At 70.4% G+C, this 55,300-nt stretch carries 51 protein-coding genes and 2 tRNA genes (1 of these 53 running past the window's edge); 26 read left to right on the top strand and 27 right to left on the bottom strand.

Annotation, left to right across the window (positions count from 1 at the left end):
- Nucleotides 1–948: 948 nt before the first annotated feature.
- Nucleotides 949–1,257: a hypothetical protein gene (locus A6A08_RS08485; RefSeq protein ID WP_073701988.1), complete on the bottom strand. Its 309-nt coding sequence runs from the start codon at nt 1,255–1,257 to the stop codon at nt 949–951.
- Between the two features lie 1,186 nt (nt 1,258–2,443).
- Between A6A08_RS08485 and A6A08_RS08480 the strand changes: the two genes are divergently transcribed.
- The 5 genes from A6A08_RS08480 to A6A08_RS08465 all read left to right on the top strand — a co-directional run bounded on the left by A6A08_RS08480 (nt 2,444) and on the right by A6A08_RS08465 (nt 6,165).
- Nucleotides 2,444–3,277, top strand: coding sequence for a helix-turn-helix transcriptional regulator (locus A6A08_RS08480; protein ID WP_073701987.1), 834 nt, complete (start codon nt 2,444–2,446; stop codon nt 3,275–3,277).
- Between the two features lie 184 nt (nt 3,278–3,461).
- Complete coding sequence (locus A6A08_RS28655) at nt 3,462–3,584, top strand: DLW-39 family protein (protein WP_216349818.1); 123 nt, start codon at nt 3,462–3,464, stop codon at nt 3,582–3,584.
- 252 nt (nt 3,585–3,836) lie between these two features.
- A tRNA-Ala gene (locus A6A08_RS08475) sits at nt 3,837–3,909 on the top strand.
- 1,070 nt (nt 3,910–4,979) lie between these two features.
- Complete coding sequence (locus tag A6A08_RS08470; protein ID WP_073701986.1) at nt 4,980–5,300, top strand: WhiB family transcriptional regulator; 321 nt, start codon at nt 4,980–4,982, stop codon at nt 5,298–5,300.
- Between the two features lie 214 nt (nt 5,301–5,514).
- Nucleotides 5,515–6,165, top strand: a complete 651-nt coding sequence (locus A6A08_RS08465) for a DUF1707 and DUF4870 domain-containing protein (protein WP_242422186.1) — start codon at nt 5,515–5,517, stop codon at nt 6,163–6,165.
- A 291-nt stretch (nt 6,166–6,456) separates the two neighbouring features.
- On the opposite strand, the gene A6A08_RS08460 is transcribed toward A6A08_RS08465, so the two are convergent.
- Complete coding sequence (locus A6A08_RS08460; protein ID WP_073701984.1) at nt 6,457–7,068, bottom strand: hypothetical protein; 612 nt, start codon at nt 7,066–7,068, stop codon at nt 6,457–6,459.
- Between the two features lie 506 nt (nt 7,069–7,574).
- Between A6A08_RS08460 and A6A08_RS08455 the strand changes: the two genes are divergently transcribed.
- Together A6A08_RS08455 and A6A08_RS08450 are read left to right on the top strand one after the other, a co-directional pair.
- Entirely contained in the window at nt 7,575–8,099 is a 525-nt protein-coding gene (locus tag A6A08_RS08455; protein ID WP_073701983.1) for a peptidylprolyl isomerase, read from the top strand.
- A gap of 40 nt (nt 8,100–8,139) precedes the next feature.
- The gene (locus A6A08_RS08450; protein WP_242422185.1) at nt 8,140–9,060 is read left to right on the top strand and encodes a rhomboid family intramembrane serine protease; all 921 of its coding nucleotides are present in this window, start codon (nt 8,140–8,142) and stop codon (nt 9,058–9,060) included.
- 277 nt (nt 9,061–9,337) lie between these two features.
- Here A6A08_RS08450 and A6A08_RS08445 read toward each other — a convergent pair whose 3' ends face one another.
- The 8 genes from A6A08_RS08445 to A6A08_RS08410 all read right to left on the bottom strand — a co-directional run bounded on the left by A6A08_RS08445 (nt 9,338) and on the right by A6A08_RS08410 (nt 19,063).
- Nucleotides 9,338–9,592: a cell division protein CrgA gene (locus A6A08_RS08445; protein WP_073701982.1), complete on the bottom strand. Its 255-nt coding sequence runs from the start codon at nt 9,590–9,592 to the stop codon at nt 9,338–9,340.
- Between the two features lie 241 nt (nt 9,593–9,833).
- Complete coding sequence (gene pknB, locus A6A08_RS08440; RefSeq protein WP_073701981.1) at nt 9,834–11,654, bottom strand: Stk1 family PASTA domain-containing Ser/Thr kinase; 1,821 nt, start codon at nt 11,652–11,654, stop codon at nt 9,834–9,836.
- A 78-nt stretch (nt 11,655–11,732) separates the two neighbouring features.
- Nucleotides 11,733–13,280 carry a serine/threonine-protein kinase gene (locus A6A08_RS08435; protein ID WP_073701980.1) on the bottom strand — a complete coding sequence of 516 codons (1,548 nt, stop codon included), beginning with the start codon at nt 13,278–13,280 and terminating at the stop codon, nt 11,733–11,735.
- Entirely contained in the window at nt 13,280–14,755 is a 1,476-nt protein-coding gene (locus A6A08_RS08430; RefSeq protein ID WP_073701979.1) for a penicillin-binding protein 2, read from the bottom strand. The genes A6A08_RS08435 and A6A08_RS08430 overlap by 1 nt, the downstream gene beginning before the upstream one ends.
- Nucleotides 14,752–16,161 carry an FtsW/RodA/SpoVE family cell cycle protein gene (locus tag A6A08_RS08425; protein ID WP_073701978.1) on the bottom strand — a complete coding sequence of 470 codons (1,410 nt, stop codon included), beginning with the start codon at nt 16,159–16,161 and terminating at the stop codon, nt 14,752–14,754. Before A6A08_RS08425 ends, A6A08_RS08430 begins: the two co-directional genes overlap by 4 nt.
- A gap of 6 nt (nt 16,162–16,167) precedes the next feature.
- The gene (locus A6A08_RS08420) at nt 16,168–17,514 is read right to left on the bottom strand and encodes a Stp1/IreP family PP2C-type Ser/Thr phosphatase (protein WP_073701977.1); all 1,347 of its coding nucleotides are present in this window, start codon (nt 17,512–17,514) and stop codon (nt 16,168–16,170) included.
- Nucleotides 17,511–18,062, bottom strand: a complete 552-nt coding sequence (locus tag A6A08_RS08415; RefSeq protein WP_073701999.1) for an FHA domain-containing protein — start codon at nt 18,060–18,062, stop codon at nt 17,511–17,513. Before A6A08_RS08415 ends, A6A08_RS08420 begins: the two co-directional genes overlap by 4 nt.
- A gap of 239 nt (nt 18,063–18,301) precedes the next feature.
- The gene (locus A6A08_RS08410; RefSeq protein ID WP_073701998.1) at nt 18,302–19,063 is read right to left on the bottom strand and encodes a DUF3662 and FHA domain-containing protein; all 762 of its coding nucleotides are present in this window, start codon (nt 19,061–19,063) and stop codon (nt 18,302–18,304) included.
- A 236-nt stretch (nt 19,064–19,299) separates the two neighbouring features.
- Here A6A08_RS08410 and A6A08_RS08405 point away from each other — a divergent pair.
- Nucleotides 19,300–19,382, top strand: a tRNA-Leu gene (locus A6A08_RS08405).
- Between the two features lie 409 nt (nt 19,383–19,791).
- Here A6A08_RS08405 and A6A08_RS08400 read toward each other — a convergent pair.
- From A6A08_RS08400 to A6A08_RS08360, 9 genes are all read right to left on the bottom strand, one after another.
- The gene (locus tag A6A08_RS08400; RefSeq protein WP_073701976.1) at nt 19,792–20,535 is read right to left on the bottom strand and encodes a cupin domain-containing protein; all 744 of its coding nucleotides are present in this window, start codon (nt 20,533–20,535) and stop codon (nt 19,792–19,794) included.
- Nucleotides 20,532–21,554 (bottom strand): PmoA family protein, encoded by a 1,023-nt coding sequence (locus tag A6A08_RS08395; RefSeq protein ID WP_073701975.1) that lies wholly within the window; start codon nt 21,552–21,554, stop codon nt 20,532–20,534. Before A6A08_RS08395 ends, A6A08_RS08400 begins: the two co-directional genes overlap by 4 nt.
- Nucleotides 21,555–21,598: 44 nt before the next feature.
- On the bottom strand, nt 21,599–23,485 hold the full coding sequence (locus tag A6A08_RS08390; protein ID WP_073701974.1) for an ABC transporter substrate-binding protein: 1,887 nt from the start codon (nt 23,483–23,485) through the stop codon (nt 21,599–21,601).
- Nucleotides 23,486–23,550: 65 nt separating this feature from the next.
- Nucleotides 23,551–24,723 carry an ABC transporter ATP-binding protein gene (locus tag A6A08_RS08385; RefSeq protein WP_073701973.1) on the bottom strand — a complete coding sequence of 391 codons (1,173 nt, stop codon included), beginning with the start codon at nt 24,721–24,723 and terminating at the stop codon, nt 23,551–23,553.
- The gene (locus tag A6A08_RS08380) at nt 24,713–25,798 is read right to left on the bottom strand and encodes an ABC transporter ATP-binding protein (RefSeq protein ID WP_242422184.1); all 1,086 of its coding nucleotides are present in this window, start codon (nt 25,796–25,798) and stop codon (nt 24,713–24,715) included. The genes A6A08_RS08385 and A6A08_RS08380 overlap by 11 nt, the downstream gene beginning before the upstream one ends.
- Before the next feature lie 13 nt (nt 25,799–25,811).
- On the bottom strand, nt 25,812–26,993 hold the full coding sequence (locus A6A08_RS08375) for an ABC transporter permease (RefSeq protein ID WP_073701971.1): 1,182 nt from the start codon (nt 26,991–26,993) through the stop codon (nt 25,812–25,814).
- Nucleotides 26,994–26,996: 3 nt separating this feature from the next.
- Complete coding sequence (locus A6A08_RS08370) at nt 26,997–27,998, bottom strand: ABC transporter permease (RefSeq protein WP_143181716.1); 1,002 nt, start codon at nt 27,996–27,998, stop codon at nt 26,997–26,999.
- A 64-nt stretch (nt 27,999–28,062) separates the two neighbouring features.
- Nucleotides 28,063–29,178 carry a Gfo/Idh/MocA family protein gene (locus A6A08_RS08365; RefSeq protein ID WP_073701970.1) on the bottom strand — a complete coding sequence of 372 codons (1,116 nt, stop codon included), beginning with the start codon at nt 29,176–29,178 and terminating at the stop codon, nt 28,063–28,065.
- A gap of 66 nt (nt 29,179–29,244) precedes the next feature.
- Nucleotides 29,245–31,650: a glycoside hydrolase family 3 N-terminal domain-containing protein gene (locus A6A08_RS08360; protein ID WP_073701969.1), complete on the bottom strand. Its 2,406-nt coding sequence runs from the start codon at nt 31,648–31,650 to the stop codon at nt 29,245–29,247.
- A 372-nt stretch (nt 31,651–32,022) separates the two neighbouring features.
- Between A6A08_RS08360 and A6A08_RS08355 the strand changes: the two genes are divergently transcribed.
- Nucleotides 32,023–32,646: a TenA family protein gene (locus A6A08_RS08355; RefSeq protein ID WP_073701968.1), complete on the top strand. Its 624-nt coding sequence runs from the start codon at nt 32,023–32,025 to the stop codon at nt 32,644–32,646.
- Nucleotides 32,647–32,731: 85 nt separating this feature from the next.
- On the opposite strand, the gene A6A08_RS08350 is transcribed toward A6A08_RS08355, so the two are convergent.
- The gene (locus A6A08_RS08350; protein WP_073701967.1) at nt 32,732–33,238 is read right to left on the bottom strand and encodes an SSI family serine proteinase inhibitor; all 507 of its coding nucleotides are present in this window, start codon (nt 33,236–33,238) and stop codon (nt 32,732–32,734) included.
- A gap of 78 nt (nt 33,239–33,316) precedes the next feature.
- On the opposite strand from A6A08_RS08350, the gene A6A08_RS08345 reads away from it, so the two are divergent.
- From A6A08_RS08345 to serS, 9 genes are all read left to right on the top strand, one after another.
- The gene (locus A6A08_RS08345) at nt 33,317–33,649 is read left to right on the top strand and encodes a rhodanese-like domain-containing protein (protein ID WP_073701966.1); all 333 of its coding nucleotides are present in this window, start codon (nt 33,317–33,319) and stop codon (nt 33,647–33,649) included.
- Nucleotides 33,650–33,899: 250 nt separating this feature from the next.
- Complete coding sequence (locus A6A08_RS08340) at nt 33,900–35,903, top strand: PAS domain S-box protein (protein ID WP_073701965.1); 2,004 nt, start codon at nt 33,900–33,902, stop codon at nt 35,901–35,903.
- Between the two features lie 123 nt (nt 35,904–36,026).
- Nucleotides 36,027–36,641: an ATP-binding protein gene (locus A6A08_RS08335; protein WP_073701964.1), complete on the top strand. Its 615-nt coding sequence runs from the start codon at nt 36,027–36,029 to the stop codon at nt 36,639–36,641.
- A gap of 126 nt (nt 36,642–36,767) precedes the next feature.
- On the top strand, nt 36,768–37,124 hold the full coding sequence (locus A6A08_RS08330) for an STAS domain-containing protein (protein ID WP_199866877.1): 357 nt from the start codon (nt 36,768–36,770) through the stop codon (nt 37,122–37,124).
- Between the two features lie 10 nt (nt 37,125–37,134).
- Nucleotides 37,135–37,977 carry a glycosyltransferase gene (locus A6A08_RS08325; protein WP_073701963.1) on the top strand — a complete coding sequence of 281 codons (843 nt, stop codon included), beginning with the start codon at nt 37,135–37,137 and terminating at the stop codon, nt 37,975–37,977.
- A gap of 36 nt (nt 37,978–38,013) precedes the next feature.
- Nucleotides 38,014–38,640, top strand: coding sequence for a DUF4446 family protein (locus tag A6A08_RS27020; protein ID WP_143181715.1), 627 nt, complete (start codon nt 38,014–38,016; stop codon nt 38,638–38,640).
- Between the two features lie 9 nt (nt 38,641–38,649).
- A complete protein-coding gene (gene pheA / locus A6A08_RS08315; protein ID WP_073701962.1) occupies nt 38,650–39,597 on the top strand; it encodes a prephenate dehydratase in 948 nt (315 codons plus the stop codon).
- A gap of 472 nt (nt 39,598–40,069) precedes the next feature.
- A complete protein-coding gene (locus A6A08_RS08310) occupies nt 40,070–41,356 on the top strand; it encodes a PP2C family protein-serine/threonine phosphatase (protein ID WP_083608986.1) in 1,287 nt (428 codons plus the stop codon).
- A gap of 302 nt (nt 41,357–41,658) precedes the next feature.
- On the top strand, nt 41,659–42,930 hold the full coding sequence (serS, locus tag A6A08_RS08305; protein ID WP_073701960.1) for a serine--tRNA ligase: 1,272 nt from the start codon (nt 41,659–41,661) through the stop codon (nt 42,928–42,930).
- A gap of 58 nt (nt 42,931–42,988) precedes the next feature.
- Here the strand turns inward: serS and A6A08_RS08300 are convergent, their stop codons facing one another.
- The gene (locus A6A08_RS08300; protein WP_073701959.1) at nt 42,989–43,537 is read right to left on the bottom strand and encodes a bacterial proteasome activator family protein; all 549 of its coding nucleotides are present in this window, start codon (nt 43,535–43,537) and stop codon (nt 42,989–42,991) included.
- A 33-nt stretch (nt 43,538–43,570) separates the two neighbouring features.
- On the bottom strand, nt 43,571–44,545 hold the full coding sequence (locus tag A6A08_RS08295) for an NAD(P)H-quinone oxidoreductase (protein ID WP_073701958.1): 975 nt from the start codon (nt 44,543–44,545) through the stop codon (nt 43,571–43,573).
- A 179-nt stretch (nt 44,546–44,724) separates the two neighbouring features.
- Here A6A08_RS08295 and A6A08_RS08290 point away from each other — a divergent pair, with 179 nt between their 5' ends.
- From A6A08_RS08290 to A6A08_RS08280, 3 genes are all read left to right on the top strand, one after another.
- A complete protein-coding gene (locus A6A08_RS08290; RefSeq protein ID WP_073701957.1) occupies nt 44,725–46,737 on the top strand; it encodes a MinD/ParA family protein in 2,013 nt (670 codons plus the stop codon).
- A gap of 83 nt (nt 46,738–46,820) precedes the next feature.
- A complete protein-coding gene (locus tag A6A08_RS08285) occupies nt 46,821–47,729 on the top strand; it encodes a universal stress protein (RefSeq protein WP_073701956.1) in 909 nt (302 codons plus the stop codon).
- A gap of 97 nt (nt 47,730–47,826) precedes the next feature.
- Nucleotides 47,827–48,756: a universal stress protein gene (locus A6A08_RS08280; protein ID WP_073701955.1), complete on the top strand. Its 930-nt coding sequence runs from the start codon at nt 47,827–47,829 to the stop codon at nt 48,754–48,756.
- Here A6A08_RS08280 and A6A08_RS08275 read toward each other — a convergent pair.
- The 3 genes from A6A08_RS08275 to A6A08_RS08265 form a co-directional block, all read right to left on the bottom strand.
- Nucleotides 48,753–49,139: a VOC family protein gene (locus tag A6A08_RS08275; protein ID WP_073701954.1), complete on the bottom strand. Its 387-nt coding sequence runs from the start codon at nt 49,137–49,139 to the stop codon at nt 48,753–48,755. The two genes, A6A08_RS08280 and A6A08_RS08275, sit on opposite strands and share 4 nt — an antisense overlap.
- Nucleotides 49,140–49,345: 206 nt before the next feature.
- Complete coding sequence (locus tag A6A08_RS08270) at nt 49,346–49,558, bottom strand: hypothetical protein (RefSeq protein ID WP_073701953.1); 213 nt, start codon at nt 49,556–49,558, stop codon at nt 49,346–49,348.
- A gap of 128 nt (nt 49,559–49,686) precedes the next feature.
- Nucleotides 49,687–49,932, bottom strand: coding sequence for a winged helix-turn-helix domain-containing protein (locus A6A08_RS08265; RefSeq protein WP_073701952.1), 246 nt, complete (start codon nt 49,930–49,932; stop codon nt 49,687–49,689).
- Between the two features lie 208 nt (nt 49,933–50,140).
- Here A6A08_RS08265 and A6A08_RS08260 point away from each other — a divergent pair, with 208 nt between their 5' ends.
- Both A6A08_RS08260 and A6A08_RS08255 read left to right on the top strand, forming a co-directional pair.
- The gene (locus A6A08_RS08260; RefSeq protein ID WP_242422182.1) at nt 50,141–50,446 is read left to right on the top strand and encodes a hypothetical protein; all 306 of its coding nucleotides are present in this window, start codon (nt 50,141–50,143) and stop codon (nt 50,444–50,446) included.
- Entirely contained in the window at nt 50,443–50,664 is a 222-nt protein-coding gene (locus tag A6A08_RS08255; protein WP_073701951.1) for a hypothetical protein, read from the top strand. Before A6A08_RS08260 ends, A6A08_RS08255 begins: the two co-directional genes overlap by 4 nt.
- 252 nt (nt 50,665–50,916) lie before the next feature.
- Here A6A08_RS08255 and A6A08_RS08250 read toward each other — a convergent pair whose 3' ends face one another.
- Nucleotides 50,917–51,150 carry a hypothetical protein gene (locus tag A6A08_RS08250; RefSeq protein ID WP_073701950.1) on the bottom strand — a complete coding sequence of 78 codons (234 nt, stop codon included), beginning with the start codon at nt 51,148–51,150 and terminating at the stop codon, nt 50,917–50,919.
- A gap of 471 nt (nt 51,151–51,621) precedes the next feature.
- Here A6A08_RS08250 and A6A08_RS08245 point away from each other — a divergent pair, with 471 nt between their 5' ends.
- Nucleotides 51,622–52,815 carry a restriction endonuclease gene (locus A6A08_RS08245; protein ID WP_073701949.1) on the top strand — a complete coding sequence of 398 codons (1,194 nt, stop codon included), beginning with the start codon at nt 51,622–51,624 and terminating at the stop codon, nt 52,813–52,815.
- A 545-nt stretch (nt 52,816–53,360) separates the two neighbouring features.
- On the top strand, nt 53,361–54,617 hold the full coding sequence (locus A6A08_RS08240) for an AAA family ATPase (protein ID WP_083608984.1): 1,257 nt from the start codon (nt 53,361–53,363) through the stop codon (nt 54,615–54,617).
- A gap of 71 nt (nt 54,618–54,688) precedes the next feature.
- Here the strand turns inward: A6A08_RS08240 and A6A08_RS08235 are convergent, their stop codons facing one another.
- On the bottom strand, nt 54,689–55,144 hold the full coding sequence (locus A6A08_RS08235; RefSeq protein ID WP_242422181.1) for an NUDIX hydrolase: 456 nt from the start codon (nt 55,142–55,144) through the stop codon (nt 54,689–54,691).
- A gap of 30 nt (nt 55,145–55,174) precedes the next feature.
- On the opposite strand from A6A08_RS08235, the gene A6A08_RS08230 reads away from it, so the two are divergent.
- On the top strand, nt 55,175–55,300 hold the start of the coding sequence (locus A6A08_RS08230) for a GntR family transcriptional regulator (RefSeq protein WP_073701946.1). Its footprint extends 654 nt past the window's final position; only the first 126 of its 780 coding nucleotides appear in the window; it begins with the start codon at nt 55,175–55,177; its stop codon lies beyond the right edge, outside the window.

The following is a 55,300-nucleotide window of genomic DNA, read 5'->3' as shown; positions in this document are numbered from 1 at the left end:
TGGTACTGCCCTGTGGTGGGGTGGGAGAGTAGGTTGCTGCCACGGTTTTTCGTGAAGGGGGGGTCGCTTGTGGGCGGCCCCCTCTTTTTTTGTGTCTGCGCTTGTGCGTGTGTGAAAGCAGGGGTTCGTCCTGAGGGGTGGTGGCTCCACGGGTGGTGGCCGGCTCCTGGGTCGGGGGCAGGGTTCTCCGTGGGCTTTGACCGTGCGCTCGCTGGTTCCGCGTGCGCCGCTGAGGGCACGCGCCGGTAGAGCCCGGGGCTGACGAACAACTCCAACGGCAAGCCACCCCAACGGGTTCAGGTGGAGCCTTTCAGAGCAGGACCACCCCAGCGGAGTCCAGGAAGAGCATTCAAAGCGAGCAGCTGCACGCCGCCGCGAGCATGGTCACCACAGGTGCACAGGCACAGCACGAGGACACAGGTCGCGGAAGACCCTCCTCCGCGCATGCCGACCATCGTGGTCACGCTCGTTCACGATGTCGCCGCAGTCACGGCATCACCGTGCGCCTGGGGGTGAAGGGAGCTCGGGCCCGGGGCGGGGGACCCGTGCCGATCGGTGCGGTGTCCGTCTAGTCCTCGTCGACCTCGGGGATGTCGATGAGCTGCCGCAGCAGCGCAACGAAGTCCTCTTCGCTCATCGCCGACCAGTCCACGTGCTCGTTCATGTTCAGCGGTTTTCCCCAACCGGGGGCCGGTAAGCCTGTGTGGACCGTATTGGTTTGAGAAGTCTCGGTTAACGAGGCGTTAGCGCAGGTGGTCGGCCCGGTCGGCTTGGTCGGACGGAAGAGGAAGGTTCCAGAGAGCTGTTGGGACCGTCCGGGCTCTCCGAGCCATCCCGCCTGTCCAGATACCCGGACTGCTCAGACGCCTCGGCCGCCCAGGACGCACCAGACCCGCCGCCCAGGCCGCCCAAGGACCGCCAGCTCGCCCAGGCCCTTCTGAGGGCGCCTCAGACGCGCTGCTGGAGGGCGCTACGGCATTCCGGGCAGCGGCAGCGCTTGTTGTACCCCGTGACGGTGCCGTGCGGCAGGGACGGGTCCCGCTGCTCGGTGAGGGTGGAGTCGAGCTGGTCGCCGAAGGCCGTGAGGATACGTGCGGTCGAGAAGACCTGCGTGGAGCTGATGCCGAGCTCGCCGGCCGCGTCGTCGATGTGCTTCCCCATCCGGAGTTTCGCGATGAGACGGGATCGGGTGCTCGGCGGCATCTCCGCTTCCGCGTTCGCGATCAGCTGCTCTGCGTCGTTAATGGGGTAGCTCAATGGGTTTCCTCTATGTGTACGGTTACGCTCGCCGGGGCGGGCACCTCAAGCATCGTACGCTGTTTCCTCACACTGGCATCAGGATGAGACATACGAGTCAGGAGACAACGGACACCTTCCCACTCCCTCCCGCCCTCCTCCCTCAGCTTCCTTCGGCCTCTCACTCAGTGGTTTGGCCTCCGTGCCCTCTGTGCTCTCCGCGGCCTGGACCGGCTTCCTTCACGGCAGCCCTCTCAGCCCTCCAGCCCCCTCAGCCTTCTCGGCCTCAGCCCTCTCCGAGCCGGCTCGCTCCCCTGCCCGGCCTTCCCGCCCCTTCCCGGGGCCTCCTTCCTCGCCTTCCCCCTTCGTGTCCCTCTCCTCCTTTCCTGCTCGCATTCTGACCGCATTCCGATCGCGGGACGGCAGGACGACAAAGGATGTGGGCAAGGACCGGATGGAACCCGAACGGACCACCCGGCGCCTCGGTCGGCCCACCCTCGCATCCCTGCACCCACCCCGATCATCCACCTCGCACCCCCGCATCCGCCCCGGCGCTCCCCGCACTCACCCAGGCGCCTCCCCACATCCACCTCGCACCCCCGCACCCGCCCTGGCGCTCCCCGCACTCACCCAGGCGCCTCCCCACATCCACCTGGGGCCCCGCACCCGCCCGGCATCCACTCAGCACTCACCAGTCTCCTCATGAGCACCCGTCCAGGCCCGGGAGAGGAGCTGAGGAACTGTGAATGCTGGGATGAGAAGCGCCTCCCAAGCAGACTCTCCTGATGCTGATGTGGCGCATGTGGAAACGGTTTACGTGTGGTGCTTCTGAGGTCGCGACCCCTCTGCACCTGGGTGCTTTCGTGCCAAACGGTGGGTTTGCCTTCCGGCCCTCCGAGTTTCCGGACGCCGTAATGCATCGAATCGGCAGCTGTTTCCTAGAAACGCATTGCTAGATGTTAGATGCCGTGTTTCGCTGGTGGTACATCCCCGCCAACTCTGTGTCATGGAACCAGGGCCGAGGTCGAGACCGGGGCCGAGGTCGAGACCGGGGCCGGGGTCAGGACACAGGGCCAGGACCAGCGCCGGAACCAGACCCAGCACCGCACCAGCATCAGCACCAACCCCCTCAGCATCAGCACCAAGCCCAGTACCAACCCTGAGCCACCCCAGTGCCAGAACCAGAACCAGGACCGGGATCAGCGTTATGACCAGCCCCACGGTTCGCCGCCGACGACTGTCCGCCGAGCTTCGCCGCCACCGGGTGCAGGCGGGCATGACCCTCAGCGATGTCGCCGAGGAACTGGAGTGGTCCCCGGCCAAGTTGGGCCACATCGAGACCGGCATCCGCAAGTGGCCCTCCGTCATGGAGATCTCGGCCCTGCTGCGCCTGTACGGGGTGACCGGCGGGCAGCGCGAGGCCATCCTGACCCTCGTCCGCGAATCCCGGCTGCGCCCGTGGTGGACCGAGTACGAGGACGTACTCCCGTCCGCGTACGTCGGCAACGAGGCGGGAGCCCTCTCCGTGCAGTCCTACGCGGGCATCCTCATCCCCGACCTCCTCCAGACCCCCGACTACACCGCCGCCGTGGCGCGGGCCATGGGCCACGGGGAGCGCTCCGTCGAGCGGATGGTCGCGGCCTACCTCAAGCGCCAGGAGCTCCTCGACCAGGGCGGCCTGACCCGGTACCACGCCATCGTCGAGGAGGACGCCCTCCAACGGGTGTCCGGTGACCTCGAACTACTGCGTGCGCAGACCACCCGCATCGTGGAGCTGGCCACCGAGTCGGACCGGGTGACCGTGCAACTGCTGCCCACCTCGGCCGGCCCGCACCCCGGGGTGGCCGGGCCCTTCTCCGTGCTGGAGTTCGACGAGGACGAGGCCGCCCTGGCCTACGTCGAGGCCACCCAGGGCGGTTCGATCGTGGAGGCCGAGGAGTCGGTCGACGCCTGCAAGCGGGTGTGGTCCGAACTCACCCGGATCGCGGCGTCTCCGCAGGCCACGCTGTCAGTCCTCCGACGGATGGCACTGCTGACCTGAGGCCTCGGAAGCACCGCTTCACGGATCACTCCGAGAAGTTGGTGGAAAACGGTCCACTGTGGCAGGGAACGCTACCGACAGCTTGCTAGTCTGCGTGGTGACAACCTCATAAAGTTCTCTGCGGAGCCCCCGTCCCGTGCGGGAGCCCGTGTACACACATCGAATCACCGAAAGGGTCCGGACAGTGAAGAAGATCATCGTTCTGGTGCTGGTGGCCCTCGGGGCTTTCGCCGTCTACCGCAAGATCCAGGCGGACCGCGCCGAGCTTGACCTGTGGACCGAGGCCACGGCGGCCAGCGAGGGCTGACCGAGCGCCTTATCGGCGGCCGCGAGGTATCCACCGGGCGACCGAGGGCCGGTGCCGCGTGTGCCGTCCCGGCCAGCTCCTGAGTGACACGAAGACGTGGGTGGGCCGACAATCCCGGGGTGCGACCCACGGCTTTGTGCTGCTTCTGGTCCCGGAGTCGCGGCCCCGACCGGACGGCCCTGCTCGGTGAGCGGGACCGCCTCGAATGAAGGTATGCTCTGCATGGTGGCCAGGGCTCACGCCCGGCTCCGAGGGGCCATAGCTCAGCTGGCAGAGCGCCGGTTTTGCATACCGGAGGTCAGGGGTTCGACTCCCCTTGGCTCCACTCGTCCCAAGGCGACCCCGCCCGCAGGTTCCACTTGCTCGCGGGGTCGCCTTCTTCGTGTCCACCCAAGGCCGGCACGTCGCCCCCGCGGTCGTCGCCCGCCGGCGTAGCAGCCTTCCGCACCTCGGCGTCGGCGCCCACCGCCCGCCTCGCCCTTCCCTCCCTCCCCTCCTCCTTCCTGCCATCTCTCCTCCCTCGAACGCCGGCTCTTCCGGAGTGAAGGGCAGTGAAGGCCCTTCCGCCGGCCCCCTCCCGTGAATCCCCTTCCGAGGCCTTCCCGGGTAAAGGCCGGATCCGGCCAGGATTGCCCTGAAACGCACCGTGCAAATCGCTCGCGAAGAAGGCCGGACTCTGGAACTCCTGTCCGGATCCATGGAGCCCTTGTCCATCTCAAATAGGGATATCCCGGTCAGAGTCTGACGTTTCTCCATAGTCGCCTCATCGCTACCCCATGGCCACCCAGGGGCACCTCCATGATTGCTTCTGGGGCTGCCTGCATAGCTTCCTCCATGGTTACTAATCAGTAGTTCCGGTTCGTCCCCACGGATGGGAAATGGGTGGCGCATGGAGCCATGCGTCGGGTGCGTCCCCGGGGCCCGTATAGCCCGTTCGGGTGAGGTGGATGACCCAGAGTCCCCTTCGCCCGGACACTCCCTGCTGGGGAGCCCGTCGTGGAGCAGGCGCGAACCCCCAGGTCATCCGGCTTGTCGGGGAAAGACCGGGGAGCAGCCTTTCCTTCCGGTCCCGGGAGTCCGCTTCTACCACATGCGGTCACTCTGCGTGTGTGTATGATGACACTTCCTCTAAGTGCAATGGTCCTACTGGGCCATATGAGAAATAGGCCTCTTGGGGTCTGTTGGTGAACTAGGACGAACCGTAGTTTCGACACCAGTGACAACGAGGAAGACAGCGCGCCGAAACGATCAACCCCCGAAGACGGGACGTGCGGCCCCCCGCACGGCCACGTGACACCGTCCTCGGATCGGCCCGCGTCTCCTCGCCCGTCGACGGTCGCGCCAGTCGACGGATTTTCCGATCACCACACATGCTGATCTTGGGAGTGGGGCAACATGTGGAATGAGAAGATGGCGACCCGTGCCAAATGCCGGGAGATCGACCCTGACGCTCTGTTCGTGCAGGGAGCGGCTCAGAACCGCGCCAAGCTGATCTGCCGGGGCTGCCCGGTCCGTACACAGTGCCTGGCCGAGGCACTCGACAGCCGTATCGAGTTCGGGGTCTGGGGAGGCATGACCGAACGCGAGCGCCGCGCCCTGCTGCGCCGACGCAAGGACGTCACCAACTGGTACGAGCTGCTCACCAGTGCCGAGCGCCGCTACGAGCGCGAGCGCGAACGCGCCGGACAGGAGGTCGCGGTCGCCGTGCGGAGCTAGCCGGCCGCCGGGGACGGGAGGGGAGCCCCGGCGCCGCCCCGCGGAGGACGTGGACGGACGTAGACGAAAGTCGGGGGCGTCCTCCGCCGCAGGGGGGAGGGGCGGCTCAGGGGAGGATCAGGGACGGCCCCGATACCCATATCCGTCCCTACGGCGCATCATGGTGGGAGTACGGCCGATCAGTGCCGTACTCCCGTCGCCGTTGGGAGTGGGAGTGGCTGTGCAGGACCCTCAGTACCCGGCGAGGCGCCCCTGGGAACCGCAGGCCAGGCCGCAGATCCGCCTCACCGACGCCGAACGCGACGACGTCATCGGAGTTCTCCGGGAGGCGTTCGGCCGCGGCCAGCTCGACGAGGAGGAGTTCGGCGAGCGCACCGAGAAGGCCATGCGGGCCAAGTTCGGGGCCGACCTCGTCCCCCTCACGGAAGACCTGGGGGTCACGCCCTCAGGAGCTCCCCGGGCGGCGCCCGCGGGCCCGTTCGGAGCATTCAGGAGCCAGGGCGGCAAGGAGGGAACCGACCCCCGCGAGCCCCTGCCGAGCACACCGGCCGAACGGGTCGTGGCCGCAGTCGGGCACGGCGGGAACTACTTCTTCCCCGTCGTCGCGCCCCTGGTCCTCTTCCTCCTCAGTGACAGGATCTCGCCCTACGTGCGCCGCCAGGCCATGGAGTCGCTGAACTTCCAGATCTTCTGCATCGTCACCGGGCTCGTGAGCGTGCTCCTGTTCTGGCTCGTCGCACCCCTCCTGGTGACGCTCGCCGTGGCCCTGGGCTGGACGGTACTTCCGGCCGTCGCCACCATCGCCAGCCTCATGGGCAGGAACTGGCGCTATCCGATGTTCTTCCGCGTCCTCAAGGACGACTGAACGGGGCGCGCCGGAGCAGACGGTCCCCAGAGCGCGGTCCCTCGGGGCGGAGTCCGGACACGGCGGTCCCGGACACGACGAGGCCGGGGCGGAAGGGACCGCCCCGGCGGGGGGAGGGACCGGCCCGCAGGAGGGACTCCTGCCCCATCCGACACGGCGGCCCGTATCCCGTCGTTATCTCGTCTTCGTTCCGACACCCGGCATCTGGTATCCGTCATCCGCCGTCCGGCATCCGGTGTCCGCCGTCCGGTAACCGGCATCCGTCATTCGTCGTCCGCCATCACGGCGTCCTTAGCGGCCGGGCTGACCGTTCTCCTTGGCCCGGTTGCCGCCCGTGGCCGTGCGAACGGTCTCCTTGCCCTTGCTCTTGGCCGTCTTGACGGTCTCCTCGACGCCCTCCCCGGCCTTCTCGGCCGTCTTGGACGCCCGCTCCTCCAGGTTCTCCCTGGTCTCGCGGACCTGGTCGCGCGCCTGGTCCAGGTGCTCCTGCCACTCGGCGTCCTGGGACGCCTGGCGCAGGCGGACGAGCGAGTACACGACCAGACCGCCGACCACGGCGGCGCCCCCGATCAGGACCCCGCGGGAGACACCGAGCTTGTTCCGGCGCCGCCCCAGTCGCAGTCCGCGACGGCCCTGGACCGGGCTGACGCGGTGCGCGGCGGCGCTGAGCGCCCCGGCCACGCGCGGCGCCACGGTGTCCTCCACACGCAGTGCGGCGCTCTCCAGCCGTGGCGCGGTCCATCCGCGGGCCTGGAGGAGCTTCAGGGCGGCCTGGTCGCGCGCCTGGTCGGCGTACGGGCCGATCCTGTCGGCCTGTTCCCTGGCCAGGTCCTGCAGGCGGGCGAGGGCGAGGGTAATCTCCGCCTCCTTGCGTGCCTTGCGTCGCTTGGAAGTGATAGGCACGTCGTCAGCTCCTTCGATCATTCACCGGTTCTGCGGTCCCCACCCGGGTGGCCGACGATCGGTGCCACACGGGCGGATTCCCCGTCGTCCTTACCCGTTACCCGGGTGTTATCTCAACATACGTCCTCTCCGGGTGTGATCTACGTTTCGACACTGCCCGGCGGGTTTTCTCCTCGCGTTTGCCCCCAAGGCTTCCCCTTGTGCGAGTCCGAAACCCCGCCGCGCCGAACGGGCCCCGAGCCGCACCGAGTGAACCCCGTACCGAACCGCGCAGGTCCAGGCCGGATCTAACGAACCCTGCACCGAGTCGAACGGGCCCCGTACCGAACCGCGCGACTCCCCGCCGAACCCAGCAGACCTCCACAGGCCTCCGCCAAATCGAGCAGACCCCCACAGATCCCACCGCACCGGACGAACCCCGCTGCCGCGGCGACCGGCGCAGGCCGAGCCCGGGACGCGGACGGGTAACGTGAGCACGTAAACGAAGTCGACCGAAAGGCACGTAGGTGTCGGACTCCACGGGTCAGCCCACCGCGCGGCTGAACACCTCAAAGGGAACCATCGTCGTCAAGCTGTTCGAGGAGGAGGCGCCGGAGACGGTCGCCAACTTCATCGGCCTGGCCGAGGGGACGAAGCAGTGGATGGACCCCACCACGGGTAAGCCGTCCAACAGCAGCCTGTACGAGGGCACGATCTTCCACCGCGTCATCGACGGCTTCATGGTCCAGGGCGGCGACCCGCTCGGTACCGGCCGCGGCGGCCCCGGCTACACCTTCAAGGACGAGATCCACCCGAGCCTGCGCTTCGACCGCCCGTTCCTGCTGGCCATGGCCAACGCGGGCCCGGGCACCAACGGTTCGCAGTTCTTCATCACCGTGGACAAGCCGTACTGGCTCGACGGCCGCCACACCATCTTCGGCGAGGTCGTCGAGGGCACCGAGGTGGTCACCGCGATCTCGCAGGTCGCCACCGACTCCCAGGACCGCCCGCGCGAGGACGTGGTGGTCAACAGCATCGAGATCAGCCGCTAGCGGCGACGGTGCTCATATCCCGAGGAGGAAGAACCCGCTCATGAGCGCACCCCCGCCGCCGTCCGGAGCCTCACCGGAACCGGAACCCCGGGCCTCGCGCACCTGCTACCGGCACTCCGACCGGGAGACCGGAGTCAGCTGCAGCAGGTGCGAGCGGCCCATCTGCCCGGACTGCATGGTCGAGGCGTCCGTGGGCTTCCAGTGCCCCGGCTGCGTCTCGGAGGGGAACCGTGGGATGCGCCGGGCACGGACGGCGTTCGGGGGCAGGGCCGTGGCCAAGCCCTACGTGACGTGGGCGCTCCTGGGCATGATGGTGGCGGGGTTCATAGCCCAGCTGGGCACCTCCCAGCCGGTCGGCCAGGCGGGTGCCTCACCGCTGGTCTGGGACTTCGCCATGCTCGGCCTCGGCCAGACGGAGGACGGAACCCTCCTCGGGGTGATCGCCGGCGAGTGGCACCGGCTGATCACGGCCGCGTTCCTGCACGGCGGCATCTTCCACCTGCTGTTCAACGGGTACGCCCTGTACATCCTGGGAACGCAGCTGGAGCGCTGGCTGGGACACGGCCGCTTCCTCGCCCTGTGGGTGCTCGGCGCGCTCGCGGGGTCGGTGCTCAGCCTCCTGGTGGAGCCCTACCAGTTCTCGGTCGGCGCCTCCGGCGCGATCTTCGCCCTCTTCGGGGCGGTGTTCGTCATCGGCAGGCGGCTGGGCCTGGACCTGCGCATGATCGGTGTCCTGCTGGCGGTCAACCTCGTTCTGACCTTCGTGGTCCCGAACATCTCCTGGACCGCGCACATCGGCGGACTGGTCGCCGGGCTCCTCCTCGGTGCCGTGTTCGCCTACCTGCCCGGCAGGTCCTCGGGGAACACGGCCCGCACGGTCACACACGTCCTGCTGGCGCTGGCGTTCGCGGCGCTGCTCGCGGCCCTGGTCGCCACGGCGCCGCTGATCGTCCTCGGCTGACGACGGGGACACCGGCCGGACGGGCCCTGGGGGAGTCTCCTCCGGGGCCCTTACCGTCTCCCGTCGCCCTTCGCCCGCTCTCCCGTGTCCCGCGTGTACGGCGAGCGGCGCCACCGCCTGCGGGCATGACGAGGAGAGCTACCCACAGCCTGTGGATAACCCTGTGGAAAACGTGTGTCGGTGCTGTTCAACTCAGCTCAGCGCGGGTGCGTGTGTCCACGTGGGGGGAGCACCCGCGCCGATCCTCGAAAGGGCGCGCCCGCCGACCGCCGCGAGGTCAGTGCCAGCGCGTGGACAGGATGACGGCCACGATGATCCCGCTGAATCCGATCAGCAGGTTCCAGTTGTGCCAGTCCTGCATGTAGGGGACCTGGGCACCCGCGATGTAGTAGACCGCGATCCAGAGAATGCCCAAGGCGAAGAAGCCCAGCATCGTCGGGACCAGCCAGCGCGGACTGACCTTGGGCTTCTCCTTCGAAGGAGGAGGCGTGTAGACGGCCTTCTTCTTGCGATCGCTGCGGGACTTGGGCACGGTCGCTGCTCCAGTACGTGGGGCGGGTTCGTCAACGAAAGCACAGTCTACGCCCCAGAAGAGGCCCCCGTCACCGTTGGGTCGCCCCGCACCACGGGGAGGTACGGCCGGCGGGTCGCCCCGCACCACGGAAGGGGTACACCCCGGTACGCGGACGGGCCGTGCCGCACCCGCGTGCGACACGACCCGCCATCTCGTCCGGCCGTCCCCGACCGCCTCGGCCCTCGTCCGGCCGCCTCGGCTAGGGGAACTCGAAGCCGTCGTCGTCGTCCCCGTCCCCGTTGCCCGGGGGCGACTGCCCGCCGTTGCCGGGCGGGGGCTCCTCCCCGTTGCCCGGGGGCGACTGCTCGCCGTTGCCGGGCGGGGGCTCCTCCGTCTCCGGCTCGGCCGCGAGCACGACGTTCACCGTGCTCCCCGGCGCCACCGACTGCCCGTTCTGGGGGTCCTGCCTGATGACCGTGCCCACCGGGCCCTCCGTGCTCGGCTCCTCCGTGAAGGAGGCGCTCAGCCCGCGCTGCTCCAGGGCCGACTGGGCGCCCGACTGGGTCATGCCGAGCAGGTCGGGGACCGCCACCTCGTCGGGGCCGGAGGAGACCAGCAGCCTGATCTCGGTGTCCGGGGCGACCGCCTCGCCGGCGGAAGGGTCGGTGCCGATCGCGTTGCCCTCGGGCACGCTGTCGTGGGCCTGCGGCTCGGTGGAGATGTTCTCGAAGCCCGCGCCCTCCAGCGTGCTCGTCGCCTCGGACTCGCTCTGGCCCTCCACCGACGGGATTTGGACGGCGTCCGGCCCGCTGGAGACGTACAGGACGATCTCCTCGGTCAGCGGCACGTCCTCGTCCGCGGCCGGGTCGGTCTCGATGACCCGGCCCTCCTCGACCTCCGCGTCCGCCCGCTGTTCGACCCTGGTGTCGTCGAAGCCCGCATCGCCGAGCTCGGTCTGCGCCTCCTCGGCCGTGGACCCGGCCACGTCCGGCACCTTGGCGGTCTCCGGACCGGGGTTCATGTTGATCAGGAAGAACACCAGCGCCAGGGAGGCGATCACGCCGACGCCGAGCAGGACCCACAGCGCGGTCTTGCCGGCTCCGCCCTTGCCGCGGTCGTCGTACCGGTCGTCGTAGCCGTCGTCGTAGTCGTCGTAGTCGTCGTACCGGTCGCCGGGCGCGGGAGGCATCGCCGTCGTGGCCCCGGCCGCCGCCATGGCCATGGTGCCCGCCTGGGTGGGCATCCCGGCCAGACCGCGCTGGATGTCCGCGCGCATCTCGGCCGCGTTCTGGTACCGCTCCTCGCGGTTCTTGGTCATCGCCCGCAGGGTGATGTCCTCCAGCCACTCGGGGACCTGCGGGTCCACCTCGCTCGGCGGGATCGGGTCCTCGCGCACGTGCTGGTAGGCGATCGAGACGGGGGAGTCGCCGGTGAACGGCGGGCGGCCGGTGAGCAGTTCGTAGAGTACGCAGCCGGTGGAGTAGATGTCGCTGCGCGGATCCACCCGCTCGCCGCGCGCCTGCTCCGGGGACAGGTACTGGGCGGTGCCGATGACCTGGGAGGTCTGGGTCATCGTCGCCTGGTCGTCCCCCATCGACCGGGCGATGCCGAAGTCCATCACCTTGACCTCGGCGCTGCGGGTCAGCATCACGTTGGCGGGCTTGATGTCGCGGTGGACGATCCCGTTGTCGTGGCTGTACTCCAGAGCCTTGAGGATCCCGTCGACCAGTTCCGCCGAGCGCTCCGGCAGCAGGCGGCGGTCGTCGTCCAGAAGCTCCTTGAGGGTCCGCCCGTCCACGTACTCCATGACGATGTACGGGATGGACACCCCGTCGATCATGTCCTCGCCGGTGTCGTACACCGCGATGATGGCGGGATGGTTCAGGGAGGCCGCCGACTGGGCCTCCCGCCGGAACCGCGCCTGGAACACGTGGTCGCGGGCCATGTCGTGTTTGAGGGTCTTGATGGCGACGAGCCGGTCGAGGCGCAGGTCGCGTGCGCGGTAGACCTCGGCCATGCCGCCGCGCCCGACGATGGTGTCGAGCTCGTAGCGTCCGCCAAGGAGCCGGGGCTGGGACATGTCGTGTACTGATCCTCGTGTCTTCCGGAGGCCGCCCGCGGGCCGCCGCCTACCCTGAACGTCTCTCGCTCATGGTGTCTATGATGTGGTTCCGCTTTCGCCGCTTCCTCCGCCGTTGCCCGGAGGAGTGTCTCCGCCGCCCCCGCTGCCCCCGTCGTCCCCGCCGTTTCCTCCGCCGGTGGGCGGTGGAGGATCACCGGGGTTCTCGTTGCCGGGATCCTCCGGCGGAGGGCTCTCCCTGCCCGGATCGCCGTCCTGGTCCCCGCCTCCGTCCTCGTCCCCGTCCTCGTCCCCGTTCTCGGGGGAGGGACTGGCCTCGTCCTCTCCCTCCCCGGGGGCGGGGCTCTCGACGGGTTCCCGGGGGTCCGTGGACCAGCCGGTCTCCTCGTCGGGGACCACGGGAGCCTCCTCCGAGGTGGTGTCGTCCTCGGGGTTGTCCGTGTCGTCCGAGGACGGGGAGGAGGTCGCGGGCGGAGGGTCGACGGCCTCGCGTACGTTGCTGGCCGGGCTCCTGTCGCCGAACACGAACCCCGCCAGTACCGCGGCCGCGATCAGGACGGTCGCGGTGATCACCGCCATGACCACGGAAGCGCTGATGCGGCGCTCCCGCCCTCCGGACAGGGTAGCGGAGTCCCCTCCCAGGTCAGGGGGGACGGTCGCCTGTCCGCCGCTCCGGCGCGGCACGGCGCCCGAGACGGGCTCGGGGACCGCGCCCACCACCGCGGTCTGGGCCATGCCCTCGAACCCCGCGGCGGGCGTCGGCGGTCCGGTGCCGGAGTTGGAGCGGATCACCGCGGCCAGGTGCGCCACCTCGCTGGCCGACGAGGGACGCTCCTCCGGATCCTTCAGCAGCAGTGAGGACACCAGGTGCTCGACGTCCGCCGGGATGTCGTCGGGCAGTTCCGGCGGATCCTCGCGGGTGTGCGCCAGCGCCAGTGCCACAGGGGTGTCGCCGGTGAACGGCGGCGTCCCGGCCAGGCACTCGTAGGCCACGACCCCGAGCGCGTAGAGGTCGGAGGAGGAGGTCGCGGGCCTGCCGGAGGCCTGCTCCGGCGAGATGTACTGGGCGGTGCCCATGACCATGCCGGTCTGGGTGAGGGTGACCGACATGTCGCCCCTGGCGATGCCGAAGTCGGTGAGTTTGAGCTGGCCGTCGGCGGTGACCAGCAGGTTCCCCGGCTTGATGTCGCGGTGCACCACGCCGCGCGCGTGCGCGGCGGCCAGGGCCTGGGCAGCCTGGCAGACGAAGTCCAGGGTCTGGTCCGGGGTGAGGTGTCCGTTCTCCCGCAGCACCTGGGAGAGCGGTTCGCCGACCACGAGCTCCATGATCAGGAACGCGCGGCCCTCCTCCTCGCCGTAGTCGTAGACCTGGGCGATCCCGGGATGGGAGAGGCCGGCGGTGATCCGGCCCTCCGTACGGAACCGCTCCCTGGCCGTGGGCTCGGCCATCTGCGAGGGATGCAGCAGCTTCACCGCGACGGGGCGGCTGAGAAGGGTGTCGGTGGCCTTCCAGACCGTGCCCATGCCGCCGGAGCCGATCTGCTCCTCCAGGCGGTAACGGTCACTCAGAACGGTCCCGGTGAGCCCACCGGGACCGTTCTGGGGAGATGGCTCGTAGGCGTCCACTACAGAACCGCTGCCTCCATCATCTGACGGGCGATCGGGGCCGCCAGCTGGTTACCGCTGCCGCCTCCGAACTCGACCACGACCGCGACCGCGATCTGCGGGTCGTCGGCCGGGGCGAAGCCGATGAACCAGTTGTGGGTGTCGTTGCCCTCCCCGGTCTCCGCGGTACCGGTCTTGCCGGCGACCTCCACGCCGGGGATGGCGGCGTTGGTGCCCGAGCCACCCTCCTGGGTGACGCCGAGCATCATCTCGGTGAGCTCCTCGGCCGTGCTGGCGCTGACCGCCTGGGAGTAGCTCTGCGGACTGGTCTGGGTGACCACCGACAGGTCCGAGTCGCGCACGGTGTCCACCACGTAGGGTCGCATGACCTCACCCGAGTTGGCCACACCCGAGGCGACCATCGCCATCTGCAGCGGGGTCGCCTCCACGTTGGACTGGCCGATGCCCGCGCGTCCGAGGATGTTGGGGTCGGTCTCCACGGGGGCGTAGCTCGGGGTCACCGACATCGGGACGGTGAGCTCCTCCGCCGACTCCGCCGCCTCGGCGCTGGGGTGGAACCCGTACGCGGCGGCCTGGTCCGCCAGGTTCTGGCCTCCGACCTCGATCGCCCAGTTGGCCATCGAGGTGTTGCAGGAGATCTTGATCGAGTGCGCCAGGGTGTCCGGCTGGCCGCCGTTGCAGGTGCCGCCCGGGGTGGCGTTGGGCAGGTTCCTGCCCAGGTCCAGGTTGTCGGGCGCGTCCATGGTGCTGTCCGGACCCGCGTCCAGGTACTCCATGGCCGCCGAGGCGGTCACCACCTTGAACGTCGAGCCCGGCGGGTAGCGCTCGTTGAGGGCCCGGTTCAGCAGTGGCTTGCGCGGGTCGTTCTCCAGCTCCGTGTAGTTCTCCACGGCCTGTTCGGTGTCGGTGATGCTGGAGACGTCGTTGGCGTCGTAGGACGGGAAGGAGACCGCGCCCAGGATCGCCCCCGTCCCGGGGTCGAGCGCGACGGCCGCGCCGTTCTTGCCGCCCAGGGCCTGGAAACCCTCGTAGCCCGCCTTTTGCACCTCGGGGTCCAGGGTCAGCTGGACCTGGGCGCCCTCGGGCTCGCGGCCGGTGATGATGTCGCGGAAGTTGCGCACCGCCAGGCGCTCGTCGGAGCCGTCGAGCAGCGAGTTCTCGGTGGCCTCGATGCCCGAGGCGCCGTAGGTGCGGAAGGAGCCGACGACCGGCGTGTACAGGCCGCCGCCGACGTACTCGCGCTGGTACCGCGGGGGCTTGCCCTCCTCGGCGATGTTGTTCGACTCGGCCACGTTCTCCCCCGCCACCTGGATGGGGCCGCGGGCCTCGCTCAGGCGCTCGCTGAACTTGCGCGTGTTGAGCGGATCGTCACGGATGGCCTGGGCCTGGAAGCCCTGGATCCAGGTGACGTTGAGCATCAGGACCAGGAGCAGGAGCAGCGAGAAGATGCTGAGTCTGCGGATCGGTGTGTTCATCGTTGGATCACCTGGGTCGCGCCCTCGTCCTGGATGGCCTGTGGTGCGGGGCGGCGGGCGTTGTCGCTGATGCGGAGCAGGATGCCCATCATGATCCAGCTCGCCATCAGGGCGGAGCCGCCGGCCGCCATGAACGGTGTGGTGGAACCGGTCAGTGGGATGACCCGGGTCAGCCCGCCCAGGACGATGAAGACCTGGTAGGCGAGAAGGAAGGCGACGCCGCTGGCCAGCAGCTTGTTGAACGCCCCGGTGGCCGCCAGGGCGATGCGCATGCCGCGCTCCACCAGCAGGCCGAGGACCAGCAGGATGGCGAGCAGTCCGGTCACGCCCAGCTCCTCGCCGATCGTGGCGAGGATGAGGTCGCTGTCGGCGGCGAAGGTGCTGTACAGCTCCCCCGCGCCGAGGCCGGTGCCGAAGAGGCCGCCGTAGGCCATGCCCACCAGCCCCTGCACCAGCTGCGCGCTGCCGCCGACCGCGTCGTAGACCTCCCGGTCGAAGGCGTTGAGCCAGATGTTGACGCGGGCCCGGACGTGCCAGAAGAGCAGATAGGCCACGGACGCTCCGCCGGCGAACAGGACCAGGCCGATGGTCACCCACGAGGAGCGCTGGGTGGCCACGTACAGCATCGCCAGGAAGGTGCCGAAGAGCAGCAGCGAGGTGCCCAGGTCGCGCAGGAGCACCAGCATGCCGATGGCCAGTACCCAGCCGACCAGGATCGGCGCCAGGTCGCGGGCCCGGGGCAGCTCGATGAGCGTGAAGCGGCCCAGCTTGATCGGCTTGCCGACGATCTGCAGTACCTGGCGTTTGCTCATCAGGTAGGACGCCAGGAAGACCACCAGCGCGATCTTGGCGAACTCCGACGGCTGCATGGTGAACGGGCCGATGCCGATCCACAGGCGGGCGCCGTAGACCTCCTTGCCCAGGCCGGGGATGGCCGGGAGCGCGAGCAGGATGATCGCGACCAGGCCGCTGATGTAGGTGTAGCGCTGCAGGACGCGCGGGTCCTTGAGGAAGATGATGATGAGGAAGCAGCAGATCAGGCCGACCGCCGTCCAGACCAGCTGCATGCCGACGCCGGCGCGCTCGATGTCCTCGGCCTCGCCCGCCTGGATCCGCCAGATCATCGCCACGCCGATCCCGTTGAGGAACAGCGTGCACGGCAGGATCAGCGGGTCGGCGTAGGGAGCCAGGAACCGCATCGCCACGTGGGCGGCGGCCGACAAGGCGCCGAAGGTCAGGCCCACCGTCCATATCGCGGCGGGGACCCGGCCGTTGAGGTTGATGCCCGCCAGCGCGATGCCCGCCATGGTGATGCCGATGGCGAAGGCGATGAGGACCAGTTCGGCGTTGCGCCGCTTGACGGGCGGCAACGCGGTCGGTGCCTCGGGAGCGGAGGTGCTACTCAAGCCGACTCACCCGGACCCTTCCTCGGTCGCCGTGTCCTGGCCGAGCATGTCGACGCGCTCGCGCGCGTCGTCCAGGTTCTCCGCGGGCAGGGTGTTCTCCACGGCGCCGCGGTCGGCCTCCGGGAGCGAGTCCAGGGAGATCCGGGTGTCCTCGATCTCCTCCGACAGGCTGAAGCCCGCGATGTCGGTGTTGATGCCCTGGTAGATGCTGACGGTGTCCCCGGAGGGGGAGGGGCCCACGTAGTACTGGCTGTCCACGTACTGGCGGCCGAAATAGTAGGTGGCGCCCGCGACGACGGCGACCACGACCACGAACACCAGCACCATCGGCCACCAGCGCCTGGTGCGGTACCCGCCCTCCGGTTCCGGACGGCCCCGCCGGGCTGCCGGCGGGGCCTCGTAGTCGTCGTAGTCGTCGTCGTAGGGCTCGTGGTGTCCGGGGGCCGCGGCGTAGGGGGCCTCGGCCGGGACCTCGTCCCGCACGGGGTCCATCTCGGCGGTGTCACCGCCGCCGCGCAGCTCCTGGGCCCGTCTGGCCGGGCTGTCGTTGCCCTGGTCGTCGTGCTCGCGGCGCTGGTCGGCGGCGCCGACGATCTGGGCGGAGCTGGTGGGGCCCTCGCGGTCGGTCTCGGTTTCGATGACGTCGGCGACGACCGCGGTGATGTTGTCCGGGCCGCCCCCGCGGATGGCCAGCTCGATGAGCTTCTTGGCCGCGCCTCGCGGATCGGCCTCGGTGGCGAGGGTCTCGTGGATGGTCTTCTTGCTCACCACGCCGGAGAGCCCGTCGGAGCAGAGCAGGTAGCGGTCGCCGGGCTTGGCCTCGCTGATGGAGATGTCGGGGTCGACCGGGCTCTTGCCGTCCAGGGCGCGCAGGATGAGGGACCGCTGCGGATGGGTGGCGACCTCCTCCTCGGTGATCTTGCCCTCGTCCACCAGGGTCTGCACCAGGGTGTGGTCGTGGGTGATCTGCTCGAAGCGGGATCCGCGCATCAGGTAGGCGCGGGAGTCGCCGATGTGGATGAGCGCCACCCGGGAACCGGCCCAGAGCATGGCCGTCAGGGTGGTGCCCATGTTCTCGAGCTGGGGCTCCTCCATGATCCTGCGCGAGAGGGAGGCGTTGGCCTGCTCGACGGCCTGCTGGAGCACCTCGGCCATCTCGTCGGACCTCGGGGACTCGAAGTCGAGGCGGCGGATCGAGGAGATCGCGATGGAGCTGGCCACCTCGCCGCCCGCGTAACCGCCCATGCCGTCGGCGACCGCGAGGAGGTGCTGGCCGGCGTAGCCGGAGTCTTCGTTGCCTTCGCGGAGGCATCCTACGTCGGAGTACGCCGCGTATCGGAGAGCGATTGTCATTTGCGCAGTTCCAGGACGGTTTTGCCGATACGGATGGGCTGACCCACCGTGATGGGCTGAGGGCGGTTCAGCTTCTGCTGGCCGAGGTAGGTGCCGTTCGTCGAGTTGAGGTCCTCCACGAACCAGCGGCCGTTGTCGGAGTAGACGCGCGCGTGGCGTCCGGACGCGTAGTCGTCGGTGATGACGAGCGTGGAGTCCGGAGCACGTCCGATGAGGATGGGCTGGGAACCCAGGTCGACGGTGGTCCCCTTGAGCGAGCCCTGGGTCACGACCAGGGCGGTGGGCTCGTTGCGGCGTGAGCGCGGCGGCCGGGGCGGGTGCGACGAGGCGGGTGCCTCCCGGCGCGGGGCGGAGCGGGGGGCGGGACGGGGTTTCCTCCGCGGCTTCTTCTTGGAGGAGCCGAAGAGATCCGTACGGATCACACCGATCGCAGTGAGGACGAACAGCCAAAGCACCGCGAGATACGCGATCTTGATCAATATGAGGGTCAAGTTGGACATCGAACTGCTCTTCAGCCCCTGTCGTGCTTCGGCCGGGGTGGCGGTCATCTGCGCCGCCACCGTTCTTCCCCACCTTCGTGTCGGTGAGTGTCGAGGTCGCCGGTCGCGCCTTTCGGCCGCGACCATTGTGCCCGATCGGTCAGGTCTTCGCGGAGACTACCCTCCCGGCCGGATATCCGACAGCGGGTCCGCATTCGGCCTGCCTCGGGATTTCGACCTGTCAGACGCCGACGGAACGCTGTTGGTTGCGGTCCTGTCGGGTCTGATCGGTCGGTCCCGCCGGGGTGTCAGTCGCGGCGGAACGTCATCGTGGTACGGCCCAGGCTGATCCTGCTTCCGTCCACGAGGCGGGCCTGCCTGACCTGCTGCCCGTTGACGAAGGTCCCGTTCGTCGATCCCTTGTCCACCAGGATCGCCTCGTCGCCGTCCAGGCGGATCTCCACGTGGTGGCGGGAGACGCCGTTGTCGACCAGGCGGAGGTCGCAGTCGGTGCCGCGACCGAGGAGGGTCACCGGGGTGGTCAGCTCGAAGGACTGCTGCATGCCGTGGCTGGAGATGCTGCCCTCGGTGGCGGCGCCGCCGGGGGAGATCAGCAGGCGCGGACGGCCTGCCTGGTGCTGGACCCCGGACGGGCCGGGATCGACCACGGGCTGGCGGACCTCGCCGTCCTTGCCGACCATGGTGCCGCGGACGACGCCGGAGCGGATCCGGAAGCGGCCCGTCTTGAGGCCCTCGTCGGACCTGAAGTGGACACGTACCGGACCCACGAAGGAGTAGCCCTGCTCCGTCGCGTAGTCGCGTGCCAGCTTGGACAGTTCCTGCCCCAGGCTGTCGGCGTAGACTTCCAGGCGCTCCTTGTCGCTGGCGGCCAGTTCGACGATGAAGTCGTTCGGGACCAGGGTGCGGCCCTGGGCGACGATCGCCGCACGCTCGTCCATCTCACGCTGGACGGCGCTCGCCACCTCGACCGGTTGGAGCTCGGACTTGAAGGCCATCGCGAAGGTGCCTTCGATCATGCCCTCAAGCCTGCGCTCGAAGCGTTGGAGCACTCCCACGAGGTACCTCCCTTTTGTACTCCACTTCGTATGTGTAGACGATCGTAACCGGGTCAGGGGCCCCCTGGTTTCAGGCGCACCCCCGGGAGGGCCCCGCGGGGCCCCGCGGCCGGCGGACCGGAATGCGTGTGCGACCCACCTCCAGACCGTGCTAGCCTTGTTCATGTCGCCAGGGGGAACCGGACGGAAAGCCCGGATCACCTGGCAACACAACTGCATACGAGTCACTCGGGCGGGTGGCGGAACGGTAGACGCGCACGGTTCAGGTCCGTGTGTCCGAAAGGATGTGAGGGTTCAAATCCCTCCTCGCCCACTCTACGCGGGTTGCTGCTCGCTGACCTCAGGTCAGCTTGCCGGCGGCCCGCTTTTTCTTTCGGGGGACGACCCCCGTGCCCCCGGACACCGCGGGTTGCTGCTCGCTGGCCTCCGGTCGGCTTGTCGGCGGCCCGCGACTTCTCTTCGGGACCCGTGGGACCACGCTACCCGGCGGAGGCCGCCAGACGCCCCTCGCCGGGTTCTCGCGTTCCCGGGGTTCCTGCCGGGGGGGCACCAAGGGCCCGGACGCAGCGGCGTCCCGGGGCGCGCGACGGCGCCGCGGGAGCCTCCACGAGGCGCCGCCGCGGCACCGGAAGGGGCCGGCACCGGGCAGCGCCCCCTACCCGGACGCTTCCGGTACCGGCCCCGGCTTCGCGGACCCCCGATCCGCTCTCATCCCGGTTCGCTCAGCCGACCCTCCTGGCGCCGTCGAGGTCCCACACCCTCAGGTGCCCGCACATACCGCTGCGGAGCGGCCCGGAGGGGGTGTCGGCGGTGTAGACGGCGGACTCCACGAGGTGCTCCCCGTCACCGTCGGCCAGCGCCTCCAGGTGCCGCACGGTGGTCCGCGCCTGGTGGACCGGACCCCGCTCGACGTGGTGGTGCCACCCGGCGGCCCGTTCGCGGACCAGTTCCACCGCGGCCCTGTACAGCCCCTCCAGAGCCCGCGGGCCCTCGCGCTCCACCCGCGCGCGCAGCTCCAGGTAGCCCTCCACGGCGAGGTCGCGGCGTTCCCGTGCCGCCCGCTCGGCCGAGGTGACGGCCTGGGGCAGCACGGTGGCCCGGCGGTAGGCGTCCGGATCGATCAGGACCTTGGCGGGGTAGGTGAGCACGGCGTCACCCGACTCCGGCAGGCCCGCGTTCTGCATGACGACCAGGATCTCCAGGTCCCCGCTGTCGTTGACCAGCCGGTGCACGGTCCCCGGCGTGAACCACAGCAGGCTGCCGGGACGCAGCGGGGTCTGCTGGAACCCGGCTCCGCTGAGGCTCTCCAGGACGCCCTCGCCCCGCAGCACCACGTACCCCTCCGCCGAGGCGGTGTGCAGGTGCGGCGAGCCGCCCGCGAGCCCGTCGGCCGCCGGCCAGTCGTAGACCCGCAGGTGGGAGACGGCGGTGCCGCCGGGGAACCCGGGGACACGCGGACCCTTCACCGCGCCTCCCCGGGTCCCGCGTTCCCGGCGGCGCCCGCCGCGGCGCTCTCGTCCGCCTCCCGTTCCAGCTCTCCCAGGCCCATGTCGGCGAGGACCTTGGCGCCCTCCCCGCCCCGGTCGCCGTCGGCGACGACGACCGCGTACCGGTAGGCGAGGGTGTCCCCCGCGTCGACGGTCACCACCTCGTCGAAGAACGGCGCCGGGCACACGCAGGCGAAGATCCCGCTGCGCACGAACCACTTCACGGGGTGGCCGGGGTTGTCCGGGGCGTCCACGAACACCAGCGTGGACGCCCCGTTCGTACCGTCGTGGCGGCCGACGAAGCCCAGCCAGGGCGAGCGCGTCCCCATGAGGTCGTCGTCGCCCTCCCGTCCCTCGGCGTGGACCCGGCCCCCGCTGAAGGAGCGGGGTCCGCGCCAGAACAGCCCTCCGTACCCGGCGTTGGGCCTCCCCTCGGTGGTGGGGCTGCCGAAGGGGACCGCCCCGCCGGTCAGGTTGGTGAACGAGGTCGTGAACACCAGGGTCCACGCCCCCCGGTCGGGGGCCGCGGTCACCCGCAGCCCCCGCCGTTCGGAGAACCAGGTCTCGCCCTGCTCGGTCACCCACTCCAGCCGTTCACCGATCGAGACCCGTTCCGGTGAGGTCTCGATCCGGTCGAAGGAGCGGTGCTCTGTCGAGCCGTCGTTGGCGAGCTGCCGGTACCCCGAGTCCCGGAGGTAGGTGGGGCCGCCCCAGAAGTTGGCCGGTCCCACGTTGGGCAGGGACCAGGCGATCCCCTTGTGCCACACGTGGTCGTGCGGCCGGTAGAGGCTGACGGTGTCCCCGCCCAGGGTGCGGATCGGATGGAGGTAGGGGCGCGGCGCCTCCAGCTGGACGTCCCAGGGCCGGTACACGTAGCGGAAGAGCTCGCCGCCGTCGTGGGTCAGGCGCAGTGAGCGCCCCTGCTCGTGGACCAGTCCCAGGCCGCTCGCGGCGGGTTCGCCGCCGTCGGCCGTGGTCGCCTCGGTGTTCGCGGTCATGTCCTCAACCCTTCTGTGGCCGTGTGGGAGGGAGTGCGTCGTGCTCACTCCTCGATGAAGTACTGCTCCGGGTTGGTCGGGCCGGGGTCGTTGTAGTTGCCGGAGGAGTACATCGACTCGGGCACGTTGTGGAAGTGGTTCGCGACGATCCCGTAGCCGGGCGGGCTCAGGCTGACTCCCATGGCGTAGAACTGCTCCTGGGAGACCGCCAGGAACTCGCGCATCAGCTCGATACGGGCCTCGGGGTCGGGCTCGGCCTGGACGGCGTCGTAGAGCTCCAGGTGATCCCGCACCTCGGCCGGGGGCTCCTGGGCGCGCGAGTCCTGGCCGTCGGAGACGTACCACTGGGCCCACGGGATGCCGAAGTTGGACTCACCGCTCTGGGTGGGCGCGTACCAGCGCGGGTCGTACATCGCGTCCATCATGCCGTTGTCGCCCGACCACACGTTGGCGTCGTGCTCGTTGTTCTCCCGGCGGCTCTGCCACAGCGAGCGGTCCTCGGTGTTGAGCTCCACGTCGATGTCGAGCTCCTGCCAGAAGCCCACGACCATCTCCATCGAGTCCACGATGTCCGGGCGAAAGCCCGTGGGCACCGACAGGGTGAAGCTCACCTTCTCGCCGCGCGGACTCAGCCGGAAGCCGTCGGAGCCGCGCTCGCCGTACCCCGCCTCGTCGAGGATCTCGTTGGCCAGGTCGGGGTCGTACTCGGTGTACTGCTTGGCCAGCTCCTCGTCGTGGAACGGGCTGTTCTCACGGGGCGCGCCCTGCCAGGGCTCGCCCTGGCCCCGGTAGACGACGTCGATGATGTCCTGGCGGTTGACGGCGTGGGAGAGCGCGACCCGGAAGTCGCGGTCGTTGAAGGTCCGCCGCAGCTCCTCGTCCTCGTGGGTGAGGTTGAGGGAGATCATCGCGGTGTTCATCTCGGCGGGCTGGAGCTCGAAGAACCCGTAGCCGCCCGCCTCGCGCCCCTCGGCCAGGGCGGGCCGGTTCTCCAGGGTGTTGAAGTGCCGCGAGTGCATGTCGAACTCGCCGTTGAGGGCCCTGACCAGCATGACCTCCTCGTCCGGGAGGATGTCGAAGACGACCCGGTCGATGTAGGGCAGCTGGTTGCCCTCGGTGTCGACCTTCCAGTAGTAGGGGTTGCGCTCCAGCACCATGCGCCCGGAGTCGGCCAGCGGCTCCACGACCTGCCACGGGTACATGGTGGGTATGTCGGGGTTCTGCCAGTAGCGGGCGCTGTCGATCACCCCCGCCTTGTCCTCGAACATCTCGACCCAGTCGGTGTAGCCCTCCTCCTCGGCCAGCTCGTCGGCGTCGGGGTTGTGGTCGATGTGGAACCGCTCCAGGTAGTGCTTGGGCTTGGTCACCACCTGGTACTGGAGGAGGTCGGACCCGGCCCACAGGGCGTCGGGCTCGCTGAAGGTGATGGTGAAGGTCTGCTCGTCGACCTTCTCGGCCGTGCCGGGTTCGGACGCCGCGACCGGGGTCAGGTCCTCGTTGTTGAAGATGTCGTTGAAGGCGAACACGACGTCGTCGGAGGTGAAGGGCTCGCCGTCGGACCAGCGCAGGCCCGCGCGCAGGGTGAAGGTCAGCTCGGTGGCGTCCTCGTTGTACTCCCAGGACTCGGCGAGGTTGGGGATCGCCTCCTCCCACTCCGGGTCCCAGCGGCTCAGGTTCTCGTAGCCCACGGTCCGGCCGAGCCAGGGCCAGTCGCCCACGCCGAGGATGGCGGTGTTCCACTCGCCGCCGTACACGCCGACGCGGTCGTGGGGCTCCACCACCAGCGGCTCGTCGGGCAGCCGCTCCTCCAGCGGCGGCAGGTCGCCCGACTCCACGAGTTCGGCGAGCATCGGCGCCTCGCCGGTGCCGCCCGCGGCTCCCTCGCCCTCGACGTCGGGGTCGAAGGAGAAGAAGGAGCACCCGGCGGTCATCACGACCGCCGCCGCGCCCGCGGTGGCGCCCGTCCACCGCCTCGTACCGCCTGCCGTCCGTCGTCTCATGGGTTCTTCTCCTGTTTCGTGGGGGGTTCCCGCGTCGCGCGGGCCGGGGGGTTGGTGCCTGTGGCGTCGGGACCGGTGATCCCGAGCAGGTCGAGTTCCTCGGCGTGGTGGCAGGCGACCGTGCGGCCCGGCGCGGTCGCGCGCGGCGCGGGCGCCTCGTCGGCGCACAGGTCGGTGGCGTACCGGCACCGGGGGTGGAAGGCGCACCCGGCCGGCGGCCGCGAGGGGTCGGGCACCTCTCCGGTGAGCCGGACGCGCTCGCGGGTGCCGCGCAGCCGCGGGTCGGGGACGGGCACCGCGGAGATCAGCGCCTCGGTGTAGGGGTGCAGCGGCTTCCCGAACAGGTCGCCGGTGGGCGCGACCTCCACGATCCGGCCCAGGTACATGACCGCGACCCGGTCGCACACGTGCTCGACCACCGACAGGTCGTGCGAGACGAACAGGTAGGTCAGGCCCAGATCGTCCTGGAGGTCCTGGAGGAGGTTGAGGATCTGCGAGCGCACGGAGGTGTCCAGTGCGCTGACCGCCTCGTCGGCCACGACCAGGCGCGGGCCGGGGACCAGGGCGCGGGCGATGGCCGCGCGCTGGCGCTGGCCGCCGGAGAACGCGTGCGGGTAGCGGCGCAGGTGCTCGGGGTGCAGCCCCACCCGCTCCAGGACCTCGCGGACGCGCGCCTCCAGTTCCGCCCCCCGCAGCCCCAGCAGCATGCGCAGGGGCTCTCCGACGATGTCGCGCAGGGTCATCCGGGGGTTGAGGGAGGAGTGCGGGTCCTGGAAGACCATCCGCACCTCCCGCAGGTAGGCGGCGGTGTCGTCGCCGGACAGGTCCAGGGCCTCCAGGACGCGGCCGTCGGCCGCGCGGTAGCGGATGCTTCCGGAGGCCTCGGGCCGAGCGCGCATGATGCTCGATCCCAGGGTGGTCTTGCCGCACCCGGACTCCCCGACCAGGCCGAGGGTCTCGCCCTGGTACACGTCCAGGTCCACCCCGGCGACGGCCCGCACGTGGCGGGGGCCGCGCCGCGAGCGTCCGCGCACGGGGTAGTTCACCTCCAGGCCGCGGACGCTCAGGACGGGTTCGGTCCGCGCTCCGTCCGGGGCTCCGGACGCGGGGGCGGCCAAGGGTCCGGCCGGCGCGGGGGCCTGCGGGCCGGTCGGTGTCTCAGTCGGCATCGGTGGTCTCCTTGCCGGTCGGGACGGCGTCTCCCCCGCCGGGGGCGTCCTCGGGTGCGGGCCCCTCGTCCAGGAGGCAGCGCACCCGGCGGCCGGGGCCCGGGGAGGTGACCGGGGGGACGGTGGTGTCGCACAGTCCCTCCACGGCCTCGGGGCAGCGGGTCCGGAACACGCAGCCGGTGGGCTGGCGGCCCGGGTCGGGGATGGTGCCCCTGATGGTGGGCAGGCGGCGCGAGCGGGCCGCGCCGATCCGGGGGACGGCCTCCAGCAGGGCGCGGGTGTAGGGGTGCCGGGGGTCGTGGAAGACCTCGTCCACCGGGCCCTGCTCGACCACCGTGCCCAGGTACATGACGGCGACCTCGTCGGCGATCTCGGCGACCACGCCCATGTCGTGGGTGATGAACAGCAGGCCCATGCCGGTGTCGCGGCGCAGGTCGGCGAACAGGTCGAGGATCTGGGCCTGGGTGGTCACGTCCAGGGCGGTGGTGGGCTCGTCGGCGATGAGCACGCGCGGGCCGCACGCCAGCGCCATCGCGATCATGACCCGCTGGCACATCCCGCCGGAGAGCTGGAAGGGGTAGGAGTCCACGACGCGCTCGGCACCGGGCACCCGCACCCGTTCGAGCAGGTCGACGGAGCGCGCGCGGGCCTCCCCGCGGGACAGGTCCCGGTGCAGGCGCAGGGACTCGCCGATCTGGTTGCCGACGGTGTGCACCAGGGACAGCGAGGCCATGGGTTCCTGGAAGACCATGCCGACCTCGCGGCCGCGTACCGAGCGGATCCTCCTCCCCGTCGGGCGGAGCGCGGCCAGGTCGACGGGCTCGCCGCCGCCCTCGGCCGGGTGCAGGAGGACCCTGCCGTCCACCACCCGGCCGGGCCGTTCCACCAGCTGCAGCACGGAGCGGGCCATGGCGCTCTTGCCGCAGCCGCTCTCGCCGACCACGCACAGCGTGCTGCCCCGGCGGACCGACAGGTCCACCCCGTCCACGGCGCGGACCACGGTGTCGTCGGTGGTGAAGTACGTCCGGAGGCCCTGGATGTCCAGGACGACGTCGTCGCGGGTGTCGGTCGTCACGGCGGCCACCTCCCTACCTGTACGGGTCGGCGGCGTCGCGGACGCCGTCGCCGACGAAGTTGAGCACCAGCACCGCCACGGTCACCGCGGCACCGGGCAGCAGGAGCCAGGGGGCGCCCGCGATCGAGTGGATGTTCTGCGCCTCCTGGAGGAGCACGCCCCAGCTCACGACCGGTGGCTGGAGCCCCAGCCCCAGGAAGGACAGCGAGGTCTCGGCCAGGATCATGAACGGCACGGCCAGGGTCAGTGAGGCGATGATGTGGCTGGTGAAGGACGGCAGCATGTGGCGGCCGATGATCCGGCCGGTGCCGCAGCCGTCCAGGCGTGCGGCCGTCACGAAGTCCTCCTGCCTCAGCGACAGGAACCGGCCGCGCACCACGCGCGCCAGGTCGGTCCAGCCGATGAGCGAGAGGAGCACGGTGATGGCGACGTAGGTCTGCACCGATCCCCAGTCGCGGGGCACGGCGGCGGACAGGCCCATCCACAGCGGGATGGTGGGGATGGACATCAGGAACTCGATGACGCGCTGGATGGCGTTGTCGACGCGCCCGCCGAGGTAGCCGGAGAGTCCGCCGAGCACGAGGCCGAGGACGAAGGACAGCGCCACCCCGGCCAGGCCGATGGACATCGACACCCGTGTGCCGTAGATGATCCGGGAGGCCATGTCGCGGCCGTTGCGGTCGGCGCCCAGCAGGTAGACGTCCTGGTCGGGGTCGGCGGCGCCGATCAGGTGGACGTCCGAGGGGATCAGGCCCCACAGCTCGTAGGGCTCGCCGCGCACGAACAGGCCGACGGGGATCCTCGTGGACTCGTCGACGGTGTAGGTGTTGGCGAGCGTCTCCGGGTCGCGCTCCACCTGGTAGTCGTACACGTACATGCCCAGGTCGAGGCCGTCCGCGGTGTCCGCGAAGTGGAGCCGCTGCGGCGGGGCGTAGGTGCGTTCGGCGTTGTAGGCGTCCGGTGTGCTGGGCGCGAGGAACTCGGAGAACACCGACACCAGGAGGAGCGCGCACAGCACGAGCGCGCCGGCGACGGCCAGCCTGCTGCGGCGGAAGCGCCGCCAGACGAGCACACGCTGGGGCACGTCCCCCGGCGGGGCCCCGGCGGTCCGGGGCTCCGTGTCGGGGGCCCCGGCCCCGGTGAGGGGTTCGCGGGACGCCTCCGGGGGAGCGGGGCGGTCGGGCAGTGCTCCCATGGGTCACACCCTCTCGACGTGGTGGTGGCGGATACGCGGGTCCCACCAGGCCAGCAGCAGGTCGGACAGCAGGGTGCCGACGACCGTCAGCACGCCGAGGACGAGGATGAAGCTTCCCGCCAGGTACATGTCCTGGTTGCGCAGGGCCTCGACCAGCAGCGGGCCGGTCGTCTCCAGGCTCAGCACGATGGAGACCATCACCTCGCCGCCCACGAGCGTGGGCAGGATCCAGCCGATGGTGCTGATGAAGGGGCTGAGCGACATGCGCACGGGGTACTTGAGGACGACCCGCCACTCGGGCAGGCCCTTGGCGCGTGCCGTGGTGACGTAGGGCTTGCGCAGCTCGTCCAGGAGGTTGGCGCGCAGTACCCGGATGAGCGCCGCGGTGCCCGCGGTGCCGATGATCAGCACCGGTATCCACAGGTTGGACAGCACGTCCAGGACCTTGCCCAGGTTCCAGGCGGCGTCGGCGTACTCGCGCGAGACGAAGCCGCCCACGCTCTCGCCGAAGTAGCGGTAGGACACCCAGGCGAAGATCAGCGCGAGCATGAAGTTCGGGGTGGCCAGGCCGACGAACCCGACGAAGGTCACCGCGTAGTCGCCCAGCGAGTACTGGCGGACCGCCGAGTACACCCCGAAGGGGAAGGCGATCGCCCAGCTCAGCAGCAGCGTGACCACGGCCAGGGCCAGGGTGAGGCCGATCCGGTCCCACATCAGGCCGGACACCTCGCGGTTGTACTGGAAGGACTGCCCGAAGTCGCCGTCCAGGACGATCCCGCAGACCCAGTTCCAGTACTGGACGAAGAAGGGGTCGTCGAGCCCGTACCTCTCCTCCAGCGCGCGGATCTGCGCGCTGTCCACCCCCTGCCCCTGCGCGGACAGCTCGGCGATGTAGGCGGTCAGGTAGTCGCCCGGGGGCAGCTGGATGACCAGGAACGCCACGATCGAGATGGCGAACAGGGTCGGGATCATGTACAGCACGCGGCGTATCACGTAGTGGAGCACGGTGCCCCCCTCGTGGCGGCCGCCGGACGGCGTCCGCCGGCCCGGCGGCGGGATCCGGCGCGCGTCACCACCGGACGCCCCCGCCGTCCATACGGGTGTGGAACGGGGACTCCGGTCCCAGGTCGGCGGGGGCGACGGGCCGTCCCTGGAAGGCGGAGGCGTAGATCCCCGCCACCAGGCGCATCGTGTCCAGCGACTCGGCGGAGGTCACCGGCGGCGCGGCGCCCTCGCGCAGCGCCGCCAGCACCTGGGCGATCTGGGCGCGGTGACCGCTGTCGGTCCCCCGCTCCCCGCCCTCCCAGGCGGCCGTGACCTCCTCCTCGAACCCGGGCGCCGGGGTGATCCGCCAGTCGGAGTCGCCGTAGCCGTACAGGTGGACCAGTTCGACGGTGGCCCTCTCGAAGTCGATCCGGATCCGGCTCTCCTCCTGGGGGGAGACCAGGCTGTTGACCACGCTGGCCACCGCGCCGTCGGCGAAGTCCACCCGGGCCAGCGACACGTCCTCGGTCTCGACGTCGCGCGCCTGGCGGCGGGCGACGGCCGACACCTCCGTCCACTCGCCCAGCAGGGAGAGCAGAAGGTCCATCTGGTGGATGCCGTGCCCCATGGTCGGGCCGCCGCCCTCGGTCTCCCACCTGCCCCGCCACGGCACGTCGAAGTACTCCTGGGGCCGGAACCACGTGGTGTGGCAGGCCGCCACCAGCGCACGCCCCAGCACGCCGGCCCGGGCCAGCGCCCGTACCCGCCGGGCGCCCGAGCCGAAGCGGTGCTGGAACACCGTGGCCAGCCACGGCCCCCGCTCCCCGCCCTCGGCCGCCGCCATCCTCTCCGCCTCGGCCAGGCTCAGCGCGGGGGGCTTCTCCACCAGCACGGACGCACCCGCCCCCAGGCAGGCCTCCACCTGGGGGCGGTGCAGGCCGGGCGGCGTGCACACGTGCACCAGCTCCGGCCGCTCCCGGTCCAGCATCTCGGTCAGATCGGTGTATCCGGTCGGAACGGCGAAACGGGACCGGAACGCGGACAGGGCCTCGGTGTCGACGTCGACCGCGGCGACGATCTCGGCCCGCTCCGGCAGGGAGCGCAGCGCCTCGGCGTGGAACCGGGCGATGTTGCCCGTGCCCACGAGCGCGACGCGGACCGGGCCCGCGGGCGTGGCGGCAGCCGGGGAGGGGGTGCTCATGTGTGGTTGTCTCCTCTGTGAGCGGGGGGTGTGGGGGGTGTTCGAGGAGTGCTCAGCCGCGGGGGCTCATCCGCGTGCGGCGACCTCCTGTTCCCGGTCGACGGGGTCGAGCTGGACGCCGCACGCCAGGCGGCGGGTGTGGTCCACCACGCGCGTCGGGCCCTGGAGCAGGACCGGGACGGTGTGCCGGACGTCCTCACTGGACGCGGACAGCAGCAGCTCCAGGCGGCCGGGCTCGACCACGCGCCGCCCGTCCGGCCCGGTGTAGGAGGACAGGTCCGCGTGGACGGTGAAGTCCACCGCCCGCGCCTCGCCCGCCTCCAGGTGCACCCGCGCGTAGCCGACCAGGCGCCTCCTGGGCCGGGCCACCAGCGCGACGGGGTCGTGCATGTAGAGCTGGACGACCTCGGTGCCGGCGGTGCCGCCGACGTTGCGGACGGTGCAGCCGACGGTGACCTCCCCGTCGGTGCCGGTCACGGGGACCTCGTCCCGGGGGGCGGGGCGGCCGTCCACGCGCGGGTCCTCCCAGGAGAACCGGGTGTAGGACAGGCCGTGCCCGAACGGGTGGAGCGGGGTGGGGTCCACCGAACTGACGTCGCTGTGGTGGGCCAGGTCGGGGCCGAGGTAGGTGGTGGGCTGGCCGCCGGACGAGCGCGGCACGGACACCGGCAGGCGCCCGCTGGGGTTGACCCGCCCCGAGAGCACGCCGGCCAGGGCGGGCATGCCCTCCTCCCCGGGCAGGAAGGCCTGGACGACGGCGGCGAGCCGGTCGGCGACCGGTCCCAGCGCGTAGGGGCGTCCGGACACCACCACCGCGACGACGGGGGTGCCGGTGTCGGCCAGGGCCTCCAGGAGTTCCTGCTGCACCCCGGGCAGGCGCAGCTCCTCGGCGTCGCAGCCCTCGCCGGAGGTCCCCCGGCCGAAGAGGTCGGAGCGGTCACCGACCACGGCCACGCACACCCGGGCGCGGGAGGCGGCCCGCACGGCCTCGTCGAACCCGTCGGTGGAGTCGCCGTCCACCGAGCACCCTGCCCGGTGCTCGACGCTCGTACCGGGCAGCTCGGAGCGCAGGGACTCCAGCAGGGTGGGGATCTCCACGCCGACGGCGGTGTCGGGGTGGTGCCTGCCGACGTGGGCGGGGAAGGAGTAGCAGCCGAGCACGGCGTCGGCGGTGTCGGCGAGCGGGCCGACCAGGGCCAGGTCCCCGGCGCCGGCCAGGGGGAGCGTGTCGCCGGGGTTGGACAGCAGCACCACCGAGTGCTCGGCGAGCTCGCGGGCCAGGGCGCGGTGCTCGGCGGGGTCCAGGTCCACGGGGGCGTCGGGGTCCTCGGGTTCGGGGGTCCAGTCGGCGTCGAGCAGGCCCAGCCCGCACTTTTGGAGCAGCACGCGCCGGGCGGCCCGTTCGACCAGATCCTCGGGCACCTCGCCCGCGCGGACCAGGGCGGTGAGCTGGTCGCCGTAGCAGTGCACGGTGGGCAGTTCGACGTCCACACCAGCGGTCAGGGCCAGGGCCCCGGCCCGGGCGGTGGACTCGGCGACGCGGTGCAGGGTCTGGAGGAAGGCGATGCCGAAGTAGTCGGCGACCACGGTGCCCTCGAAGCCCCACCGCTTGCGCAGCAGGTCGGTGAGCAGGCCGGTGTCCGCGGCGGCGGGCAGCCCGTCGTTGTCGTTGTAGGCGGACATGACCGATCCGGCGCCGCCGTCGCGTACGGCCATCTCGAAGGGCGGGAGCAGCACGTCGGCGAACTCGCGCGGGCCGACCGAGACCGGTGCCAGGTTGCGGCCGCCGCGGGAGGCCGAGTACCCGGTGAAGTGCTTGAGGGTGGCCACGATCCCGCTGGACTGGAGGCCGCGTACGTAGGCGGTGCCGACGGTCGCCACGAGGTGGGGGTCCTCGCCGATGGTCTCCTCCGTGCGGCCCCAGCGGGGGTCGCGGGACACGTCCAGTACGGGCGCCAGGCCCTGGTGGACGCCGACCCGGCGCATGCTCTCCCCGATCTGGGCGGCCATCCGCTCGACCAGGTCGGGGTCGAAGCTGGCGCCCCAGGCCAGGGGAACCGGGTAGATGGTCGCGGTCCAGGCGGCGAACCCGGCCAGGCACTCCTCGTGGGCCACGGCGGGGATGCCGAAGCGGTTGGCGCGCATGATCTCCCGCTGGCTGCGGGCCAGCGACGCGCGTCCGGCGACGGGGTCCACCGGGACGGTGCCGAAGGGACGGGTGAGCTGTCCGAGGCCGTCGGCGATCACCCGCTCCCACTCGGGCGGCTCCTGGGCGAGGTCGTGCTGGTGCGGTGCGACGGCCTCCCCCGAGGCGTCCGCGCGCACCCACACACCGTGCAGCTGGGCGACCTTCTCCTCCAGGGTCATCGACCCCAGCAGTCGCTCGACGCGCGTCGCTGCCGGGAGGGAGGGGTCCCGCCAGCTCTCGGCGGCGTCCTCCCGTTCGGCGACGTGGTCAGAGGGTCCGGTCATGTAGGTGTGCCTTTCTGTGCTCGGTGGGGGTGCGGAGAGGGGGTCCGTCGACTGGTGGAGGTCGGGCACTGGTCATTCGAAACTTTCGAAACTAGTATCGAAACTTACTGAACGAGAATGTACGTATTCGCGATGACCTGGTCAACCCCTGCGAGAGATATAAGTCACAGGTGTGCCGTGAGCTGGGGTTCAGGGGAAGTTTTGGCTGGTGAAGAAATGGAAGGTTTCGTCGGGGCTATCAATGGGAAGCGCTTGCCTGCCGAAACTTTCGACAAACCCGCTGGTCAGCCTGATCGGCCACGGGGGACGCGGGCCGCATCGGGAACACAGGGCGCATTGAGGACACGAGCCGGCGGATGGGACACTCCGGGCGTGGGAATCACAGAACGACTCCATGAGATCGGGCGGCCGCTGGTCGCCGAACAGCTGGCGCACCCGACGGTCGCCGGAATCGCCCGGGGCGACCTCGACGACCGCGCCTTCCGGTACTGGCTGGAACAGGACCACCTCTACCTGCTCGACTACGCGCGGGCCTTCTCCCGGCTGGCCTGGCAGGCCCCCGACGAGCACCTCGCCGACCTGGTGGGCATCGCGCACAGCACCCTCAACGAGGAGCTGGAGCTGCACCGCTCCCTGTCCGGGGAGTTCGGCGCGGACCTGACCACCCGCGACAAGGGGCCGGCCTGCGCGGCCTACACCGCGTGGCTGCTCGACGCCGCCGCGGACTACCGCGACGGGCTCGCCGCCGTCTACCCCTGCATGTGGGGCTACAACCAGCTCGGGCTCGCCCTGGCGGAGAAGCGCCCCGAGGAGCCGCGCTACCGCCGGTGGGTCGACACCTACGCCGACCCGGAGTTCACCACCCTCACCGAGCACTACGGGAGGATGCTGGAGGAGGCCGATCCCGACCCCGAACGCGCGGAGCGCCTCTTCCTGGAGGGCATGCGCCACGAGGTCGCCTTCTGGGACACGCCCCACACCGCGCCCACCGCCTGACCCCGGTACGGAGGAAGGGGGAGCCGGGCCGTGCGGCCCGACTCCCCCTCCCGCCGGCCGGTGGCCGGGTACCGGTGCGCCCCGGTCAGGGGTTGAGCACCGCCTCCACGGTCTCGAAGCGCTCGATCTCGCAACCGTTGTGCTTGTCGAACCGGGTGTCGATGTCGGTTCCGTCGATGTGGCCGGTCACGTGGGCGACCTCGGGGCCGCCCACCTGCATGGTGCACATCATGTCGGAGGTGTCGAGGACGAACGGCTCCGCGCCGACCTCCTCGATCCGTTCGCACGCCTCCTCGGGGGCGGGGTGGTCGCCGCCCACGGGGCCGCAGGTCAGGGTCCACACCCCTTCCTCGTAGCCTTCTTCGGGGGTCAGGGCCTCATCGTCGCTCAGGGAGCGCTCGATCGTCAGTCGGACCTCGGCGTCGCCGGAGGGGTCCTCGGCCGGGTCGGAGGGATTGGTGGTCTCGTCGGTCCGGGGGGCCGGCGCGTTCACTTCGGCGGGCTCGTTGCCGCAGGCCGTGATAAGCAGGCCAAGGGCTGCGAGAGCGGCGAGGCGGGTCGGCAGGGCCGTCGCGAAGGTGTACTGAGCCATATGGTTCGGACGCGGGGAGAACCCACCGGGTTCCCCGGATTCTCACATTTTACGAAGTACGCAGACACAGGGGGTCACATGTTCGGCAGCGAGGTCCCGGAGGCCGACGTCACCGAGGTGCCCGGGGACGCCTACGTGCTCGACGTCCGCGAGGACGACGAGTGGAACGCGGGCCACGCGCCCGACGCCACGCACATCCCGCTCGGCGAGCTGGGCCGGCGCGCGGCCGAGGTGCCGCAGGACCGGAGGGTCTACGTCGTCTGCCGTGTGGGCGGCCGCTCCGCTCAGGCCGTCGCCGCGCTCAACCAGGCCGGGTGGGACTCGGTCAACGTCGCCGGAGGCATGCAGGCCTGGCAGCACGCCGGCCGCGACCTGGCGGCGGAGGACGGCGCGGAGCCCCGCGTCATCTGACCTTCCTGCCCCCTCGGGCGCGCTGGCCGGAAACGTCGGGGGTGTGACCGGTGGGATGCGCCGTCCGGTCGGCCCCGCGTCCGGCGCCGCTCCCGCTGTTCTGCGGTGCCGCCAGGAGCGGTGTCGTGCTCCGCGGGCGCGGCCCGGTGAACCCTTTCCGGTCAGGGCGTCCGAGGCCCGGCTCCGTCGATTTGGCGCCGATTGCGCAAAGCACTGCCCCTCGGGGGCCTCCGGGTGGCACTATGACGTCGTGAGTTCCGAGCGCGCGCCCCTCAGCGCCGAAGCCGTGCTGGCCGCGTCAGCGGACGCGGTGGTCTGTGTCGACAGCGAACTCCGAGTCACCCTCTGGAACCCGGCCGCCGAGCGCCTGTTCGGCTGGCGCGAGGAGGAGGTGCTCGGGGAGGAGCTGCCGATCGTCCCCGCGGAGCTGAAGGCCGAGCACGGCGCGGTGCTCGAACACGTGCGCGCGGGTACGCCGCTGTCCATCCACACGCGCCGGGTGCGCAGGGACGGCGTGGTCATCGACGTGCGGATCAACACCAACCGCGTGCCCGACGCCGGCGGCGGGGTCGCCGGGTGGGTGCTCAGCCTCTACCCCTCCGACAGCGACGTGCAGGCCCGATCCTCGGCGATGGAGCGGGCCCGCCTGGTGCGGCGGCTCACCGACGTGGTCGTCGACATCAACGCCGACCTCAGCCGCAGGACCGTGCTCGACCGCATCTCCCGCGGCATCACCGAGCTCACCGGCGCGGACGCGGGCGGTTTCGTCCTGCTCAAGGAGGACCGCGTGGAGCTGGTGAGCATCTCCGAGCTGTCGGAGGACCTGCGGGGGTTCAGCGCGGCGCTGGACGACAGCCTCTTCGGCGAGCTGCTGCGCAGCGGCAAGTCCGTGCTGCTGGCCAACGAGGACACCCGCGGCCTGCAGGACCTGGTCTGGGCCGACCTGCCCGGGCTGCACACCATCGCTCTGGGCGTGTCCAACGTGCACGGCCGGCCCTACGGGGCCCTGTACGCGCTCTACAGCCAGCGCAAGGTCGGCCACGTGGAGCTGGAACTGCTCGAACTGCTCGCGGCGCACGCCGGCGTGGCGATCGGCAACGCGCTGGCCTACGAGGAGCTCAACCGCCAGCGCGTCCACGAACAGGCGGTGGCCGACTCCAGCGCCGACGGGATCGCCGTGCTCGACTTCGGCGGCCGGGTGCTCAAGTGGAACCGCTCGGCGGTGGAGCTCACCGGCTACGGGGCCGAGGTGGTGGAGGGGCGCCACCCGCCCTTCCCGCTGCCCGCCTGCCACGGGCAGCCGGTCAAGCACCGGCTCAAGGACGGGCGCTGGCTGGAGATCCTCATGGCGCAGATCCCGCGCACTCGCGAGTGGGTGGTGGACTTTCGCGACATCACCGCGCAGAAGGCCATGGAGGACGAACGCGAGGCCTTCCTGGCCACGAGCGGGCACGAGCTGCGCACCCCCATCACCGTCATCCACGGCTACGCCACCACGCTGCTGCGCAAGTGGTCCCGGCTCAGCCCGGACTCTCAGTACCAGGCGGTCGGCACCATCGCCGAGCGCTCCTCCGCCCTGGCCACGCTGGTGGACCGGCTCCAGCTGGGCTCGGACGTCTCCCGGGGCCAGATGCGGGCCGGCCGCGACCGGTTCGACCTGCCCGAGGTGCTGCGGCAGGCGGTCAGCGCCTTCCGCCCCCTGTCCGACCGGCACGACGTCACCCTGGAGGCGCTGCCGCCGCTCCCGCCCACGTCCGGGGACCCGCTGGCCACGAGCATGATCATGGACCAGCTTCTGGACAACGCCCTGAAGTTCTCGCCCGAGGGCGGGCGCGTACACGTCAGCGCCCGCGAGGAGGACGACGCCGTCGCGGTCGTGGTCGACGACGAGGGCGTGGGGCTGCGGCCGGGCGACGAGGAGCGGATCTTCGACCGCTTCGTCCAGTCCGGGGTGCGCGGCGACGACTCCGACTCCGGCTTCGGAGGTCTCGGCCTCGGCCTGTACATCGTGCGCCAGCTGGCGCGGGACCAGGGCGGCGACGTCACCGCCCAGCGGTTGGAGCGCGGGGCGCGCATGCGGTTCACGGTGCCCCTGTACCGCGAGGACGCACCGGAGGACGCCGAGCGGACCCCTACACGGTCCGAGCCGTCCCCCAGGCAACCTGAGTCACAGGAAACAACAAAAACATCATCAAGCCCAGAACCCCTGCCACGTCAGCGATCCCCGCGCCGACGTGCGAGCCGTACCCGGTGATTCACCTCGCGGTGGGTTTCCTCCCGAGGTGATCGGGGCATTTCCACCCCTGGTGGAATTCGCTGGCACACATCGGGCGGGTTCCGGACCGCCCGAGAGAGCACGAACGCGCAGGGATTCAACGTGTCAGGAGACCACACCCCACTCGACGCCGGGGACCGCCCGCACCAGGTCGAGCGGAGCGTCACGCTCCCCTACACCCCCGCCAGCGTGACCGACGCCAGGCAGCGGCTGTGCCGCGACCTGCGGGCCATGAAGGTCGACGAGGAGCGCGTGGACGACGCGGCCCTCGTCCTCAGCGAACTCGTCAGCAACGCCCTGCGCCACGCCAGGCCCCTGCCCACCCCCGGCAACCCGGAGAACAGTGTCGGCGTGTCCTGGCGCGCCGAGGCGGACCGCGGATCGCAGTCGGGCGGCTGGGTGGAGATCGCGGTGCGCGACGGCGGATCCTGCACCATGCCCCGCGTGGCGCCTCCCTCCGTCTCCGGCCTGGGCGGCCGGGGTCTGAGCATCGTCCAGACCCTGTCGGGGCGGTGGGGCACCGAGATGGACGCGACCACCACCACGGTGTGGGCCGTCCTGGAGATCCCCGCCGATGGGGCCGCTGACGAGGAGGAGGGCACGGCCGAGGGCCTGCCCGAGAGCCTGGGGAAGATCTCCTGCCCGGACGCGGCCGACGTCGTCGAGCTGCGGCTGGACGACCGGGAGGACGAGAGGGCCCGGAGCGCCCTGATCTGAGCGGGTCCGCCGGCCGGTTCCGTATCCGGGGAAAGCCCGTGCCGCGTGGCCCGGGAACGCCTCCGATGTCGCGAAACACCGTCGCTGAGGTGGCCCGCGGGTGACGCGGCCGCTACAGTCACGACTGTGGAGTTGAAGATATCAAGCCGGTCTCAGGAAGACGTCGCGGTGGTAACCGTGGGCGGTGAGGTCGACCTGTACACGGCACCCCAGTTGCGCAGCGAGCTCGTCGGGGCCCTGGACGGAGGGGCGCGGCGGCTGCTCGTCGACATGTCGCGGGTGGAGTTCTGCGACTCGACGGGCATCAGCGTGCTGCTCTCCGCCATGAAGCGCTCCCGCCACAAGGGCGGCGACCTGGAGATCGTGGCGCCCATGCCCGCGGTCACGAAGGTCCTGGAGGTGACCGGCCTGGACGAGGTTTTCGTCATCCATCCCGATCTCGACGCGTCGCCGGTGGCCGCGGGGACCGGCACGGCCCCGTAGGCGGGCGCGCGTGTTCCGGGGGGAGAACGGCGGTCCGGAGGGGACCGGGGTCGCCGTGGTGATCGCGGCCAAGGACGAGGCTCCACGGGTCGGCGCCACCGTGAGGGCCGCCCGCGCCCTGCCCGGAGTGGACCTGGTCGTCGTGGTCGACGACGGTTCCGCCGACCGTACGGCCGACGTCGCCCTCGACGCCGGAGCCCGCGTGTTCAGGCACGGCCGCAACCGCGGTAAGGGAGCGGCGATGGAGACGGGCGCGGAGGGCGTCCGGCTCATCGAGGCGCACGGGGAGGAAGCGGCCCGTCCCCCCAGGCACCTGCTGTTCCTGGACGCCGACCTGGAGGCCACCGCCGCGGACGCCGCCCCGCTCATCGAGCCGGTCACCGGCGGCAAGACCGACATGACCATCGCCCTCTTCCCCGCCACGCGCACGCGCCTGGGCGGGCACGGGTTCGTGGTGCGGCTCGCACGCGGCGGGGTCCGCAAGGCCACCGGGTGGGAGCCCGAGCAGCCCCTCAACGGCCAGCGCTGCATCACACGCGCCGCCTTCGAGGCGGCCAAACCGCTGGCCGCGGGCTTTGGCGTGGAGACCGGCCTGACCATCGACGTGCTGCACGCCGGCTTTCGGGTGCTGGAGGTGGAGGTGCCGCTGGAGCACCGGGCCACCGGCACCGACCTGCGCGCACAGCTGCACCGCGCCCGCCAGTTCGCGGACGTGGCGCGGGCGCTGGCGGTGCGCGAGCTGCGGCCCACGGCGCGGCGCCAGTGGGACCGGACCCGGGAGCGCGCGCGTACGGCCGGTTGGCAACTGGCGGGCAAAGTCGGTCACATGAGTTGGCGAAATCGCCTCAAGTAACCCCATGGATTCAGTGCGTAGCTATACGCTCGCCCTGTGTTCACTACGATCCTGGCTTTGACCGGAATGCTCTCGGGTCTGGGCGCGCTCGCCCTCGGCGGGTACGCGTTGTCCAGGACCCGGGTGGCCGACAACGACTCCCGGATGATCGCCCAGCGGACGGCGGAGGTCGGCGCCTCGGGCGTGGACCCGCTCGCCGTCCGCGACGTGGCGGTACTCCACTACGACGCCCTGGAGGAGATGTCGGGCGCCCGCTCCTTCTCCCTGGCACTGCTCAACAGCGAGGGCGACGGTGTGGTCGTCACCTCCATCAACGGGCGCACCGAGACGCGCACCTACGCCAAGCCGGTGGTGGGCGGCGAGTCCGACATCCTGCTCAGCCCCGAGGAGTACCGGGTCGTCCGCTCGGCCCGCCTGGGCGAGGGGATCGGCGCGAGCATGACGGCCGGGAGCACCCCGGCCCGCTCCGCGCCCCCGGCCGCGGGGACCGGTGAGAACGGCGGGGACGGCGGGGAGTGGACCGCGCACGCGGGTGCCGCGCCCTCCGGGACCGCACCGGGCACCGGGGCCGCACGGGGCGACGGGGACCGGGAGCCCTTCGTCACCGCGCTGCGCCCCACGGGCCGCAACGGACAGCCGCACCCGGGCCACGGCGCCGTATAGCCTGGCTGCATGCCCAACCGCTACGCCTACCTCGGCCCCGAGGGCACCTTCACCGAAGCCGCGCTGCGCGACCTGCGCCCGGACGCGCCCGACGGTGCCCGCGTGCCCTGCGAGGGGATCGCGTCGGTCTTCGACGCGGTCCGCTCCGGCGCGGCGGACGGAGGGGTGGTCCCGCTGGAGAACTCGGTCGAGGGCGGCGTCACCGCCACCATCGCCGAGCTGGTCAACGGCGCCCCGCTGCTCATCACCGGGGAGACGGCCATACCCGTCGAGTTCGCGCTGTTCGCGCGCGGCGGGACGTCCCTGGAGGACGTCAAGCGGGTGGCCACCCACCCCCACGCCCTCGCCCAGTGCCGGGGCTGGCTCGCCCGGCACCTTCCCGACGCCGACACGCACACCGTCTCCTCCACGGCCGCCGCCGCGCGTGCCGTGTCCGAGCCCGGCGCGCCCTACGACGCCGCGATCTGCGCGGTGATCGCCGGCGAGCGGTACGGCCTGCGCGCCCTGGCCTCGGGGGTCGGCGACCGGTCCGACGCCGCCACCCGCTTCATCTACCTGTCCCGGCCCGGCGCGCTGCCCGATCCCACCGGGGCCGACCTGACGTCCCTGGTCGCCTTCATCGCCGACGACCACCCCGGCGCCCTGATCGAGGTGCTCAACCAGTTCGCCGTGCGCGGGGTCAACCTCACCAGGCTGGAGTCGCGCCCCACCGGCGACGGGCTCGGCAGCTACTGCTTCTGCATCGACGCCGAGGGGCACGTGTCGGAGGCCCGGGTCGGCGAGGCGCTCATGGGCATCCGGCGGGTGTGCCGTGACGTGCGCTTTTTGGGCAGCTACCCGCGCGACGGGCGGGCCGCCGTGACCAACCCGCCGCTGCGGCCCCGCCCGGCCACCGACGCCGACTTCGTCGAGGCCGAGCGGTGGCTGGCGCGCGTCCGGGCCGGCCGGGTCGACTAGAGCCTGTTCTCCGAGCCGGGCCCTGGGTCCCGGGGGGCTGTTCGGGCGCACGCGGGGTCGCTGGAGGTGCCGCGGGCGGGTGCCGTGTGAGGGCCGTGGCCGAAGGCCGTCGTTCGAGGGCGGTGGCGGGCGAGGGGCGGGGCGAGGCGAGGGCCCGAGGAACACCGCCTGGCGGACCGGCCGGAGGCCTCCTCCCCGGTCCTCGCGGACCCGTTCCCGTCTCCGGGGCGCCCGTACCACCCTTTCGCCTAGGACGGGTGTGGCGGGTTGCCGGGGGACATGCGTTGGATGTGACCTTGGAGCGAGGCGGACCGGCGGAGGCCGGGCCCGGCGGGGAGCGGTCCGCGCTCCGGAAGGCGGATGGGTAGGGGACGCGGAACACGGGGGTGCTGGAGGCGTGTGCGCGGCCGGCCGGGGTACGGGCCGGGACCCTCGTGTGAGGCGACGGAGCGCGTGCCCGCACGGATGACGGATGGGCGGACGAACGAGCGAGGGGACGACCGGCCGGGGTGACATGGTGCTGGGCCGGATCCTGCAGGAGAGCCACCGGATGGCCCCCGACGAGCTGCCCGCGCTGCTGCGTCGGCACGGCGAGGCACTGGGAGTCACCAGACTGACCGTGTACCTGGCCGACGTCCAGCAGCAGACCCTGGTCGCACTACCCGACGAGCGGACCGAGCAGCCCAGGTCCGTGGCGGTCGAAAGCAGTCTGGCGGGCTGGTGCTACCGCACCATGTCACCCCGGATCGCCACCTCGGACAGCGGCGACCTGACGCTGTGGCTGCCGGTGCTGGACGGTATCGAGCGGGTCGGCGTGCTGAGCGTGCAGGCTCCCGTCCTGGACACCGCCGCCCTGGAGCTCTACCGGTCGCTGTCACCCCTGATCGCCATGATCGTGACCACCAAGGGCCTCTACAGCGACGCCTACACCTCCACGAAGCGTGTCGCTCCGATGCAACTGCCCGCCGAGATGGTGTGGGCCTCCCTGGCACCGCGTACCGTCGGCAGCCATACGGTCACCTCCAGCGCGGTCCTGGAGCCCGCCTACAACCTGCACGGAGACGCCTTCGACCACACGCTGAACAGCAGCACCCTGTACACCGTCATCCTGGACGCGATGGGCCACGACCTGGTCTCCGGCCTGATCGCCTCGGTCGCCCTGGCCGCCTACCGTAACGCCCGCCGCAACGGCGCGAACCTGGAGGAGATCGTCGACACCAGTGTCAGCGAGGTCTTTCCCGACCGCTACGTCACCGGCGTCTTCTCCAGCCTCGACCTGGTCAGCGGACAGCTGAGCTGGCTCAACCGCGGGCACCCCGCACCGCTGCTGCTGCGCGACCACGAACCGGTGCCCGGGGCGCTGGAGCGCGACCCCGAGCCTCCTCTGGGTCTGGGCCGCGACCTCCCCGGCACCGAGCACCGGATCCACCGGTACCACCTGGAACCCGGCGACCGCGTCCTGCTCTACACCGACGGTGTCACCGAAGCCCGCTCCCCCCGTACCGGTGAACTGTTCGGGGAGGAGCGCTTCGCCGGATTCGTCATCCGCGCCCTCTCCGCCGGGGAGTCCGCTCCCGAGGCCCTGCGCCGCCTCGTCCACGCCATCCTGGCCCACCAGGAGGACCGGCTCACCGACGACGCCACCATCGTCATGTGCGAATGGCACCCCTCCCAGCACTCCTCCCGTCCCCACACCCCCGGGCCGGTGACGACTCCCCCGCTCAGACGGGGAGCGCGGTGCCCCGCCGCCGGAACGTGAGGGGCGGCGGACCCGTGCCACGGGGCCCTCCCCGAGCGTGCCGGCGCCGCCTCCTCCAGGGTGGTGGCGCGGTGCAGCAGCTCCAGGCACAGGGCCAGCCGCAGCGCGACGTCCCCCGGGCGCGTGGCCTTCGGCACCTCCGACACGGAGGCGAGGTCCTCGGCGGTCATCTCGTTCATCGGCCCCATCGCCGTCTCCCCTCGTCAGGTCCTGTCACGGGGAGGACGCCGTTTCCCCACGTCCATGACGCGGTTGTGGAAAAGATGTCGGGGAGATCGGACCCGGGCGGTAACCTGCAAGGCGTGATCGACCTTCGCGCTCTTCGAGAAGACCCCGAACGACTCCGTGCCTCGCAGCGGGCCCGCGGGGAGGATCCCTCCGTCGCCGACCGGCTGCTCGAACTCGACGCCGGCCACCGCTCCGCGCTGTCCCGGTTCGAGACCCTGCGCGCCGAGCAGAAGAGCGTGGGCAAGTCCGTCTCCAAGGCCTCCCCCGAGGAGCGCGAGGAGCTCCTGGTCCGGGCCAAGGCGCTGGCCGCCGAGGTCAAGGAGGCCGACGCCGAGGCCGGACGCCTCGCCGACGAGCTGAACGCCGCCCTGGCCGCCGTGCCCAACCTCGTGGAGGAGGGCGCCCCCGAGGGCGGTGTGGACGACTTCGAGGTCCTGGAGACCGTCGGCACCCCGCGCGGGTTCGACTTCACCCCGCGCGACCACCTGGAGCTGGGCGAGATGCTCGGCGCCATCGACATGGAGCGCGGCGCCAAGGTCTCCGGCGCCCGGTTCTACTTCCTCACCGGTGTGGGCGCCCGGCTGGAGCTGGCGCTGCTCAACATGGCGATGAACCAGGCCGTCCAGGCGGGCTTCACGCCGATGATCCCGCCGGTGCTGGTCAAGCCCGAGACCATGGAGGGCACCGGGTTCCTCGGCGCGCACTCCGACGAGGTCTACCACCTGCCCAACGACGACCTCTACCTGGTGGGCACCTCCGAGGTGCCGCTGGCCGGGTACCACGCCGGGGAGATCCTGCCCGCCGACGCGCTGCCCCACCGCTACATCGGCTGGTCGCCGTGCTTCCGCCGCGAGGCGGGCTCCTACGGCAAGGACACCCGCGGCATCATCCGGGTGCACCAGTTCAACAAGGTGGAGATGTTCGTCTACACCCACCCGGACCAGGCGCACGAGGAGCACAAGCGGCTGCTCGCCTGGGAGCGGGAGATGCTGGACAGCCTGGAGCTGCCCTACCGCGTGGTGGACATCGCCGGCGGCGACCTGGGCACCAGCGCCGCCCGCAAGTACGACTGCGAGGCGTGGGTCCCCACCCAGGAGACCTACCGGGAGCTGACCTCCACCTCCAACTGCACCGAGTTCCAGGCCCGCCGCCTCAACACGAGGTTCCGGGACGAGGACGGCAAGCCCCGCTTCGCCGCCACCCTCAACGGCACGCTGGCCACCACCCGGTGGATCGTCGCCATCCTGGAGAACCACCAGCGCGAGGACGGCTCGGTGACGGTCCCCGAGGCGCTGCGCCCCTACCTGGGCCTCGACGTCCTGGAGCCGGTCGCCAGGAGGAAGTAGGCCGGTACGCGACGGAGCCCGTCCCCGGTCAGGGGGCGGGCTCCGTGTCCTTCATGCGCTACAGGTACGGGCCGGAGCCGTGCGGCTCCCCGCCCGGACCGCCGGGGCCGCCGGGACCCTGGGCCTGGAGGCCGGAGACGCCGGGCGGCAGGGCCTTGCGCATGTTCTCCAGCTGGGCGCGGGCCGCCATCTGCTGGGCGAACAGGGTCGTCTGGATGCCGTGGAACAGGCCCTCCAGCCATCCCACCAGCTGTGCCTGCGCGATCCGCAGCTCGGCGTCGCTGGGCGCGGAGCCCTCCGCGAACGGCAGGGTCAGCCGCTCCAGCTCCTCGATGAGCTCGGGGGCCAGGCCGTCCTCCAGCTCCTTGATGGAGGAGGTGTGGATCTCCTTGAGGCGGGCCCGGCTCGCCTCGTCCAGCGGAGCGGCCTTCACCTCGTCCAGGAGCTGGCGGATCATGCTGCCGATCCGCATCACCTTGGCGGGCTGCTCCACCATGTCGGCGAGGGAGCGGGGCTCCTCCGCGCCGTCCTCCTCCTGGCCCTCACGCTGGTCGGCCCCCATGACCAGTACATGGGGCAGTTCGTTCGGGTTGTCTGCGCTGCTCATCAGTCCCCTTACCTGGATATCACCGGCACGCCGTCAACGGGTGAGAAGGATCTTTCCGGTGTGCGCGCTCGTTTCCATGACGCGGTGCGCCTCCGCCGCGTTCCGCATCGGGACCGAGCGGTCGACGACGGGGCGGACGACTCCTTGTTCTACCAACGGCCACACCTGTTCGAGTACTCCCGAGACGATGGCCGCCTTCTCCTCCCGGGGGCGGGAACGCAGGGTCGTCGCCTGTACGGAAAGCCTTTTCACGAGCATACGGCCCAGATCGGCCTCGGCGCTGCGTCCGCCCATCAGCGCGATGATCACCAGGCGGCCGTTCGTGGCCAGGGAGCGCAGGTTGGCGTCCAGGTAGGAGCCGCCCATGATGTCGAGGACGACGTCGGCGCCGCCCGCCTCGCGCATGCGCTCGGTGAAGTCCTCGGTCCTGTAGTTGATGAGGATCTCGGCGCCCAGCTCGCGGCAGCGGTCCAGCTTCTCCTGGCTGCCCGCGGTGACGGCCACCCGGGCGCCCAGGGCGCGGGCGAACTGGACGGCGAAGGTGCCGATACCGCTGCCGCCGCCGTGCACCAGGACGGTCTCCCCGGCGCGCAGGCCCGCCACCATCACCAGGTTGGACCACACGGTGCAGGCCACCTCCGGCAGCGCGGCCGCCTCCACCAGGTCCACGCCCCGGGGCACCGGCAGCAGCTGGCCCACCGGCACGGAGACCTTCTCGGCGTAGCCTCCCCCGGACAGCAGGGCGCACACGGGGTCGCCGACGGACCACCCGGACTCCCCGGTGCCGGGGCCGAGCGCCGCGACGGTGCCCGAGCACTCCAGGCCCGGGTACTCGGAGGCCCCGGGAGGCGGTGCGTAGTTGCCCTGGCGCTGGGCCACGTCGGCCCGGTTGGCCGCGCTGGCGGCCACGTCCACAAGGACCTCCCCTTCGCCGGGGACGGGGTCGGGAACCTCGGACCAGGACAGGACCTCGGGGCCGCCCGGTTCGGTGATACGGATCGCGTGCATGAGCCAGACAGTACCCGGGGAGGTTCCCCGGCAGTCAACGGATCACTCTGTTCATCCGCCCCGGGGGTACTCCGGCGGGGCCGGGAGGGTAGGAGTGATCCCAGGGAGCGGGATCCGTCCCTTCCCCGCTGCGGTACCCCTCCCTCCACAGCACACCCCCTTGAAGCAGGAGAACTCCGGTGGCACACCAGGAACAGAACGGGTCGGGCCGAAACGCCGAGGCGGGTCCCGTACCGGAGGGCGAGGAGCGGGTCGGGCCGGGGCGTCCGGCCGAGGGCCCGGAGGAGTCCGAGGAGGCGGGCGCCGGGGCCCCGCCCGATCCGGCGGCACCCGCTCCCTCCCCCCGGGAGCAGTGGTTCGGCGGGTTCGAGGGGGCCGCTCCGCCCCCGCCGCCCTACGCCCGGATGCCCGAGGACACGCCGTTCCCGGTGCCGGGGACGGCGTACCAGGGAACGGGCCACCAGGACCCGCCCGAGGACGGCGGGGACGAGGGCGCCGGCGGGGACGCCGACGCGGGAGGGGAACCGGGGCCGGGGCCGTCCCGGCCGTCCGTGGTGCCCGAGCCCTCGGAGCTGCCCGGACTTTCGGAGCCGTTTGGGTCGGTCGAGACATCTGAGGAGCGTGAGCTCCCTGAGGTGTCAGAACTTCCTGAGGTTCCTGACGCGCTTGAGGTGCCCGAGACCTCGGGAGCCTCTGCGGCTGATGAGGGTTCCGAGGACTCCGACGACGCCGAGGACGAGATGCGGGGCAGCACGGTCCGGCTGCTGCCGGGTTCCTCGCGCGGGCGTCCGCAGCGGCAGTGGCTCCAGCGCCCCGCGAGGCCGGGCGGGGAGCCGGACCCGCTGTCGCCACGCGGGCCGCGCCACGACTCCGACGTGCCCGAGCCCGAGCAGCTGCCGCCGCTGGAGCCCGACCGCGGTGGGCTCCCAGGCCGGGAGGACCGGAAGGGGGCCGGAACGGACGCGGCCGCACCGGACCCGGGATCCGGTGCGGGGACGGAGCCCGGGCCGGGGTCCGGACCGCCTCCCGTCGCGGGGACGGTCCCCGGGACGCGGACGAGCGGCGGCCCTCCCGAGCCCGACGGCCCCTTCCCGCCCGGGCCCACGGGGGCCCCGCGGAGCCGCCCCGAGCCCCCGCCCACGCTCACCGGGCCGCGTGCCGGCCTCACGCCCCCCGCGAGGCCGGCGGCGCCCTCGGAGGCGGAGTCTCCGGCGAGTCCGTCGGCGGGACCGCCGGACCGGTGGCGAGGAGGACGGGAGCAGGAGACCTCCGACTCCCTCAACGCCGCCACCCTCGTGCGCAACCGGCGCCAGGGCCCCAGCGGCGGCTGGCGGCGGGCCGTGCACGCCGCCACCCTGGGCCTGGTCAACCCGGGGGAGTCCGCCAAGGTGCTGCGCCGGCGCGAGCTGGTGGCCCGTGCCTGCACGCCCGTGGCGACCGGACACCACCGGGTGGCCGTGCTCAGCCTCAAGGGCGGTGTCGGCAAGACCACCACCACGGTCGCCCTCGGCGCCACCCTGGCGTCCCTGCGCGGCGACCGGGTACTGGCCGTGGACGCCAACCCCGACCGGGGCACGCTCTCGGACAAGGTGCGGCTGGAGACCGCCGCGACCATCCGCGACCTGCTCAACGAGCGCCACCTGGTGTCGCGCTACGCCGACATCCGCGGGTTCACCTCGCAGGCACCCAGCCGTCTGGAGATCCTGGCCTCCGACCGCGACCCGGCGGTCTCCGAGGCGTTCAGCGACTCCGACTACCGGGAGGTGGCCCGCATCGTCGAGCACTTCTACTCCATCTGCATCACCGACTGCGGCACCGGGCTGCTGCACTCGGCGATGCGGGGAGTACTGGGGCTGGCCGACCAGGTGGTCCTGGTCAGCTCGGCCTCCGTGGACGGGGCGCGCAGCGCCAGCGCCACCCTGGACTGGCTGGAGGCGCACGGCCACGGCGCCCTCGTCCGCAGCGCGGTGGTGGTGCTGTCGATGGTGCGGTCCGACAGCAAGAGCAGCGTGGACCTGAACCGGCTGCAGGAGCACTTCGCCGGGCGGTGCCGCGACGTGGTGCGGGTGCCGTGGGACGGGCACCTGGAGGAGGGCGCCGAGGTGGACCTCGAACAGCTCGCGCCCGCCACGCGGGACTCCTACCTCCAGCTGGCGGCGTCCGTGGGGGAGGCGTTCGCCTGGCGCAGGTGAGGGCTGGGAGCGGTGTGCGCGGCCCCTCACTGGTTTCCGGGATCCGCTTTCGGACAGGGGAAGGACAAGGGAAGGGGTCGCGAATGAACGCACAGGGACGTCCGCCCTCGGTCGTGGTCGGCGTGGACGGCACGCCCGCCGCCAACGCGGCCCTGGCCTGGGCCACCGAGGAGGCGGCCAGGCGCGGGGCACGGCTGCGGATCGTGCACGGCCTGGGCATGCCGGTGGTGATCGGCGCCTACGGCGCCTCGGGGAACTTCGCCGTCGAGGACCTGCGGCAGGCGGGGTACGACCTGCTCGCCGCGGGTGCCGCGTACGTGCACCGTGCCCGGCCCGAGGTGGAGGTGGCGACCGTCCTGGCGCCGGAGGACGCGCCCGCCGTCCTGCTCAACGAGGCCGGGCACGGGGACGTCATCGTGATGGGCTCGCGCGGCCTGGGCGGGGTCCGGGCGATCATGCTGGGCTCGGTCGGTGTGCGCGCCGCCTCGCACGCGCCCTGTCCCGTGGTGGTGGTACCCAACCTGGAGAAGCCGCCGCCGCGCCGGAACCGCGTCGTGGTGGGCGTGGACGGGTCCGAGTCCTCCCGCCGCGCACTGCGCTTCGCCCTGCACGAGGCCCTGGTGGGCGGTTCCGAGGTCGTGGTGGTCCACAGCTGGCAGGTGCCGCTGCCCGCGGACGCCGAGTCGCTGTCCGCCGACGACCGCGCCCTCCACGAGGAGACGTTCGACCGCCAGTCCGAGGAGGTGGTCGCGGGGCTGCTCGCCGAGGTGGTCGACGACCGGACCGAGCACCTGGACATCAGCGCGGTACGGACGCAGTCCAACCCGGTGGACGCCCTGGTGGAGGCGTCCCGGGAGGCGGACCTGCTCGTCGTGGGCTCGCGTGGCCGCGGGGGAGTCCGGGGACTGGTGATGGGGTCGGTCAGCCAGGGGGTGCTGCAGCACTCCACGGTGCCCGTCGCCGTCCTGCCGCCGGAGTCCGGGGACGAGTGACCGTGCCTCCCGCGGCGGTGACGGACCGCGGCGGGTGCCGTGCCGGGGTGCCGCGCGGCGGGGTATGTGTCCGCAGAGCACGCGTTGAGGGGGAACTATGGCAGGCAGCAAGGAGCATCCGTCCAAGGTCGTCGTGGGAATCGACGGTTCCGACCACTCCCGTGCGGCACTGGACTGGGCGGCCGCCGAGGCCGCACGCCGGGGCGCGCCGATCCTGGCCGTGTACGCGCTGGGGATGCCGATGGTCGTGTCGGCCGATCCCGGGCCCACCCGCTTCGACCCCACCGCCGAGATCTCGGAGCAGGCCACCGAGGTGATGGACCGGGTGGCCGAGCGCGTCCGCGAACTCCAGCCGTCGGTGACCGTGGAGACGGAGACCGCGCTGGAGGAGGCGCCGCTGGCACTGCTGCGGCACTGCCGCCCCCACGACCTGCTCGTGGTGGGCACGCGGGGCCTGGGCGCGTTCGCGTCGATGTTCGTGGGTTCGGTGAGCGTCCGGGTCGCGGCCCAGGCGCCCTGCCCCGTCGTGGTGGTGCCCTCGCACGAGGGGCGGCCCGCGACGACCTCCCTGAACCGGGTCGTGGTCGGTGTGGACGGCTCCACGAACGCGCGCAGGGCGCTGGACCTGGCAGTGGACCTGGCGAGCGAGAGCGGGGGCGAGCTCGTCGTGGTCAACAGCTGGGAGGTGCCCTACCCCTACGATCCGGTCGCGATGACCGCCATGGGCTACGAGCCGCAGGAGAAGCTGTTCGACCGCAAGTCCGAGGAGCTCGTGGCCGGGATGCTGGCCGACGCCGCCGACGAGCGCCGCGAGGGCCTGGACGTGGAGGTCAGCGTGGTGCGCACCCAGGACAGCCCGGTCAACGCGCTGCTCCGGGCCGCCGAGGGTGCCGACGCCGTCGTCGTGGGCTCGCGCGGCCGGGGGACCGTGCGCGGCCTGCTCCTGGGCTCTGTCGGCCAGGGGGTGCTGCACCACTCCGAGATCCCCGTGGTGATCCTTCCCCACCACGCCGAGGAGGAGGACTAGCCGGGCGGCTCGGGCGTCCGCGCGGGGTACTCCAGGCAGAACGGGTGCCCCGCGGGGTCGGCGTAGACCCGGAACAGGTTGTCGGGGTCGTCCTCGACGACCGCCAGTCGCCTGGCTCCGAGCTCCAGCACCCTCTCCTCGGCGGCGTCGATGTCCTCCACCCACACGTCGAGGTGCATCTGCTGCGGCCGCTCGGGGTCGGGCCACTCGGGCGGCCTGTGGTCCGGCGCGTACTGGAAGGCCAGCCGCGGCCACTCCTGCCCGACCACCACCCAGTGCTCGTCCCTGCGGGTCACGGGCAGCCCGAGGAGCTCGGCGTAGAAGTCCGCGAGCGCGCCGGGTTCGGGGCAGTCGATGGCCATGGTGTGCAGTCGTCCGAACATGTCCAGCAACCTTCCCCGATGCGGCGGGACGATGCCTCCGCTGGAGCCGAAGCCCCGAGCGCGGTGACCGGAAGGGTGCGTCGGACCGTCCCCTCCGCCGTGATCTTGTACCTATAGCGAGTTTCGGCGCCGAAAGTGTCTACAAGTACAGGATCAACGGGGGACGGAGCCCGCCCGTCACACCGGCAACACTTGCGGCCAGCACACTAGTCGGCGGTGGAAGGCACCACGCGGTCGGCGTCCCTGGTCTTCCCTCTGCGCGCTCGCACCAGCCAGACGACACCGATGCCCAGGAACAGGGCACCGAACCCGAGGTAGACCAGTGCTGAGGAGTTCTCCTCCGAGGGCAGCCTCCTCACGCCGAGGAAGAGCCAGCACGCGCTGATGACGAGGTTGAGCAAGCCGTGCAGGCGTTCCATGTCACCTCTGGTTCCGGGGCCGCGGGGGATGGGTGGACAGGCCCTCACCGGTAAGGCAACCGGGTCCGGACGCCCGGTGCAAGCCCGGGTCGGGAGGTGGCCGCACCCCACCTGTGGGATTGGCGAAGTTACTTCCGGAACGTGCCGCGCTGGGGCACGGTGAACACCAGCCCTTCCTCCACGAGCACAGCGATGGCACGCCGCACCGTGGAGCGGGCCAGGCCGTACTGCTGGGTCAGGTCCGTCTCGCTGGCGATACGGCGACCGGCCTCCCAGTCTCCTCGTGCTATCCGTGCCCGAAGGATGCCCGCGAGCTGCTTGTACTCCGTGAGCGGCGCTTCCGGATCGATCTCGGCGTCAGGGTCGAACTCCATGGGCATGAAGCTATTCGTGCCGACTCGAGCTCCTTCCAAGAGATACGTCTTCCTACGTATAGATACAAGGAGATACAAGGAGGTACTATGAAGCCCCCGCCTACAGCGGGACCCCGCGACGCGCGCCAACGCGTCCGGGGCCGTGGTCAACGCTTTCGGGAGCGCCGACATGCACCACCTTATGGCTCTGTTGTCCCTATTCCTGCGAGTGATCCGCCCAGCTCGAGGGCTCCATGCGGCACCGCTCGTCCTCGCCCGTGAACTGCGCGCCGAGGCCCGCAGGCGCCGCGCCTCCCGGGTGCGTCGCTACGTGGCCGACCCCGGAACCGCCGCGAGCGCACCGGTTCCCGTGATCCCCGCTCCGCGCCCGGCTCCGGAGGACACCTCGCGGGAGCCCCTGCCCGTGGTCGATCCCCCGGAGGCCTTCGTGCGGGGGTACTACCTGGCCCACGAGATCCGCCGGAGCCGTTTTAGGGGCGGGGACCTCCTGACGGGACCGGGGATGGTCGCATGAGCACGCCGGTTCCGCGGGACGCCCCCGGACCGGACCTTCCGACCGGGCTGTACGACTCCCTGTCCGAGGCGCTCCGGTCCCGTCCGCGTCACGCGGGTGAGGCCCACGCGGCCCTGCGCGAGGCGGACCGGCTGCTGTCGCTGCTGGACACCCACCTGCGCGCGGGCGGGCTGCTTCCCGAGCCCTGGCGGTTCGCGGGCTCCGGCCGCGACGGATAGCGGCCGGGGAGGGCACGTATAGCCGTGTTCCGGACCTGTGCCGCGGAACTGACGGAGCCGTGTGCAAACATATTCGCCGGGTCCTACCCCGGCGCCGTCCTCGGCGGACGACCGCGGCCTGTCGTGACGTGTGCCGGCGGTTCCTCCAGAGACCCCCGTGTGCCCTGACGTCTCTTCGAGACCACGGCGGCCAGGGCACGCGGGCCTCTACCCACACGTCGGTGCGCGCAGCGCTCTTCACCTGACGACCGGCTACGGAGCGGCCCTCGCGCCGGTAGGGGAGATGGTCTGATGCTGCCCGTTCTTCTTCCGGGCACGGTACCGGACCACTTCCAGGGCGATCCATACGACGGTGAACGCGGAGAAGACCACCGCGTTGAAGATGCGGAAAAAGCCGACCAGGCCGTCACCTTCGTAGGGCTCGAAGACCGCGATCGGCACCCATACGAGTGCCATCAGCAGGTTCGCGATTCCGGCGATACGCATGGGCACTCCGTTTCCTCGGCACCGTGGGGGCTGGTACCTACGGCCTCCCGGTAGGACAACCCCGGTTGAACGGCTCACGCAACCCCTGCTCCCCGGACATACCGAGGGCCGGTGCCCCCGACCCGTGGCCAACTCATGCGCCACGGCCCGGGCCCACCGGCCCCGGTACCTGCGGAGGGTGTGGGATTTGAACCCACGAAGTCCCGTTGCACCGGGGGACCCTAACGACCTGTCGACAAAGCGACGAATCCCCTTGTGACCTGGGCTGATATTCCGAGGGCTTCCCATGGGTTCCGGGGACTTCGCAGAGCCATGTGCAATGAATGTGCGATGGGACTGTGACGTCAGCGCACCACGGAAGGACTGTTCTGGACCATGCATGGATGGCGGAGTCGTGCGCTGTGATAGCTGTGCGCGCGGTAGCCCGTCTGCCGACAGGGTCTGTCAGCGGGCGGAAGTAGTCTGCCGTACATGCCCCAGCCGCAAGACAGCATCGTCCCCTTCGCCGCGCTCACAGGTCAGGATCTCGTCGTGGACGCGGTCTACGCAGGAGGCTCGCAAGGAACTGCGGGCGATGATCCGGTGGGGAAGCTGGTTCCCGTGGGCAACTCGGGCGGCTTTCGGTACAAGGGGTCGCCTCTTCGCCAGGACATCCGGCTCTGCGCACTCTGCAGCTCGGGCAAGGACCCCGACTGGCCCGACGAGCTGGACCCCCAGACAGGGCTGTTCACGTACTACGGCGACAACAAAAAGCCCGGAAGCGAACTCCACGACACGCCACGCAAGGGCAACGTCCTTCTCCGCGACACCTTCACGTGGGCCAACGGCACCGCTGAGGATCGGTCACAGGTCTTCCCGTTCCTGTTGTTCCAGAACACCGGCCGCGGCCGCGACGTCTGCTTCCGCGGCCTGGCCGTTCCCGGGGCGGCGGGTCTGCCTGCGGATGAAGAGCTTGTCGCGATCTGGCGGAGTACGCAGGGGCAGCGCTTCCAGAACTACCGGGCCGTGTTCACGGTCCTGGATGTCCCCGTTGTAACCCGCGCATGGATCGAAGAGGTGTTGGCGGGGTGCTCTAGCGGGCCCAACTCTCCTGAACCGTGGCGGCACTGGGTAAACGGTCGCCAGTACACGCCACTCCAGGCTCCTTCCACCACCACTGTCCGCACCAAGGCCGAGCAGGAACCCAGCAAGGACAAAGCAGCTCTGCTGGCTGAGGTCGTCTCGCGCTTCAAGGACGATCCGCACGGCTTCGAGGCCTGTGCCGTCGAGCTGTGGCGCATGATGGCGCCCTCGACCGGGCGGACGGAGCTCACTCGTCCCAGCCGTGACGGTGGGCGCGATGCGGTGGGAGAGTACGAACTGGGGCCGATGGCTGACCGGGTCGCGGTGGAGTTTGCGTTGGAGGCCAAGTGCTATGCGCCCACCAACGGCGTCGGGGTGCGTGACACATCCCGGCTCATCTCCCGGCTGCGGCACCGACAGTTCGGAGTCTTCGTCACCACGTCCTACTTCGACCGTCAGGCGTACAAAGAGGTGCGGGAGGACAAGCATCCGGTCGTCCTGATCTGCGGCAAGGACATCACGGATCTGCTGACCTCCCGGGGACACAGCACGCCAGAGGCCGTCCGTGAATGGCTGGCGGCGACGTTCCCGCACAACGCCTAACCACTGTCCTTAGCCCTCTCAACCGGGGGCGACCGTAGTAGAGGTTCCACGCGGGTTCTGGCGCGTTCGGACTCTGTCTTCTGCGCACCCTGTGTCGCGCCAGGTTCCGTGTGGGTTCAGGGGGTCCAGGGGGCGTGAGCCCCTTGGTACCGCCAGACAGTGCTTGGTGCAGACGCTTCCGTAGGGAGCCTCCAGGGACTGCGCACGTGCGATCGCCGAACGAGCGGGGGACCGGGCGCCAGCCCGCAGCCCCCGCCGGGCGGCGTGCCGCCGTGGCGGCGCTTGCGCCGCCGCCTTGATCTCTTCAAGTACAACTCGGCAATAGCTGGGTTGACAAGCCAGTAAGCGGGGGATAGGTCATCATGAAGTAGTTGGTGCTAGAGTAGGATAGTTGGGATGGTGTTGAATAAGGAATGAGGTGGAAGCGGAGAGTTGGGGTTTGGCTTAGAGCAACTGGGACTTGTTGAAACCTCTACTCTCCAATGATTCAGGAATAGATTTTCCTTGCCTGGTTTTCGGGGTATCGATAGAAGAAAGTTGCAAAAATGTCAAATGAAGAAAATGCGCACCCTGATCATAAAATTCAAGAGAAGCTCGATGCTCTTGGTCAGCATTTTCGTCCGGGTGCTCCCGTTGACACGTTTAGTCTTCTAAAGGGTCGAGGTCAGCAGGTCAGTTCTGTGCTTGCGGCCGTGCGGGGTCTCGGTCAGCATGCTGTAGTTTTCGGTGAGCCCGGAGTTGGAAAAACTAGCCTTGCTCATGTGGCAAGAAGCATTGTTGCAAACATTCCACCTAGGCATTTCGGTGTTCGGATTCAATGCAGCGCCGATGATAGTTTTGCATCTGTCTGGAGGAAGTTTTACGCCCAGGCGCTTGTGGAATCTGATATTTACCCCGGAGGAAATCAGCGGGACTTGTCAGAAGCTATTTCGAGGGTTGAGTCCATCTGTACCGCGGATGAAGTTTCTCCATTCGATGCATACAGGGTTCTTAATATAGTGGGCAGGGTTACGCCTGTTTTTCTTGTGATTGACGAATTTGACAGGATCCCAGATTATGTTGCCAGGGAGCTTTTTTCTGATCTCATAAAAAATCTGTCGGATAACCTGGCCCCTGTAACAGTTGTTATTGTGGGGGTTTCTGATGATGTGGGAGGTTTGATTAGCGGACATCAGTCTATTCAGCGTGCGCTCACGCAGATTCCGATGCCTAGGATGGGGTCGGATGAGTTGACTGAAGTTCTTAATGAGGGTCTTGCCTCTGCAGGAATTACTGTCCCAGGTAGGATTGCTAGGCGATGTGTAGAACTTTCGCAAGGATTGCCTTACTACGTTCACCTGATTGGTGGGCTAATGGGTGAGTTTGCAGTCCTGGATGGCAAGGATGAGGTGCAGAATGTTCACTATATACAAGCCCTTCAGGCCGCAGTAGAGCGCACTTCACACACTATTGTTCAAAAGTATCGTGATGCTACGGCCAGCCACCGTTCTGATGCCCTATATGAGATCGTTCTTTTGGCTTGCGCCTTGGCGGAAACGGATGACCTGGGATATTTTCTTCCTTCGGCTGTCCGTGAACCTTACAGTGTCCTAACCAAAAAGAACCGACGAACGGCTGATTTTATTCGCCACCTTCAGGCTTTTTGCGACTATTCCCGGGGGCCAATCTTTGACACAAGGGGTGAAGGAAGGCAGACAAAGTACCGTTTCATTGACCCACTTCTTCAGCCCTATGTTCTTATTCTTGGGTTTGTGGAAGGTAGGCTATCTGGAGAAGACGTTGACAAAGTCAACTCCATTTAAAATTTCTGTCGATTGAAGGGTGTATAGTGTTTTGGTGATCTTTATTTTTTAACTACCTTTTCCTGTTGGTTTTAATTTTCGGATGCTAGTCGTGCTCCGTTGTGGCTACGAACGCAGGGGGCTTCTTTTTCGAGGGCATCTAGTAGTCGGATTGCGTAGACTTCATGCATTCGTTTAGGTGCCTCTTCAGGTGTGATCCACTCGACGGCCACGGATTCGGAGGTTGGGAACTCAGTGCCTCCGGAAGGCGTGCAACGGAAGACGAGGGCGACGATTCCGCGGGCCATGTTCTTGTAGACGCCCGTGAGCTGGTCCACCTCGACGTGGACACCGGTCTCCTCCAGGACCTCGCGGACAACACCCTCCTGCGGGGTCTCGTCCAACTCCAGCACGCCGCCCGGCGGCTCCCAGTTGCCGTTGTCCCTGCGCTTGATCACCAGCATCCGCCCGTCCTCGCGGATGACGGCTCCCGCCACGGACACGGAGTGCAACGGCGTTGACGGCTTGTCTCCGGTGCTGTTACTCATGTGCAGGAGCATAGGAGGAACAGAAGGACTATGGCGAGCACTGTAGGGGCGCGGTCCGCGAAGCCCCGGTACCTCCAGATCGCGGACGACATCGAAGAGCAGATCAGAGCCGGACGCCTGGCTCCCGCTGAGGAGATCCCGAGTGAGACCGCGCTG

The organism is Nocardiopsis sp. TSRI0078 (genome assembly GCF_001905145.1).
In the GTDB taxonomy this organism is placed as follows: domain Bacteria; phylum Actinomycetota; class Actinomycetes; order Streptosporangiales; family Streptosporangiaceae; genus Nocardiopsis.
The sequence above is the reverse complement of the archived record's forward strand: the minus strand, read 5'-3'. Positions and strand labels throughout refer to the sequence as shown.

Bases quoted from the DNA above. Each gene is read 5' to 3' on its own strand.
- A6A08_RS08480 (WP_073701987.1), top strand. From the start codon at position 2,444: ATGACCAGCCCCACGGTTCGCCGCCGACGACTGTCCGCCGAGCTTCGC.
- A6A08_RS08470 (WP_073701986.1), top strand. From the start codon at position 4,980: ATGTGGAATGAGAAGATGGCGACCCGTGCCAAATGCCGGGAGATCGAC.
- A6A08_RS08450 (WP_242422185.1), top strand. From the start codon at position 8,140: ATGAGCGCACCCCCGCCGCCGTCCGGAGCCTCACCGGAACCGGAACCC.
- pknB (WP_073701981.1), bottom strand. From the start codon at position 11,654: ATGTCCCAGCCCCGGCTCCTTGGCGGACGCTACGAGCTCGACACCATC.
- A6A08_RS08430 (WP_073701979.1), bottom strand. From the start codon at position 14,755: ATGAACACACCGATCCGCAGACTCAGCATCTTCTCGCTGCTCCTGCTC.
- A6A08_RS08420 (WP_073701977.1), bottom strand. From the start codon at position 17,514: ATGACAATCGCTCTCCGATACGCGGCGTACTCCGACGTAGGATGCCTC.
- A6A08_RS08415 (WP_073701999.1), bottom strand. From the start codon at position 18,062: ATGACCGCCACCCCGGCCGAAGCACGACAGGGGCTGAAGAGCAGTTCG.
- A6A08_RS08395 (WP_073701975.1), bottom strand. From the start codon at position 21,554: ATGACCGCGAACACCGAGGCGACCACGGCCGACGGCGGCGAACCCGCC.
- A6A08_RS08390 (WP_073701974.1), bottom strand. From the start codon at position 23,485: ATGACCGCCGGGTGCTCCTTCTTCTCCTTCGACCCCGACGTCGAGGGC.
- A6A08_RS08385 (WP_073701973.1), bottom strand. From the start codon at position 24,723: ATGCCGACTGAGACACCGACCGGCCCGCAGGCCCCCGCGCCGGCCGGA.
- A6A08_RS08375 (WP_073701971.1), bottom strand. From the start codon at position 26,993: ATGGGAGCACTGCCCGACCGCCCCGCTCCCCCGGAGGCGTCCCGCGAA.
- A6A08_RS08365 (WP_073701970.1), bottom strand. From the start codon at position 29,178: ATGAGCACCCCCTCCCCGGCTGCCGCCACGCCCGCGGGCCCGGTCCGC.
- A6A08_RS08360 (WP_073701969.1), bottom strand. From the start codon at position 31,650: ATGACCGGACCCTCTGACCACGTCGCCGAACGGGAGGACGCCGCCGAG.
- A6A08_RS08350 (WP_073701967.1), bottom strand. From the start codon at position 33,238: ATGGCTCAGTACACCTTCGCGACGGCCCTGCCGACCCGCCTCGCCGCT.
- A6A08_RS08345 (WP_073701966.1), top strand. From the start codon at position 33,317: ATGTTCGGCAGCGAGGTCCCGGAGGCCGACGTCACCGAGGTGCCCGGG.
- pheA (WP_073701962.1), top strand. From the start codon at position 38,650: ATGCCCAACCGCTACGCCTACCTCGGCCCCGAGGGCACCTTCACCGAA.
- A6A08_RS08310 (WP_083608986.1), top strand. From the start codon at position 40,070: ATGGGCGGACGAACGAGCGAGGGGACGACCGGCCGGGGTGACATGGTG.
- A6A08_RS08300 (WP_073701959.1), bottom strand. From the start codon at position 43,537: ATGAGCAGCGCAGACAACCCGAACGAACTGCCCCATGTACTGGTCATG.
- A6A08_RS08295 (WP_073701958.1), bottom strand. From the start codon at position 44,545: ATGCACGCGATCCGTATCACCGAACCGGGCGGCCCCGAGGTCCTGTCC.
- A6A08_RS08285 (WP_073701956.1), top strand. From the start codon at position 46,821: ATGAACGCACAGGGACGTCCGCCCTCGGTCGTGGTCGGCGTGGACGGC.
- A6A08_RS08280 (WP_073701955.1), top strand. From the start codon at position 47,827: ATGGCAGGCAGCAAGGAGCATCCGTCCAAGGTCGTCGTGGGAATCGAC.
- A6A08_RS08275 (WP_073701954.1), bottom strand. From the start codon at position 49,139: ATGTTCGGACGACTGCACACCATGGCCATCGACTGCCCCGAACCCGGC.
- A6A08_RS08270 (WP_073701953.1), bottom strand. From the start codon at position 49,558: ATGGAACGCCTGCACGGCTTGCTCAACCTCGTCATCAGCGCGTGCTGG.
- A6A08_RS08265 (WP_073701952.1), bottom strand. From the start codon at position 49,932: ATGGAGTTCGACCCTGACGCCGAGATCGATCCGGAAGCGCCGCTCACG.
- A6A08_RS08255 (WP_073701951.1), top strand. From the start codon at position 50,443: ATGAGCACGCCGGTTCCGCGGGACGCCCCCGGACCGGACCTTCCGACC.
- A6A08_RS08250 (WP_073701950.1), bottom strand. From the start codon at position 51,150: ATGCGTATCGCCGGAATCGCGAACCTGCTGATGGCACTCGTATGGGTG.
- A6A08_RS08245 (WP_073701949.1), top strand. From the start codon at position 51,622: ATGCCCCAGCCGCAAGACAGCATCGTCCCCTTCGCCGCGCTCACAGGT.
- A6A08_RS08240 (WP_083608984.1), top strand. From the start codon at position 53,361: ATGTCAAATGAAGAAAATGCGCACCCTGATCATAAAATTCAAGAGAAG.
- A6A08_RS08235 (WP_242422181.1), bottom strand. From the start codon at position 55,144: ATGAGTAACAGCACCGGAGACAAGCCGTCAACGCCGTTGCACTCCGTG.